We start from the raw sequence: 57,671 nt of genomic DNA, 5'->3' as shown, positions 1-57,671 counted from the left end.
GAATATATTCTGGGCTGGCTCCGACGACGGGCTGATGCACATCAGCCGCGACGGGGCTAAAACATGGCAGAACATTACTCCGCCCGCGTCGATGCTACCCGAAATGGCCATTATGAGCATTGTACACCCCTCCGACCACACGCCCGGCAAAGCCTATCTGGCCGCAAAGCGGTACATGTCGGGCGACCGCACACCCTACATGTTCAAAACCACCGATTATGGTAAAACCTGGACGAGTATTGTAAAGGGTATTCCCTCTGATGAACACTGCCATGTGGTGCGCGAAGATCCGAATAAGCCCGGCTTATTATATGCCGGTACGGAGCGTGGTGTTTACGTATCGTTCAATGACGGCGGTTCGTGGGATAAACTAAGTTTGAATTTACCGGTCACGCCCGTTCGTGATTTGCAAATCCATAAACGTGAAAAAGATTTAGTTATCGCTACTCACGGGCTGGCTTTCTGGATTATGGACGACATTACCCCACTCCACGAAATAATGGATCAGAAACAGGGTGGAAAGGTAACGTCAGCGATACATTTATTTAAACCTCGCCACGCCTACCGAATGGAAGGTGGATCCAGACTTCATAAGAAAGGCACAGCCGCAGAAGATGGAGAAAACGCCCCGAATGGCGTCATTACACGCTATTTTCTGAAAAGTAAACCAACGAAAGAATTGAAGTTGATGTATATGACCAGCGCGGGTGATAGCATTATTACGTACTCAAATCTCAGGGATAAAAAAGGCGACTCGCTCAAAATTGCCAAGGAGTTTTATCGGGACGAAAAGCTGGAACGACCCGGTGTTATGTCGGCTCAGCCTGGCATGAACGTCTTCGTCTGGGATATGCGCTATCCCGATGCTGCGGCCGTTGAGGGGACGAACGTCATGTGGACAGGGCGTGGAACAGGCGCTAAAATCGTGCCGGGCCAGTATAAAGTACGCTTGCTACTAGGCGACTCGCTGATTGCGGAACACCCCATCGAAATCAGGAAAGACCCCCGGTTATCGATAACGGCGGCTGACTATCAGGAGCAATTTGACCTGATGCAGAAAATAAACGGTAAACTGTCGGAGACGCATAAAGCCATTAATCAGCTTCGGCTAATCCGAACACAGATTAATGGCTACACGAACGGTGTCAAAGACCCGAAAGTCGCCGGAAAATTTAAGAGTGCGGCCAAACCTATATTGGAAGAATTAGACAAGATTGAATCTACGCTGATGCAGCCAAAATCAAAAGCTGGTCAGGATGCTTTGGCATATCCGATTCGCCTGAACGACAAAATGGCGGGCGTTGGTTCGGCTGTTTCTTCTGCTGATACTAAGCCCACCAAGTCGTCTCACGCAGCGTATGACGATCTGGCCAAGCAAATCGACACCGCCCTGACCAAACTCAAAGAGGTTGTCAATACGCAGGTGCCTACGTTTAATCGGATGGTGACAGAACAGCAGGTTCCCGCAATTATTATCAATTAATTTGGATAAAAGGTTTTTCGACAGGATTAGCAGGATTGCCAAGATTAAACAGGATTTTCTTCGTGGTTACCCTGTTTAATTTTGGCAATCCTGCTAATCCTGTCGAAAAAAATAGCCCTGTCTATGCTCTCTGATAAAACAGTTTACAATCTACATCGAATTTCGGGTCTGGTGGGTGGTCTTTTTATACTGATCCTTACCATTACCGGCTCCATTCTAGTCGTTGACAAGCAAGTCGATAACCTACTGAACCCCAATCAAACCCAGATTGAGGCCGTTGGTCCTCGGCTGTCTTACAACCGATTGCTTGCTACTGTACACCAGCAGTATCCCACGGCGCAGATACGAAGTATCTACTTGTCAGAAAACGACAAAAAGGAAGCTGTTCGAGTCGATTTAACCTATAAGGGTGCGTGGATATGGGTTGTGTTAAACCCGTATACCGGCGCTATTATTAGCACACGAAATGCAGATGCCGCGTTTGTCCGGCGAGTACGTGAACTACACGAGAATCTGTTGCTGGAGCCAGTGGGCGGGTTTATTATGGGGCTAGCGGGCATCTGCCTGTTGGGGTCTGTGCTAACCGGAACATGGTATTATCGACGGTCACTGCTGAGCGTTTTCAAAATCGGTGTTCGGTGGAATAAATCGGCGCGTATCGTATATGCTGATATTCATAAATGGCTTGGTGTCGTCGCCTTGCTTTTCATGCTGATGATGAGCGCAACGGGCATTTTCTTTCACTGGGAGCAAATAGAGCGGAAATTTGGTGATGGCCCAAAACCAGATCAGTCCCAAATCGCTCCCATTTCGCTGACCAGCATTCCGGTCGATTCCGCGCTGGCTGGTGCAAAGGCGTCCATCGCTGATTTTAAGCCCCTGCTGATTGATTTTCCAAAACCCGGCGACAGTACGTTGGTGATTCGTGGTAACAGGCCGGGGAGTATCCGGTTGCTCGGGAAGTACAACGTTTCGGCTACCGTAGATGCTCGAAACGGCCACTATTTGATTGGGTTCGATGCTCGTGATGCCGATCTGGAATACATTGCCGAACATATCTTTGAAGAATTGCATTTCGGTCGCTACGGTGGCTGGATATCTCAGATCATTTACATTCTCCTGGCAATAGCAACGGCCGTTGTAACGGTTACGGGATTGATTATCTGGTTTTTAAAACGGGCTTAACCGCACATTCTTGTATGGGATTTCCTTATAGCGCGAAGCGGCTATCACTGTCGCTTGTTCTGCTTTTTCTATTCATCAATCACCTTCATGCGCAATCTTTCGCGCCCAATCTGTTCGATGCTATGAAATGGCGAATGATTGGTCCGCACCGGGGCGGGCGAACGGTGGGTGCTGTGGGGGTGCCTCAACAATCAAACGTTTTTTATATCGGGGTTAACAATGGGGGTGTCTGGAAAACAACAGATTATGGCCGCACCTGGAACCCCATTTTTGACGATCAACCCACCGGGTCCATTGGCGACGTAGCGGTGGCACCGTCCAACCCCAACGTCGTGTACGTGGCTAGTGGTGAAGGATTGCAACGCCCGGATTTGTCGGTGGGTAACGGCATGTATAAATCGATTGACGCCGGAAAAACATGGCTCCATCTAGGCCTGAACGATGGACAGCAAATTGGTAATATTGCCGTTGATCCAACAAACGAAAATCGAGTTTTTGCGGCTGTATTAGGCCACCCTTATGGTCCCAATGCCGAACGGGGTGTCTATCGCACCACGGATGGTGGCAAAACCTGGGAGCGGGTGCTGTATAAAGATGAAAATACGGGTGCCGTACAGGTAACTATCGACCCGAAAAACCCGAACATTATTTATGCCGATCTATGGGCCGCTCAGCAGGGACCCTGGGAAAACGGCGCGTGGCAGGGTCCAGAAAGCGGTCTTTATAAATCCACGGACGGCGGCACCACTTGGCAAAAATTGACAAACGGCCTGCCCACTGTTGCGCAGGGGCTGGGCCGGATTGGCTTTTGCATTGCGCCCAGCGAACCAAATCGACTGTATGCTACGGTTGACGCACCTGAACTTGGCGGTGTTTACCGCTCTGATAACGCGGGTCAATCCTGGACACGTATTAGCAGCGATAACCGGCTTTGGGGGCGGGGTAGCGATTTTGCCGAAGTAAAAACGCATCCAACGAATCCTGATATTGTTTTCATTGCCGATGTGTCTGCCTGGAAATCAGAAGACGGGGGCAAAACTTGGAATGACTTTCGGGGCGCGCCCGGTGGCGACGATTATCACCGGCTCTGGATCAACCCGAACAACCCCGATATTTTGCTGTTGGCAGGTGATCAGGGAGGCATTATTACGGTCAACGGTGGGCAGACATTTAGCTCATGGTATAATCAGGCAACGGCCCAATTTTACCACGTCAGCACCGATAACAGTTTTCCGTATAACGTATTGGGCGGTCAGCAGGAAAGCGGTTCCGTTGGAATTTCCAGTCGGAGTAACGATGGCGAAATTACATTTCGTGAGTGGCATCCGGTGGGCGTAGAAGAGTATGGTTATGTAGCCGCTGACCCACTCGATCCCAATATTATTTATGGTGGTAAAATCACCCGGTACGACAAACGAACCGGACAAGTTCAAAACATCGCGCCCGAAGCTGTTCGAAGTGGCAAATACCGATTTGTACGAACGGCTCCGGTTCTGTTCTCTCCAATTGATCCGAAAACGCTTTATTTCGCCGGAAATGTCCTCTTCAAAACTCGGGACGGCGGCAACTCCTGGCAAACGATTAGCCCTGATCTAACGCGAAAAACGTATCCCGACATTCCTGAAAGTGTAGGTATCTATCGCACCGAGGATATGAAAACGATGCCTCAGCGGGGCGTAATTTATACCATAGCCCCGTCGCCGAAAGAGATCAATACCCTCTGGATTGGTACGGACGATGGTCTGATTCAAGTCACGCGGGATGGCGGTAAAACCTGGAAAGATGTTACCCCGGCGGGTGTTGGCTCTTGGAGTAAAATATCACTAATGGATGCCGGGCATTTTGATGCCAATACAGCTTACGCAGCCGTAAACCGCATCCGTTGCGACGATATGCGCCCGCACATTTACCGGACCCACGATGGCGGAAAAACCTGGCAGGAAATTGTAACGGGATTACCCAATGACCCGATCAACGTAGTGCGCGAGGACCCTTTTCGGAAGGGCCTGTTATTCGCGGGATCAGAAACGGCGGTATATGTCTCCTTCGACGATGGTGCTCACTGGCAGTCGCTGCGGCTGAATATGCCTGCTACATCAATTCGGGATCTGGTCATTAAAGATGATGATTTGGTGATCGGAACGCATGGCCGGTCGTTCTGGATTCTGGACGATATTACGCCCCTACGTCAGTTGAACGCCGAACTGGCTAAGGCCGAAACCGTTTTGTACAAACCGCAGCGCGCTTACCGCGTCCGGTGGAATATGAACCCCGACACGCCGTTACCTCAGGAAGAACCGGCTGGTCAGAATCCACCCGATGGTGCCATCATCAACTATTTTCTCAAAGAGAACGTCAACACCCTTGTTACGCTGGATATTACGGATGCAACGGGCAAACTGGTACGGCAGTATCGTAGCGATGATAAACCCTACACTGTTCCGGACGTAAATTTACCCGCGTACTGGATTCGGCCACAGCAGATTTTATCGGCTACGGCTGGTTCACACCGGTTTATGTGGGATATGCACTACACTCCGCTCGACATTCCGCCCTCATATCCAATTGCGGCTACGTATCGGCAGACGGCTCCTGAGCCAACGTCGCCCTGGGTTATGCCTGGCATGTATACCGTTAAATTGACCGTTAACGGGAAAACGTACACGCAGTTATTCACCGTCACGATGGACCCACGGGTAAAAGCAACGCCCGTAATCCTGAAGCAACAACACGATCTCGCTTTAACTGCTTACGAGAACCGGAAACAGGTTCTGGCTTTACTGAAAGAAACAAAGGAACCAACGGGCCGGGCTATAACCGAGGGACAAAAGAAGACGATTGATGGCGTTCAAACCAGCCTGAATAATTTGAACCGGGCCTTTAGTTCAATCTTTTCAGTAGTTAGCGAGGCTGATGCCCCGCCTACAAAGCAAACGATAACAGCGGCTAACCAGGCACAGGCAACTTTCAAAAAAGTGTTGGCCGAATGGAACACTTGGAAAAATAGTGCTCGGTAATTACCGATGATACCGCTCTACTTTAATTCATTATTGGTCCTCACCAATGCAGGCAATACTATTCATAACCCCTGTATTTCTTTAGTTACGTTAAGCAGCTTGAATTACTCGATAAGGTGAGACGCTTATACGCTGGTAACGTCTTCAGGAGAGCCAAACTAAAATTCAGCAAGTCATGGAAACAGATTTGCCTGCTTTTCCGGAACGTAACAAGAAAAATAATCTCAATTCGCCAATTGTACTAAAAACAAAGCAATACCATTAGTCTAGACCTCCTTTAAATCCCCTGCTTAAATACGACAGGACGTTCTGCTTCTGTTGGTGCGCCTTATTATGCTTTTCACAGAAATGAAATTCAGTATGAAACAGCGTCCCGGCGGAGTCGTTTAACTATGCCCGACAGCTAAACTAATTGGTAATCTTTACTATAAGTCTATCTTCCCTGTTGAAGATCCGAAGGGAATGTATGCTTATTCTACCCACCAATAAATTTCCGGAATGCCTCCTGTTCAATCGGGGTCATGTCTGCTATTTTCATGGTAAACAATCGGTCTTTAGAGAGTAAATATTGATCTAACAATGTTTTCAGAAACTTGTGGTCAGTGATCACCAGCATAAATGTGTGCCTGTCTGTGACGGGAGCATCGGGACGAAGAAAGTTGTACTGACTCTGCTGTTCACTTTTGGGAAGCCTCTGGTTGTAGGACCACCCCCACCTCGTCAGCTTGCGAATGGCGGGAAAAACGAGTTGTAGTTCCTGCTCCGAATAAGTAGCATATTGAAATTGCAGACCCAATTCATCTTTCCTGGCCTTGGTAAGATATTCTTTGATCGCAGTCAATTCTTCATTGCTAATATGTTCGCTTATCATCCTGTCTGAGTATACCCAATAAAGATAATGAAAACAAAATAGTTTAAGGATGAAATAAATAATTAACTTAATCCTAGCTTTGCTTTATAGTGTTACACGGCACTGTGGTATAGGATGAGAGAGCCTGACCACGCAGCAGTCAGGCTTTTTTGACCGCCAAGAGCCAGAAAACGATTAAATTAACAGGCAGTATGTGTATACTGGTTTTTTTGCCTGACGGTGAATACATCGAAGGTATGGATGAGTTGGAAGCCGTCTTTGGCTTGCCCGTTGACGCGTTTCACGAGGGCCAGATTAAAACCAAAAATCAATGTTTATGTCATGTCAACGTTGGTAGTTACCTCGAGGCCGTTGGCGCTACCTGGTGGCCCAGCTTCGATGGGACCGGCGACTATTGTATAGAAACTATGAGGGCTATTCACCTGTACTAAGTAGTTTGAAAACGGTACTTATAGTCATCTTCGTTGAGATCAACGTAGTCGGAGCAGGCCAGATAGGGACTACTAGGCTGATGGCAATCAATCCATTCGTGCAGTCTGGCTATAGTAGCTCAGTACAAAAACAGCCGTTACCCACTGGGCAACGGCTGTCGATCACTCACTGTAATAAAACACATTTCCATTAGATTACTGTTCAACCAGTATTCAGGGACATAGGAATGAGAAGATTGACTGAATCTCCCACCTACTATACTAACTTATTGACCTGGAGGTGTAGTACTGGAAGAAGAGCTACTAGTACCTTGATTGTTGCCATTGCTAGTGCGTTTTCCCTTACGGCCACTACGGCCCTGACTTTGGGATGACCCTTGATCCGTTGAACCCGATTGCGTAGACATGGAGGTGCCATTTTGATTACTTGTCCCGCCGTTTGTGCTGCTGCCACTTGTTGAATTGTCAGTGGTGGAGCTACCACTCGTAGAGCCTGAACCCATTGTGGAGTTTCGGCCTGATTTGCCACGGCCCATCCGACCATCACTCTTAGAGCCTGAACCGCTTGTGTTCGTTGACCCCATTGATGACCCATTGCTACCACTAGTTGTTGACCCATTTTGAGAAGCTGACCCATTAGTGCCATTTCCCGTACCACTGTTGCCAGTGGATGTTGTTTGCGCTTGTGCGCTAAAAACGGCTACAGTCAGTAGCAGGGTACCCATTAAGATGACCTTTTTCATAACCTTGAGTTTTGTTGATAAATACTATTTAATTAATCAACTCATCATATAACTCCATGTAAAAAAAGAATAACTGAACAGAACTGGCAAAGTGAGGAAACGGACCGGCAATTAAGTGTAAGACCATACCGATAAACCAGAAGCTCAAGATTTAATGCTACTTATAAACATCAATCCAGGCAAAAGCTTCTTCCTATAAATAGGATTTGCTCATCGCCATATTATCGTCACGAGTAAGCGTTGTATAGGCGAGAATCAGAAGTGATGACTGGTGTATGTGAACAACCAGAAGAATGAGCAAAATTCTATGAGACTCCCGGTAAACTGGCTTCCCTGATCAGTATTGAAGATTTCCGGCTTCCCCAACTGTTGCTGTTGCCACTGACAGCAGGGATTCGGAGGTTTCTTCTTAACCCTAGTTTTGAAGGTAAACTTTAGTTGGTGTCAATGTCCTCGCTTAACTCTGGAGCTCCATTCGGTAAAATAATAGTGAAGGTGGTTCCTATTCCTTCTTCACTCTGAACCGTTAAGGTGCCTCCCTGAAGTTCCACAAACTGCTGGGCAATGACCAGCCCTAAGCCCGTTCCCTGAATGCCCTTACTATTACTGGCTCGAAAAAATGTCTGGAACAAGGACGAAAGATCACTCGCGGGAATGCCGATGCCGGTATCGATTACTTGAATCATTACCGTTTCGGATGTAAAGTGGAGTACTAAGCGCGGGTCATTCCGGGAGTACTTAAAGGCATTGGAAAGCAGATTAACCAGAGCATGGCCCAGCAACTTTTCATCCAGGAACGTAGTATGGGGTACGCCTTCTACTAAAAGCTGAACTACTCTGCCGTCAATTTGGTGAATAAAATGGCTGTCGATAACCTGTTGGCACAATACCCTAGTATCAACCCAACGTGGATGGAACGCCACTTTTCCTGCTTCAATCTTTCCCATCGTGAGTAGATCAGTCAGTAACTCGTCTACATCCTTAATCTGTTGGGAAATCACTCCCAGGTGTTTTTCAATGGCTGGCTTTGCGATAGGCTGGGGTTTGGCCAGATACATGTTGATCAGATCAGCACTGGTCTGAATCGTGGTTAGGGGGGTTCGGAATTCGTGTGAAGCAGTGGAGACAAACTGAGATTTGAGTTGGTTAATATCTTGTTCCCGCTGTAAAGATTGTTGCAGGACTAGTTCATTTTTTTTCTGAATAGTCACTTCAGCTGCCAGAATCATCACCCCGGTGGTCGTTCCGGATGCGTCGCGCAGGGGCGTGTAAGCAAAGTTGAAATAGGCTTCTTGTAGCCTCCCGTCCCGTTCCATCTGGGCCAGTTCACCATGACCAAAGTAGGGCTCTCCGGTGTCATAAACGACTTCCAGGAGTTTGATGAAGCGCTGCCCTCTAAGCTCTGGCTGAGCCTCAACCAATGACAATCCAATGACGGAGGAGTCTTTTCGCCAGATTTCGTACATTGGCTCATTGGCCGTTTCAATGGTCATTTCCCGGCCACTTAATAAAGCGATTCCTAAGGGAGCCTGTTCAACAATGGCGCGGAAGCGAGCCTCACTTTGCTGCACGTTCTTCTGAGCAAGTATCAATTGAGTCGTTTCCTGACACACGACCAAAACCCCGCCTGTTTTTCCAGAATCCGTCAAAACGGCACTATAACTGAACGTCCAATAAACATCCTCCATATGACCATTGCGGTTGATAGGAAGGAGTTGGTTTTCATTCCAGGTGGACTCCCCTCCGTCAAGCACCCGATCGATCAGTGGCTTGATGGTCGGCCAGACCTCAGGCCAGCAATCCTCACCTCGCTGGCCCAACGCTTGCGGATGTTTACCCTGATTGCCTAAACTGGGGCGGTAAGCGTCGTTGTAGAACTGAAGCAACTCGTCTCCCCACCACAAAAACATGGGAAACTTGGATAAAAGGATCGTCGATACAGTGGTACGCAAACTCTGGGGCCAGCCTTCGGGGTTGCCCACCGGAGAATCATCCCAATTATAGGCTCGAGTTAGTTCACCCATGGCTCCACCACCCCTCAAAAAATTGGCCGAATTTACAGGGCTTGTTGGCATAAGGGTTGATCTGACTAATTAGGTACTCAGCGTAAAAGTAATCGTCATTAAATAACCATCATTAGAACGCTCTTTAATAGTAGCATCCGTGGTTGTCTTATCGAATAAATGGTCTGCTATATGAGGTAAGGCGCCAAAGGATTTGTAAAATTGCCGAATACTATACACGCAAATATCCATTCGTTCAACCCACATATTTGTTATCACTGGATCTTCATACCAGTTATCCAACTTCAATTTTTTCTAACGATACCGAGTTGCTTCCCGGATAAGGTGAATTTGATTTATCCAATCGGTGTGTTCAATTGGATAAATTACGGCGGGTTGAATTTTGATGGCTAAATCTGCTCTATTTCAGTCGCTATACGTAATGGCTACCTGAATCATCTCAGCCTCTCGTTTTAAAATAAATTACTCTTTTCCTGTGGCCACACGTGAATCCGTTCATGAACGGCCCGCTTGTACTGGCCTAGTAGTTGTTTAAACTCTTGCGTATGCCATAGGCTACCATCCTGCGGCACGGGGTCAGAGGAGGCTGTTTGGTTTACGCGGAACTGATTCCAGACCCGCCAATCCTGACGGGATAAATGGTGTTTTAAATAGACATGTATGAATTCATTACCAAGAAGATCCGTTTGGTCATCTGTTTGATGACGATAGGTTTCAATAGCGATCAGGATGCGACCCATCGAATCAAGTTCTTCAGCGGATGACATTTGAGTGGAGGAAAAAAAGCCATTATCCCGTCAGCTCAACATGTGAGGGGCGGGGGAGAGACTCCGTATGAACTGATTATTCTACAGGTAGACCAATTTTATACCGTTGTTAAAAATCGTTACCTAAAAAGATAAGGTTAGTCTGCCACACCTGTTCGACAACCGTTTCAATTAGACGTCACCACTGATGAGGAGTTTGTGTTTGCTCGCTAAACGTCTGTAATTACCCCTGGGTAAGTCAGCTTCGGTGGCGATGATTTTACTTAGCAGATTTAACCGTCAATTCAATGGGTAATCCTGTTTGTCTAGCCTGTACGTTTCCTCGTTGATAAGCTATTGGCATGTGCCCCTTTTGGAGAATGGTTCACCCTATTGGCTGAATGGCTCACACTCCTCGAATCTTCTTATCATTCGTATCCTGTGAAGTAGCTAATAATCAGACATGAAATATATGTTTTATTTGATGATTAACCTAATTCACGACTGAAACATTAAACAAGCATAAGTGATCAAATACCCCGAGCAACACCAATGAGCTCATGTTTGACGGATTTTTACTTGTCCTTGAAAGGGTTAGATCTTGTTTTAATTCCTGAATAAACTACGTTTGAAGCGCAGTTCAAATCTACCCTCTCTTGAGTAGTTTTACTGCCATGAAGAGTAACCAGTGTGAACGGTCGGCCAAGGAACTAGGGGCCAATGAATTTTTAACCATACCTTCCTCTTATTCGCTCCTTTGTGTTATGCTAAACGAATTGACCCTGGAGTGGAGACTAAATTCTGCTGACTAAGTTAGTCTCCCTACCTTGTGGCAAGACTTTCTTCAGGCTGCTTTCCTATGTATATGGTTAGTGGAATAACCGAAACTTAGCGGTTATATTAGTATGTATTCTGCTTGGTTATTCTACTCTATAGTATAACAAGGCTATTTTTTTTATGTAAGTTTTTCTAACAAGTTAATTATAACATAGTTTGTGCTTATAGTAATACGTTCATCCTGAGACTTTTCCCTTCCCCTGCATCTTAAGCACTCGGTCGAGCCATTTCCTACTCCTGATGCGTATTGGCTGACCAGTAATGATTTTGTCATCATTGGACAGATTTGCCTGGTAGTCAACCTATACCCTTACCCAGTGAACAATTAACCAGATTTACTCAGCTATGAACTTATAAGACTTATTTAAAACTACATCTGTCCCCTGCCGATTGGGTAGCCCGGCATCACCTGCTGGTTGATGCTTGAGTTTAATCAGACAAAATCTTGTCGCTTCAGCAATCTGAAGGCTCATCAATTACTATAAACGAGCAGGCTATGAGCTGTCTCAATCTCGGTATCAATCAGTAAACAAGCCTGATACCAGCCTCCAATTTCATTACTCAACAAAATCTTTATTAAGCAATGATCCTATTTTTCACCATATCCTATAGACAAAAAGGAATCAAGACTTTTTCCATTCGCCCGTTTTCGCTAGAAACGGGTCTGGATTACATTAATTATATGACTGGGCAACCAGACGACCAACTTATCAGTGTTTATATGGTTGACAATGAGGTAGTTAGTTCGATACCGGTGGCTGCTTTTGACGGAGAGGCTTTTTCCAAGGGTATACAAGAGTTAGAGCAAGTTTGGAAGGCCCTTTTACCAAAACCAGTGTCAGGAAAACGGCGTGTCAGAAAAGCAGGTCCCAAGTCTTCCTCATTGGCCGGGTTGGGGCCAGCTCAGGAGCCTGTTGATCAGCTTGTGGAGCAGATACACGCCAGTGAAACGCAGATGGTTCAACAAACCCTTTCGCTAAGCCAGCTAAGCGAGTTCCATCAATGGGCCCTGATAGAGTCCCTGCCGAGTCGATCTCAACTACTCGAGAGCTATCAGAATCAAATCGTTTTGTTGAAGGAACAGATGAGCCAGTCCACAACGTATCATGCTCAGCTTACTGGCCGGCTAGATGAGTTGTTGGGTAAGGAGATTCGAAGAAAATGAAACTTAGTACCTACGTATTATTCCAGAAGATAACCCTGGTCGGAATCACAAATGACCGTTTAGCGCTTATCTGACAGCACGACTATAGTTACTTCAAGTTTCATGTTTCAAACGATAGGTTATCAATATGAAAGTGCCCACTTTCCTAGCGCCTGTTAATAACTAACTCGCGTACACACTAGCCTACTTCTGTCTTAAATCAAGAGGCCAATGAGGAAGTATCTGCCAGTCGTTTTATGAGTAATCAAATGCTGGTCGATCGGAAGTGATTGCTTTACGATCAGCGACAAACCGAACAAGCAGTCGTTGATTTTATTCGGGCGTAGTAGAGGAACCTTGGTAGTGGCCCCTGAAAATCCTAACCAGGGGTAGCTTCTTACTATATAACACACGCTACCGACATAGCCGCCAGATCAGCCGCATCGTTTCCGCAGTCACTAAAGCAAGACGGGTCCCGCTACCTAAATCGTATTAATCAACCCATTAACCCCTTGCTATCCATGACCCCACAACTACTGATTATTGAAGACGAAGACCAAATCCGGGAGAACCTGGTCGAACTTTTAACCCTGTCGGGATTTAAGGTGGCGGCTGCTTCCACGGGAATGAGTGGTGTCAGTCAAGCTCTCCAGCACCCACCTGATTTAATCCTGTGCGATATTACAATGCCACAAATGGATGGCTATCAGGTACTGGAAACCGTTCGCGCCAGCCCATTCATTGCTCATGTGCCGTTTGTATTTTTAACCGCCAAAGCCGACATGGTCGACTTGCGCCGGGGAATGGACCTGGGAGCCGATGATTACCTGACCAAACCCTTCACGACCAAGGACTTGCTGGCGGCTATCGACACTCGGTTGAAACGGTACCAATTAGCACCAGTACCCCGGCCCCCGACATTTTTCCTACACACCCTCCAGGGGCATGATGAAAAAGGAGTGATGATTCTGCTGGCGACCGACTGCCTGTATTTCTACGTGAAAAATAGGCAGTCTTTTGTGCGGCATCACTTGGGGACCTTTCAGATCAACCTGAGTTTGGATACCTTAGCGGCTCAACTTGACCCCGCGCAATTTTTTCGGGCCAACCGGCAGGTCCTGCTCAACCGGAAAACCGTTCAAAAATACACGTATTGGCATGACGGGAAGTATTGCTTGTTTTTGGAGATTGCCGGTCAGCCCCAGGAAACCACATTAGCTAAAGCGCGGTTTCGTTCGTTCAAGGACTGGCTGTCCGGTCGGGGAGTCGTTAGCCAGGAGGTCACTGGTTTGACCTCGACCGCCCTTGGCCAATACACACCCACCGTGGCTCCACCGCTTGGCCAGCATTAACCAGACGATACCGTTTATTGGTAACGACGGTAGATACCCAATTGGGTGTTTATTTTTTTTCGGTTTATTAGTTAAAAACTAGTAAATCGAAATTCATTTGTTTTTACTCAACAAATGAATTTAACGATACGTTGTATATCATTCGCTAGTTTGTTGAACAAATTATGGTCAATTTAAAGGACGAGTTCTACAAAATTATACAGACCAACGAACCTGTCTTTGATTTTATTCAGGCCTTTGCTTTAGAGGGAGTATGGTATTGGGATTTGGAAACGCCACACCACCGATGGTTGAATACCAAATGTTATGCCCTGCTGGACTATCAACCCGATCAGATTCCTGACTGGCAAGGGCTCCTTCATCCCGACGATCGGTTAGTGGCTACCCACTGGAATCCGGACCAACTCGATCAGACAGACTTCACCCAGGAAGCCGAGATTCGCTACATCCACCGGGATAAAACAATCGTTCAGGTTAAGTACCGGCGCTGGCTCATTCGTAACCCGCAGGGTAAACCAATTCGTATGATCGGGGCCCAAACGCACCAAAAAAAGAAAACACCCGCAGCCGATGAGCAACAAGTCTTGAATCAGAGCCTACTGGGGAATCAGTCGATCTACGTGGCGAAAACGGACCTGAGTGGCAATTATACCTTTGTTAATGACTATTTCTGTCAGGCATTTGAGCTAAATCGAATTGACCTGTTAGGCACCTCCGCCCTGAGTACTATCTACATCGACGATCATGGCGCCTGTCAGGAAGCTGTTATCCAGTGCTTGCAGGAACCGGGTCAAGTCTGCAAAGTACGCCTGCGAAAGCCGCTGCCTGATGGCCAGCTTCGCTACACCCAATGGGAATTTATTGCTCAGTCATCGGCCATCAGCCAAGCCATCGAACTGCTTTGTATCGGCTACGACGTGACTGATAAAGTTCGGGTCGAAGATGATCTGTCGGTGCTGATGAGTACGACGCGAGAGGCCCTGTTAAGCATTAACCGGAAGGGTATCTTGCGCTACGTGGCGCCGAGTTGGTCCAGACTATACGGGTATGGCGTTGAGGAGACCATGAACGAATCCTTCGCTGCGTTTATTCATCCCGATGATTTAACTGGTTGGGTGTCAGCCTTGAATGAGGTGACCGAATGGGGGGTAAGCCTGGCCGTTGAACAGCGCATCAGGCATAAAAATGGCACGTGGTTATGGAGCGCAGCTCAGGTCAGTATTGATCTGCTGAAAGAAGAAATCTTTATAACCAGTTACGAAATAACCGACCGAAAGCTGGCCGAAGCCGCTCATCAGGCCAGTGAACAGCGGTTTCGGGAGATTGCCGACAATGTCGATGAAGCCTTTTGGATTCATTCAGCCGATCCCTTCGAGTTACTCTATATTAATTCAGCTTACGAACGGGTGTTTGGTCTGTCGCCCCCCCGAGTGGCCGCTGATACGACCTTTTTTCTGGAGACAATTCTGGACGAGGATCGCGCACTGGTGATGGCCGAATTTGACCACTATCGGCAAGGGCAGGAAGTGATGGTTCAGTGCCGCGTATTGAGTATACATAAGGACATTCGATGGCTTCAAATTCGCACCTTCGTCATGCGGGATAGCCAGGGCCTTCCAGTCCGGTACATTGGCATCGTCAATGACGTGACCAGCCAGAAAGAAAAAGAGTTTGTCCTCCAGCATTCCCTGCAGCGGGAGCAGGAACTCAATCAGCTCAAGTCCCAGTTCGTCTCCACCGCGTCGCACGAGTTCCGAACCCCCCTGATGACCATCCAATCCAGTGTCGATTTGATCGGGCGGTATCTGGATTTCCCTCCAGACCGGGCCAGACCATCGATTCAGACTCATCTGGGCGTCATTCAAAAAGAAGTCGAGAAGTTCAGTGCACTGCTGACCGATACGTTGACCATCGGCCGGATCGAGGCCGGAAAAGTACCCTTTATGCCCCGCTGGATCGATGTGCCGGCCTTCTGTGAGAGCCTGATCGCCACCCATTTTAGTGAGCGCCCTGATGAGCGCATCGTTCATGTTGTCATTCAGGGGACGCCCCGTCGGGCTTATATCGATGACAACCTGATGAGTCATGTGCTGATCAATCTGTTGTCGAATGCCTTTAAGTTTTCCAGCCGTGATCCTGAGTTGCGTCTGGCCTTTGGGGACCATCAGCTGATGCTGCAAGTCATTGATCAGGGTATTGGCATCCCGGCGGCTGATGTGGCTAATTTGTTTCAGGCTTTTTTTCGGGCCAGTAATACGGTTGGCATCCAGGGTACGGGCTTGGGCCTGGTGATTGCGCGGCAGTTTGTGGAGCTGCATGCCGGTACGCTGGAGCTGCAAAGCGAGCCGCATAAAGGAACCGTCTTCACCATTCTCCTCCCCCTAGGCTCACCCGATCCCGATCAGGCGCTGGGGGAGAAAGTCACTTACTATATCTAGATACGGGTTTAATCGTTGCCTATCCATCACTTACCCCCTTACCGTTAAAATAATGGCTACTCAACTCTTACTCATTGAAGATGATGCCCAGATTCGTCACAATGTAACCGAATTATTAAGCCTGAGTGGTTTTCGGATAGCGACCGCCGACAATGGCCGCGAAGGCATAACGCAGGCGCTGCTGTCTCCGCCTGATTTGATTTTGTGTGACATCATGATGCCCGACGTAAATGGCTATCAGGTACTGGAAACCCTGCGGGGTATTCCTTCGCTGGCGACCGTACCATTTATTTTCCTAACGGCCAAGACAAACCCGATGGACATGCGTCAGGGCATGTTGCTGGGGGCGGATGATTACTTAACCAAGCCCTTTTCAATCGATGGTTTACTCGGGGCCATCGACACCCGACTGCACCGGGAGGCCGCCCGAAAAGCGGATCTTCAGGTAAAGTTGCAGGCGCATCGACGCACGATTGGCCAGCTTTCGGCTCATGAATACAACACGCCTTTAAGTGGCATTATCGGTCTGACAACGCTCCTGCTGGAGAATGATGGCGATTTTGATGCGGCTCAGCATCGATCGATCCTGACCATGATCAAAGCCAGTGGTCAGCGCCTGAAACGCTCGCTGGATAAACAGCAATTGATGGCCCTGTTAGAGCAGCTTGATTCGACGCACGCAGCCTATCCCAGCTACAGCACAGGTCAGGCCGTCATTGATGCTGAGAGCGTTGAAAAGCAGGTGCTTTTGGTTAAGCAGTGGCAGGATTGCCCGGTGGTTGCCCAGTGTGATGTAGCATCAGCTCGTGTAGGCTTGTCGAGTGAAAACCTGGCGCTTATCTTGACCGAAGTACTAGATAACGCCTTTAAGTTTTCGGATGGGTCAGGGCCCATTCGGATAAAGGGCCACCGCCAGGGCCAGGCGTATCACCTGCGCATCAGTAACCAGGGCCAGCCTTTTACGCAGGCCGATATAGATCAAATTGAACCCTATCGGCAGTTTAACCGGCATCACTATGAACAGCAGGGGTTTGGCTTGGGGCTATCGATTGTCAAAAAACTATTGACCCTGCACGAAGGCATATTACAACTTGATGGTGACCCCTCCGGGGAGACGATACTAACCCTTATTCTACCGATAGCCTTACCGGACGGCAGCGTGTAGACGCTATTTTGTCACGAGAAGCTTATCAACTTCATTAAAGAAAAAAACCGGCCAGCATCTCTGCTAACCGGCTGATTTGTAGTTACTTAGCTATGAGCGGGAAATGGGGTTCGAACCCACGGCCTGCAGCTTGGGAAGCTCAAATTGTATATATCAGATAAGTTTTGTTAGTATAAATAATAATCTGTATATCAGTATTTTAAGTTGAATTTCTAGTTGTTGTATTTGGTTGCGTTTGATTGATGTATTATGTTTGTGTTAGTAAACGTGTTAGTAACTAACACAATTCTTTTAATGGCACAATCAACAGAACACAAAGAGAGTAAAGCCAGTGTACGTATTGTCTATCGCAAGTATGATACCCTACAAGATGGGTCGCATCCCTTCTTTGTTTGTATCACAAAAGATCGTCAACGTAAGTACATTGCTACTGGCCTAAGTCTGCATCCGCAATTTTGGAACGACGAAAAAAACACTTTTCGTAAAAGTATCCCACTGGCCAAACGGCAAGCTTTGGAAGCGTCTTTTCAGGTATGGAAGGATAAATACACGAATGCTGCTGAAACATTGGCTGAATCCGACGAGAGACATAATGCCCGTGATGTTGCCGCTAAAGTTAGTGATGATCGTAAAGCCACCCGAAAATTTAAGTTACTCGCATACTTTGACGAATTAACCAGCCAACTTGATCAGACTGGTAAAGTTGGTAATCGAAAGGTTTATAGAGATGTGTATAACAACTTGAGCAGGTTTGTGGGTGAAGGTAATGACGTTCCTTTTGAAGCCGTTACAGTTAAATTCTGCAACGAATGGGAGAACAAAATGAGAAGCGAAGGACTGACCGAAATAACGTTATCGGTGAAGTTTCGAACCCTACGTGCTGTTCTTAACAAAGCAATTGCTAACGGATATTCCAAGCCTACTAGCTACCCATTTGCCCGTAATACCGCCGAAACGAATAAATTTCAGATTGGTAAGTTTAACTTGACTACCACGAAACGAGCAATAAGTAAAGCCGATATTCGTAAGATTGAAAGCTACCAGCCCCAAGCGGATACTGAAAAGTATGCGACTTTGCGTAATGCGCAGGAGCGAATACAACTAGCAAAAGACTTATTCCTGTTCTCATACTATTGTGGTGGTATCAATTTTGTAGATATAGCCACGCTTCGTTGGAAGAATATCAGTATAGACTTAGACGAGAAGCCTCGATTGGTTTACGTACGACAAAAGACGGGAGGTAAATTTTCCGTACGGTTAATGCCGGTTGCATTAGATATTCTTGAACAGTACAAGCCTAATGAGATTTACCCGAACTCCTACGTTTTTCCTATTCTTAACACTGCCCTGCACAAAACGCCGTCGCAAATTCATAACCGATGTTCTAAGATAATGGGACAGGTTAATGCAGATTTGAAAACTATTGGGGCTAATGTTGGAATAGAAACACCTTTGACTACCTATGTGGCGCGTCATAGCTTCGCAACGGCTCTCAAACGCTCCGGAGTATCTACAGCTGTAATTAGTGAAGCGATGGGCCACAGCGACGAACGTACAACAAATATTTACCTTTCCGAATTTGAGACTGATTTAGTTGATGCTGCTTACGCTTATCTTTAATATATACAACTCATCCACTTCAATTTATTATGAACAGTGAAATGCTAAGCAATCATCAATTAAAGGTGTTTGCTGCTCAGCTTTCAACGCCTGAATATTCAGAGCGTGTAGAGCTAAGGCTCCAATTCTTATATGACCAATATGTTCAGACGAATGGATTGGTCATATTTGAGGTTATGAGTGATGCTTTGCAAGGATATCAAGCATCGATTGATCAATATATTGAGAAGCATGACAGTGCGTTGATTGACATCTATGGAGATCCAGAAAAGTATAATAAATGGGTTAAGCAAAACTCACCTTTAAGTACAGAACATCTCTTAGTACTAAAGCCCCACTCTGAGAAGGAAGTAAATCAGTTTCGGCAAAAAAAAGGATATCCTCGTATTCTGCTTTATGGTGATATAATACAAGGAACAACAGGTAAAATAACTTGGGCACAAATAGAAGAAGTCAGGCAAAATATTAAATCATTCGTAAGCTTTAAAGAAAATACAAATACAATAGGACAAGTAGTTAAAGAAATTACAGCAAGCAATAAGCAGCATAAACAAATAGAAGAAAAGCAATACAGCGCTGAAGACTTTAAAAGTCTTTTTGTTAACCAAAGTGAAGTTGATCGTTATATCGAGGTACTGCGAATTGAGACGGACAGTAATGGAGAATTGGCTATAGATAAATTGGGGCGATGGATTCCGAGAAAAGGTGGAAAGTCAATATTAATCGCTTGGATGTACGCTCTAGAGCAAAAAGGTAAGTTTATAAAAAACGTAGATGATGCCGAAAAAGCCAAATTGCTAAATGCCTATTTTCCGAATTTAGATATGGTTACTAACGATACGTCACTATGGAGAGATATAACAAAAAAATTCCGTGAATACAAAGATATATTCTTAAAAAGTATAAAATAATCCTATCCATTCTATACCCTTATCTGTATGATAAGGTGATTTGCAAATCTTTTGCCTGTTAAACACAGAATAAATCTACAATTTCATTATTAGTCCGGATCTTCCGGATAGTCCGTTTATTCCCTTTTTGGAACATCTGGAACATCAGGAAGATCCATAAGCACAACTTGCATCCATATTTAACACAGATAAACTGTATGGATGCACAACTAATCATAACTACTGAAGCTCGACTTAAACAGATAGTCGAGGATGCATTAGGTAATGCCTTAAAAGATCATTACCAAGAGGTTTCTATTCAAAATTTCGACACCGAGCCCTTCGGTGACCATGAATGGCTATACACAGTAATACCCTATCCGAAGGGTACAATTAAACAAATGTCGGCTAATGGCAAGATTCCCGGCAAGATAAAATCTTTCGGAAAGCGAGTGCTATATGATAAAGCTACAGTAATTCAAGGCATACGCAGTGGCATGATTAAGTCTCTTACTAGCGAAGAATTAAATAGTAGAGCCAAAAAGCAGTTTAATGAACGGCTACAAAATGGTTGTAAACTAACCAATGATGAGCTAGACCAGCATGCCCGTCAAGTAGTGGCTACCCGTATTGATCGTCGTAAAAAAGCTAACGAGCGCAAAGGAGGGCATACTAATCATGAGTAAGCCAATTTTGAATGTTGAGCACCAGCCGATTTCGAGTGTTACACATGCTAATGTGTCGTTTTTCGGTAAGGGGTCTATAAATCAGCCTCTTAAGCAAAGTGTTGATACACAAACGCTCAATAAACGTATCCAGTCTGGTACTTATAAGACCCAAACCGAAAACTTACGAAAGAAGAAATTGGCTAGTCAGCAAGAAATTCTTGCCTATGAGAGTCAACATTGCAGTTCAGTTACCTTTAGCGGAATATTTTCGCCAACTCGTGCAGTTGAACATTTAATCCAGCATAGTGGGTTTATTTGCATTCATCTGGATCAATTAAAACCAAAACGGTTAAAGGCTTTGCTTACCCTTTTAAAAGCGAATCCATTCACTTGCCTGTTATTTGTTTCACCTGATGGCAATGGATTACGAGTAGTGGTCAAAATTGATTGTCACAAAGCGCAAGATCATGGAGCATTCTTTGACCAGTTGGTATCTTACTACCAGACCCATTTGGGTATAGAGGCGACTGAACTGAATGAAAGTGGGAAGGACATTTGCCAGCTCAGCTTTCTGTCTTATGATCCTGAGATATACTATGACGCTGATAGCCTATGTACGAAGTTGGGTGAAACGTCTCAAACAGATACTATGCTTGGCGATTCGACAAATCAAGATTTAACTGAAGTTGAAAATACTAAACTGGCAAAACCTATTTTTAATTCATCTGAAGTTGATCTTAACACTTTACAAACCGATCAAGATAATGTTACTATACCCGTTGCTATTGGTAAACCTAATGACCTAAACGAATATAGTCCAAATAAGCAACTAAATCGGCTCTTAACAAATGAACAATTGATCAGAAGGAGCGCTGAAAAGGAAGTTGTGTTTGACGAGCCGCTAATTAAATGGCAGGACACACCCATTATTCATAAGTGTACTATCAATACCATTCAGGGTAAAACGGGTCAAAGTAAGAGTGCTGCTGCTCAAATGTTCACGTCAATACTAATTGGTAAAGCAGATTGCGACGATCAAGGAGAGGCTAAGAGGTTCCAAAGGCTACTTGACCAAATTACGGTGTGTTATATCGATACAGAACGGGCCATTAAGACCGAGTTTGCTTTTGCAATTCAGTCCATACTTATCAATGCTGGCTATGATCCCACGGAGGAAGTGGACAACTTTCGGTATACATCGATTAAAAGTGAAAAACGAAAGGATCGGTTAGAGGCAATTCGAAAGTTTATCCAATACGTACGCAATTCGACGACCAACCACTTATTCGTTATACTGGATGTGGTAACCGATTGTCTTGATAATTTCAATGACCTGAGCCAGACGATGAAACTGACTGATTTTTTAGGAAATCTATGTGAGCAATTTAATGCAACTGTCTTGTTGGTCATTCACGAAAATCCGGGCACTGATAAAGCCAGAGGGCATACGGGAACGGAAATTTTTAATAAGTCCACGACACAAATGCAAATCAGTATTGACAAGAGCATAAGTGGAGATGATTTATATAACCTACATTTTAAAAAAGTACGTAGTGGTAAAAAGCCAGATGATATTTATCTAACTAGAAATAGCCGGGGCCTGTTTTTAGCTGACCAAGAGTGTGCAAGCAGTACTGATAGTAGTCCTATGCAAAAAGAAGATTTGGCCGGTATTGCTCATTATTTAGAAAGCGTGTTAAAAGAAGGCCCCACAGTAAAAGGAGACGTTTATAAAATGCTGATGACTAAGTTTCCATTTGGTCGTTCAACGGCTCAATTACGTGTCAAAAAGCTTATAGAACAGGGTACTGAAATGAAAAATGCAACAGGGCTTCGAGCTGTATTGAATGCGGATCAAAAACACTTCTTTCTTGAAGTTTTGGATGAATAGCTGACTGAAAGATGGTAGTGGTAGTGATTTCCTTTAGGCAGCTACTACCACTGCTATTTTTATTTTAGATACATAATAAGCTAACAGACTGTACTACAGTGAAATAAATAGCGATATAAGTAATTTATAGTTAACTATGTATATAGTTGATAGGTGCTAACATAACCTGTCCCTAAGAATAATTCCTTCAATATTTATTGATTACTTGAATCAAGACGATAGTCCATGATGGGTTTACCACTGGTAAATTTCAATAACTAAAATAATTAATATATGTAAATTAATTAATATTAAGCGAGATTTTTACTATGAAAAACGAGCCGCAATATGTAAACAAAGGTATAGCATGCCAGATTCCGGAAAATTTAGACCTTGATACTTTGTTAGTTTCGAATCCACCTTCATTTAGGTGTAAAAAAGATGGACTAGTCTATTTTATTGACCTGATACTCAATCAGAATTCATGGCGCAAGAACAACAGGCAAACCCTAATGAATGGGTACGTTCCTTTGCATTCGCAAAGAATGCGCGATATTCTTACGAATTACCACTTATATATAAACTACTTAGCTGATAGTCAAGTAATTGAAGTTTACCAGAGCTATAAAGTAGGCGAACGCTCTAAGGGCTATCGGCTGGCAAGCCAATACCAAACAGGAACTATTAATGCTGAAATTACCGATCCTAAAATTGTAAAGAACATTCTGGAGCAAACTGATCAGTCAAGACAGAAAGTGATGGCTCTTTATCCGCATTTAGTCAAAGCGTTTGACGGGTTGGAAATTGACGCTGAAGGGGCTTACCAATTTATTGACCAGTGGTATGCTAGCCAATTAAGTAAACTTAAACGAAAGCCGAAACCTGAACGAGCAAAGAAATTAATTCAAACAAGCGATAGATTCAGGCGCTCCGTTCAGCGAATCCAGCTTAAAGATTATCGGTTCCACGTAGATGATAGTGGACACCGACTTCACACCGTTTTAACCCAAATGAAGAAAGAGCTCAGGCAGTATCTTACGTATAAAGGGCAACCCCTCGTTTGCTGGGATTTAAGCAGTGCACAACCGTTGTTATCCCTACAATTACTAAAAGAATCCTTTTATGATTATATCGATAAACCCTGTTCAGCTAATCATGAGATCACTCTTTTTGATTTACCTGAAAACATAAGAAATAGTATTCGTCCGGCTATACCCCAAATTCGGGAATTAATCACCTCTGAAGGCTTTAGGGGCCCGTGGTACGAAAGGCATACAGAAGGGGCTTATGACGGTTATCAATCATTAAATTTTAAACTAGTACCTCTTTCAAGTGAACCCATCATTGGAGGGGATCATGTGTTCTCACCGTTTCGAATGAAAGAAGTAGTGGATGAATTTAATAACCTGACTGTCTGCATTGAAACCGATTGGATGTGGTACAAAATTTACATTATTAAAGGCAGGTTTTACCAATATTTAGAGGAGGAATTTGAAAGGAGGAATCCAGTTGCAGGTGATAAACGAAATACTAAAAAGATAGTTATGAATGTTTTGTTTGCAAAGGATAGCGATATGAGGGGCGATTTCCCTGAGTTTAGAAACATGATTCGTGCCCTGTTCCCAACTATGGTTGAACTATTCAGGCTTATAAAGGAAAGAGACCACTCAACGTTAGCCATTCTTTTACAAAGTATGGAATCTGAAATCTTTCTGAATCGGATCGTCAGCCGGATCAATCGAAATAGACCCGAGATTCCATTATTCACCGTCCATGACTCTATTGCAACGACTCCACCTTACCAAGAGTATGTGCAAGAGATCATGCGGGAAGAGTTGGAGAAGGCAATCGGTTATCCTCCCCATTTAAAGCCGGAACAGTGGAGCACACGGGTTAAATCTCTGATAAGAAGGGACTAATAGGCAACTAGAAGAATTTGGGCGTATGAAGTGGGTAAGCATTTTCACTCATACCCCTTTAATATTACTATACTCCTAACGGCTTTTAGGTTTACGACCACTAGGTTTCCCGGTATAGACGGGTTTCGGCAAATAACCAGTTAGTTTCAGGGCGTACCCACTAGTCCCGGATTCATCTGTAAAGGGAGTAAGCGTGAAGCTGTATTTGGTTTGGCCAAAATCAATACCTCCTTTTTTGAGGATAATGTCTAGTGAAATAGTATAGCTTTTTGCTGCTTTAACAAGTTCAAAGCCGTTGTCTTCGGAATCTGAAGGCACCAAATACAGGGTTTTGATTTTGCGTTTACCCGTATCCGTTCCTACTTTAACCCACGTTAAATCAATAGGAAGGTCTAATTGTTCGAACGATTTGGCGGGGATGACTAGTTTTCCAGCAGGAGAGATATAGCCTTCCAGTTTAACGGATTTGGCTATTGCTTTCTCTTTTTTTAATTTGGCAAGAGAATTGTCTTCTGGAGAAAAATGGCTCTTGAGTGACAGACGGTATATTCCAGAGGTCAGGTTTAGACCTGTATGATTAGTGGTCATCTGAATTGAGCAACGTAGGATTAAATTCTTTTGTTGATGTAACGGTATTCTGTTATATTAATTGGAATAAAAATATTGCCTATTTAATGCATAATGGTTGGGCTTTAGAACTCTTTAGTGATGATCAGATAATAATAAAGTGAATAAGTCCATCGATAGTATCCAAGAATAATTGCGTATTAATCATTAAAAACAACTATGTTGTTGTTGGTTATAATTATCCAAACAATATTTTAATATTTAATTTAAATACTAAAAAGGGATTAAAACAACAACAGAAGAGGAGTGCATATATTTACTTTAGGATTTAGAAACTCAATCCCTATTTATGTTAAGTAGAAAACTATGTTGACATAAGCTTACTGTTACCTTAAGGTCATAGTCTGCATTAGCTTATTACAGTCATTATATTTTTCAGATAACCTCTGTGTCGTTTATGAAAAGATAATGCCTTATGGGGTACCTTTTGCGCTTCAAATGGCATTTATCAACCTTATAGATTAAGTGATCGAATAAAATGTTAAAATATAATAAATACTTTTATATTATTGTGTATGTTACATATTTTTATATTTAAATCCATTTCCTATTTTAACAATGAATAATAATTATTGGAACAATTAGGAAGATTAAATACTAGTAACTTTGTTGTGATATATATTACAGTTTTAAAGATTTAACTTAGCAAATACTACGATAATAATTAATTTAATATTATACTTGTAATCCTTTGAGTGAATATATTCATAATAGTTAATTATTAATAAGTATAATAAGTATAATAAGTATAATAAGCACTTACTATATTTATCTATATAGTTGCGCACTTGCACTATATGTACGAAAAAAAGTACAGTTAATATATGACATTGAACTGTCATAGAAGAGTATGTGCAAATACTAAATTAATATTATTAGTATTACTTTGTAGTGTCTAAAATGTCATGTAAATGACTATTACCTATAAATGTTGATAGCTATTATAAATGTCTAAAGATAACTATTTGATAATTGTGAGTACTTTATTTAAATAATTTTAATTTATTTGATCTAAAAGATTGATACTAATACTTGCTAACAGCTAATTTAGGATATTATTCGTTATTAAATTAATCTAGTTGCTTTGGGAAAAATAATGCTTTACAGAGCGTTACTGATACTCATATAAAATTTTTGGTAGATGAAAGCTAACCATAGCTTGAGATTCTATTTAACGGCAAAAGAAATATAGATAAATATTCTATATGAATTTATGTTGAGATTACTATCTGATGATAACTAATTGCATATGCCGTAATCATTTTTAGAATACTTGATTATTGTAATTTGATGCAATAAATAAATTAATTACTATATTAATATTATAAGCATCAGTAGTTTAACAAATAAATAAGTAAAATAAAATTCGTATTTATTTATTATTTTTCATATTTAAAACTATACCCTATAAATTTGATTTTAATTTTAAATATTTCTATTATAAATGAAAAAATTATTTATCAAAATAAAAAACTTTACCGTTGTATATTTTACACGTAATTATCTAGACCGAACAGAAGCCTCTTATTATACGGGTATCTCAGAAGCTTTTTTAATAAAACTTTCTGGAAGCAAAGTGATTAAGTCCATTTCTGGTGAAAATGCATTATATAGGAGAAGCGATCTTGATGCTTGGATAAAGGAGTATGGAGTTATAAATCCCATGTTCAGAAAGAGCTTGTCCTAAATATTACGATGGGTGATAATAAGTGGTGGTAGTAAGGCATACTAATACGGCCTTACCACTACTACCATTGATGAAGGCGATAGAGTGTTCAGTTGTTCATAGAAATGGATCGGCATACCATAAAGTAGTATGCCTTCGCAATTACCGCAATTATGGGAGAAATATCGTAGTGGCAATTGCATGTATTCGTTGTGCCGTTGCTAACATCAGAATGATGTAAAGAATAGAATTCGAATAAGTAGTGAAATAACCCTTATAATACGTCGGTATGTAATTGATTGGATATTTCAGGCTATGTTGTGATGGTAATGATGATACATATATGATCTAAGCCTGCCACTACCACAGTCCCCATATCATTAATTATCCCATCGAGTGGTAGTAGTGTCAAATCCCTATACTGTTGTATTACTACTACTACTACCACTACCACAGTCTAGATTAGTATTAACGAGGTCAGGCGCTATTTGAAATTGTCCCGTTTGGAATTGTAAAGATCGCCTATGCCTTTAAATCTTTAATCTTTCGCATGTCAGGCGACATGCCGGACGGCACATCCCGAAGGCAAGCGGGCAGCCTTCATTTACACTCATTCAACTCTCTCCCATTCAGGCGACAGAATATATTATTATCTTTTTGCATCTTGAATGTATTGGAATCCTTTTTTTAGCGTATTTTGATAACTATACAAAAATATTTTCCTTAAAGTAAACAATGAGATCAGCCAAAAAGTGAAAAGTATAAATGCAAGTAAATTTATGTTTTTTATGTACCAATTATATTTTAGCATTATAAGACAATCATTTTTTATACTATTAGGGTTGTATATTTTACAGCCTGTTCTCTTTGCATCTTCTATTATTGCAAGGGTTTTTTCGTAGTTTTTTTCAATTGCAAAAGCGCCAGCTATAAAATAGGCATAATATTTTTCGCAATCTCTTACACCTCTAGCATAAGGAATATACTTGTACATAGAGTCAGGTTTGTTGGCTAAAAAATATAGATGACTCTTAAGGAAATAAATTTCATTTTCTACATCTTCCATATTTACCTGTACCTCTCCCTTAGTGCTGTCCTTTAGAGAGAATGAAAGAATATTTTTCCCCTTCAATGGTTTTTGAAGTAATATTTTACTTTGATTTTTTTCTGACGCAGCAACGTTTTTCCTAATATTTTGTATTTTCTCTAATTCTTTATTAATTAAAGTTTGCGCAAGATCATATTTTCCTATCATAGCAAGGCATGTCGTTTTATTGTAAAATAGATTAAATAGAATATTTTTATCTTTCACAATGTCTAGTGAAATTAACAGCATGCGTCGCAATGGAGCAGGAAGCCCTTTATCCTTTGGGTCGTTAAAATCTTGAGGGATTCTAGATATTTCAATTTGTTTTATTATTATCCTCTTCTTACAAGTACTGATTGCTGTATCATAATCCGATATAGCTTTATAGTATAATCCAAGTTTTGCATTCATAATCCCTCGCTTGTTGTATCTTTCATATTTATCTATTAAAGATATATTGTCAGGTATTTTATATAAGCTTCTAAAACCAGAAAAGTAATTTTTATTTCTTTTCAAAATAACCAAACTTTCAATCCAATAGTCAAATGCTACAGTATCAAGCGAGAACTGGCCTAATTCTATTTGACCGGATTTGATATCTTTAAAATCTAAGTCGTATTTCTCAAGATTTATATTACTCGAGTCGGCAGATGTTTTTAGGAAGCTATTTGCCGTAGTGCGAAAACAAACCTTTCCATCTCCACATTGATTATTTGAATTTTTAAATAATCCATAAATTATTAAGTCGCTGTTATTCGCTTGAGCTATATCTTTTGCCTCTTTTACTGTCTGAGGTGATAATAAGCTATCATTGTATATAACATTTATAGGTAATTGCTTACTATAGGTAACTTGATTGATTCTCTTAGCAATAGCATTACCAATACAATTACTAATATTAGGATTGTAGTAATTTTCAAACCTAGCAACAATTATATTGACTGAGTCTTTGGTAATGTTGTTTATGAAAATTGGAGCTTTAACAGCAGTCTGTACTTTGAAAATTTTTTCTTCTTTATACTTACTTATCGCATCAAAAATTCCATTATGTAATTCCAGTATTACTAATATGATAGAGACTGTAGTAATGGCTATTACTAGTATCGGATTATCTTTATATTTAGTTGTTAACCAAACAGATATAGCTATTGCAATTTTGTACACCTTTTGCATCTGTTTAATATTATTAAAACTGATTTAACGCACACAGGATATTTTTTTAATGTGTTTGAAAGTTTAGAAGGACTGAGCGTCGTGTCATCTTTGGTTCGACCAAGACATACAGCGATGATCAAACAGTAGAAGCTACTCACCGGCACTCCGTGGGATGCAATTTCGACTTTTTTTGCTCTTCGATGCAAGCGAAAGCATGATCTAATATGTATTGTCAACATTATTTTGCGGTTCCAACAGATAGGTGGACAATATCGTAATTTACCTTCCCTAAAGGAAGTTTTCCGACGACAGGGAGCACGTCCAGTTGGAAGGTTTACAGCCCAAAAAAGGCGAGGGTGAATAGGTTGACCCCCCGTTTGTTGTCTTGAGTAGCGTCATCATCCATCAGCCCTAATCGTCGTTAGGTGAACCAGCTAAGATGAGAGTTAAAGGTGGGTTACTGGCGACAGATTGCTATTCTCAAAAGTGTGCTTTTGGATTCGTCAATCGGATTTCGGTCGATACGAGAAACGCCCTGAGGTTGGAACTTGATAAAAGCGGTTAAGTGCGTTTTACATCGTTATGAGTGAGCAGGCTACCGTAAACAAAAGCCATTACTATAGTAATGTTGCGTACAGCTAGATAAGTAACAGCGTATAACCTTAACGTGAAATTGTCTTGTGTCCTAGTTGAGACGAGGGACATATACTCGATGCCTATCTGCAAGAAAGAGTTACAATATCCTTCAAAGTTCCAAACCTATCCTATTGAAAGCAGTATATAATGTTTACTAACTTCATTTGGAGGTTCAATGGCTAAGTCATTCTTTTATTTCTAAATAAACATGAACTAACCATCATTTCGATTAACAAGCCACACGGCTTAACAGTCAAACTATTTGGCTCGTTGATCGGGTTGCGACTGACAGGGTGAACGCCCTGATTAGATGAGTTGAGATTTTTCCTTGTAACGTTTTTTTTTAATCTGGTAGTTTTAAAGAATGAAATACATTATCCCAATCCTTCTTTGCTGCTTATCCCTGACAGCTTGTAATAGTAATCGAAGCGATGAAGAGAAAGAATTACTCTAAGAAGAAAAAGAATTGCTAAAAAGAGAGAACGAGCTTTTAAAGAAAGAAAATGCGACAATTAGCGTAGGTGAGATGCTAGCAATTTGCTGATAAAGTAAGGATTGACTTTCAGTAATGTACTAGCATATATGTTCAGGGTTAGCCGAAGCACTACCACTAGCTTTCTTTACGTTAATAAAGGTAATTGATTGTAAGGCTTCATGCTTGTTTTTGTTGGTCAACTGCTCATAGGGAGGAAAGTTATTCATTAGCCCATAAGCCCATTCACTCAGTCTGTGTGCAAACCGTAAGTAGATTCCCTGCTTGCTCCACACTCGGTAATCACATGCATAGGATTGGTCATCAGGTAGACCTATGTAATTATGCTCTTTGGCTATAAACAGAATTTTAGTTTTCTGTTTGCCAAACAGATCAGGGTTATTCACCCCATCTTTAATAAAATGGTTCTGGCTATCAGACAGGCTTTGAGTTTTGTGGAATGCCTTGAATTGATCGAAAAGTGCTTCAGTGTCCATATCGGCAACAGTTAGTATGTATTCGTAATTGAAACTATAGACGAGTTTGTTCTCATTTGTAACAGTAACACAGTGTCTGAATTCAGGCGATTACTCAATACGAAAATTACATCATTAAAAAGGGTGTTTTCCCCATAGGAAATTAATAGCTAGAATTATTTCTTGCAGATTAGTATGGTGCACAATAATTAATTTTATTAAAAGCACTTTTCAAAGGATCGCTAAACTACTCTTCGTTGATTTACAGGACGATATAGTTTTGCCACTTTGCTTGTAATACTGTATTGGGTGGTGACCCAAAGCATAAAAACGCTCGTTCGTTGGATTGGATAACTTATCCTCACCGTAATAGGGCTATTTAAGTTCGCTGGGCAACTTCTGTATAATAAATAGTTCCGGACAGCCTTTTAAAATAGAGAGTTGTAAAAAGCGGTTTTGTTACGTGGCAGGACTTCGCTCTTGGCTAATAAGCTGATTAATAAGTTGCAGGTCTCTTCGCACTAAATCGCTTTTGTTGACAGATCATATATCTTTATTAGTTAATTAAGTGATTATTTTAAAGTTTAATAATTTCAATATCTGTCGATTGCTTAGCAATATTTAGTGTATAACAACAGCTAATATAAAATTCTACTAACATAATTGAAAAGGTATGAAAGCTTGGAGTATCGATGCAAATAATATTGATTTAAACGATATTAACACGGGCCAATTAAATAATTATATGGTGCGAACAAGAGAAATTAATGACTTTTTGAGCATAGAAACAAAGAAAATGTTTATAGTTGCCCCTAAAGGTTTAGGGAAAACCTACTTGCTTAAGGTTAAAAGTCAATTATATAGAGATTTAAATTCAGGGTATAAATTCATACCTACAAATTCTCTATGTGAAAGATTCACTAATAATGATTTCTCTTTTTCGCAAAAGGACTTAATTAAATTTAATGATATAAGTATATGGAAAAAAACTTGGGAAGTTGCTTTGTATACTCTTATTTTAGCTAGTTTCAAGTCTGATGACTTACCCAAAGAACTAAAGAGTATAATTGGAAATGCTGGAAGTTTAGCTGAAATACTTGGCACTTTGCTACAACAAAGAAGTCAAATAATAAATATTCATAATTATGTTGCAACTGACTTAAAACCAGCCGTAAGAAAATTAAGAGAAGAATCATCTACTAACCAAGTAGCAATATTTATAGACAATATAGATGAAGCATTTGATAATTTTGTAGGATATACAGCTAAAAGTGGAATTAATATGTCAGCTAATATCTGGATCAATGCTCAACTATCCATATTATTTGTTGCAAAAGATATTTGTGCAATAAATAGACACGTTAAAATATTTTTAACTATAAGGAGCGAAGCATATAATAATAATCAGGATCCGCAACGTCTTCAACTAGACGATGTTTCAATAATATTAAAATACACGAAAAGACAAATTCAGGATATATTTCATCAAAATATAATTTTAACGCCAAATGAAGATTTGATTTCGCCTAATAATGCTAGCTTAGTTGGAAAGCTAATTGGAAATGATAAAATCACTCATAAATTTGTTGAAAATATATTTGGTAATAAAATAGAAGAACCATTTTTTGATTTTATTTACAGGCATACATATGGACGTCCAAGAGAAATTGTATTAATGGGTAAACGTATAATTGAGAAAATACCATATGAGGATAGGAATAAAAGTGATATTGTAGGATCTGTCGTAAATGAAGTGAGTTATGAATTATTTGAACAACTTAAAAGAGAAGTTATTCCAGTCTTTGAAGATGATGTTTTTGAGGAATTCTCTAAAAAAGTAGAGCATAATATTATTAGATACGCAGAAGCAGAGAAGATTTATAAAGAAATAAAAGAGGAATTTAACTTCAATAATGTTTTTTCTTATTTTTATAGATTAGGCTTGGTGGGGATAGTTGACAGCGTAACAGATTCAAAGGGTGGGTATCAAAAGCAAACCTTCCTTCCTGTAGGTGAATATACATTACTAGATGAAAAAATTCCTATGGGGGACTACTTTGTGGTGCATCCAACTCTTAATAAAAAAATGAAGCAAATTCATGATGTTGGATATTATGACAAGTTTAACATAATTGGTTATGATAATAGATTTGACCCTCAAATACATCAATCTCTGGAAAATCATATTCATTTTGGATTGGATAGAGATAGCCTTACAATAATATTTCCTGAATTAGACCATTCAAAGTGTATTGCGGTTGTTGTTTTGCCATCTCCTACTTGGCGCGATCTAGAAAATGCAGATACTTTTATACTCGAGGTAAATGCGACAGAATATTCATATAAAGTATATAGAGATGATTTACTTCCTCAAAATAAAACCGAAATACTTGATGGGTGGAGAAACAAAAGATATTCCGTTATACTATACACTAGTGAAATTGAAGAGATATCTAAGTTTTTTAAAAATGTAGAAACGATTACTTTATGTTTATATTCAACCTTCATAGAAAGTCTTTTAAAATTGTTAGAAAGAGAAAATAATAAGAAAAGATATATATATTACTGCTTGAGAGAATTTATCGACAAAGATTTTGCAAGATTTAAAAATAATTTTGATAATCACGAAATAATTATCGAGCCTTTTATCATTGACAGATATCAATATTCACAAAGTCTACAATATAATTCAGATGAAAGGTTATTAAAATGTATAATTAGTGCAGAAGCTTATTGCCGTATTATTTGTAAAGACAAACCAAATTCTTCATTAAAAAATACTTCTGTGATTCAAAAATTTACTGATGAAAATTCTTTCAATTACAACATTCAAGTTAAAAATTACATTAATGAAGGAATATATCAGTTTTTTAAAGCTTTACGATATCATTCAATTCAGAATTCAGGTTCTATTTACGAAAATATCATCAAATTGTTTTCACAAATTCAAATATCTCGTATCTTTTTATCAATAAAGAACTTTGATGATGATACATTTCACGCAATTTTTGGAGGAAAAAGTAGATTACAAATACGTGATGAGTTAAACGGTTTAGCATCAGATACACTAGATCGAGTTATATCACTTTTTAATAAATATAATTTTTCAACTAATGAATCTAATATAGCTAATAATAAGTTAAAACTTATTTTTCCGAATGATAATGATTTCTATAATTATACTTCTTCGCAAAAGTTTCCTGAAAAAGAGAATGTAGAGATTTTATATGAAATATATAAAATCCTTGAAATTGAACCTAATAATAGATACAGAAGCTTATTTATTTCATATAGTCACAAGGATTCTAAGATAGCTACTATCATAGAAAAGAAATTATCCATTTTAGGGGTTGAAGTTAAAATGTTTGAGAAAGACAATCCACATCAACCTTTAATAAAATACATGATAGAAAGTGTCAGTGACAATGAGAGAATGCTGTTTTTGTCTTCAAAGTATTCACTGACAAGTGATGGTTGCCATGAAGAGTTAACAACATGTAGAAATTTAATACGTCAATATAATGATAAATCTAAATTAGTTGCTATAAGGATTGATAACTACATTTTAGAAACGAAAGAGTATGAAATCACAGATCAAAATAGAATTGCTAATTTTAGAATGCTTAAAGAATTTTTCATTAATAAGTATTATGATCTATCTGATAGCAAAGAAATAGTTGATATGAAGACTTTGAATAAATATCTAGATGACTTAGTCAAAGATGCTCTACTTGTTAGGCATTAATTATGAAATGTAATTATTTGTGCGATTCACTGAATCATGTTATTTCTTTTCAGTCTCACATAATTTGTGAGGTAGGTACATTGGGGTTGATTTGCCAAACTAACTTATTAGCAAACACACGAGACCTTGACATTTTTTAGGACAACCCAGTCCTAAGAAGTCGAGTATGAAAACAGTCATGGCTCGTTCAGTTATCGAATTATTAAGACAGGTAACTCAGCGGCTCATTCTAACGAATACCTTTTGGTTAGTTAGTAGAAAAGATTTGAAGAATAGGCAAATTTAGCGAACTTAGGCAGCAGTCGGCGCAATACATAGGCTACCTTAGAAGTAGCTTTGCCGCAATTTTATCGGTTTGTCTAGATATTTCTCAATACGTCGGTGCGCAACGTAAAGAGGAGCCAATTAACGAATTGACCAAAAGGCTAATAAAATCAGATTTCGTATGAGAGTAGGAACGCTTGGCCATAAGGCAATTGAACTTGAGATTGGACTCATTATCCATTGGGATAAAACAGAAGCAATAGGCTTTTACGGGTCTCGTGTGACAGGCCGCACGTCCTAGAGGGTATGATTTTTGCTCAATGGGCGGGTTGTGGCTGACAGGGTGAACACCCGTAAGTATAAAAATATTGTTTTACATTTGAACTGGACATGAAGCAATCCAGAAAATCATACTACAATTCTAAATGGTTCGAGTTTTCTAAGCAGGTAAAAAATAGAGATGGATTTAAATGTTTGAAATGTCATAGAAGAGAATTAGAAACGACTCTTCAAGTACATCATAAACACTATATTCCAAAACTACTGCCTTGGGATTATGCTTTAAGCGATTGCATTACATTGTGCAAAGGATGTCATGCCAGAGAACATAACAAGATTGAACCAACTACTGGATGGGTACTAATTTCGGTTGATGATTTAGGCGGTCTTGATGGCATTTGCGAGCGCAGGGGTTGTGGTAAGGAACTTAGATTTGAGCATCTAATCTATCATCCAAGTTGGGGCTATATACGTGTAGGAAGCTCTTGTTTAGAATATTTAACACAAGAAGACCAAATTTTGAGTGCCGGAGCTTTAAGGATATACAAACGTATCAGTGACTTTATACATAAAACAAACTGGAAAACCGGAGTAACTAGAAATGATAATGAGTATATATATGCAAAGTATAAACACCACATACTGAGAATTTATGGCAACGTAAATTTTGCATTTCAAATAGGATTAAAGCAGAAAGGAGAAAGGAGACATATATACGGTGAAATATTTCAAGCTTATGGCAAGAACCTGTTACTAAGTAAAGAATTAGGTTTCATTGCATTGATAGGTACAACTTCAGAGTCAGAGCAGGAGAAAGAGGTGCTTAAAAACATTTATCGCAGTACGAGAGATATGAACACTTTATAGTTTCGGGCTTTCGGAAAGTGACTTAATAATTCGCACTCTTTAGGGTAGCTTCCCGGCGGCAAATCACACAGTTTCATTATTGGACTTTTTACACATTCGCCGGGTCATGGTCGACAGTTAAAATGTAACTATGCGGGGGGATTAATAAATTATACATATTTTATTAAAGAAACAAGAACGTGACTGGAACAGAATTTTACGATTACTTACGAAGCTATTACACAATGGATGGACAGGCTATTTATGGAAATTACTCATTCAAACAATGGTTGCTTAAAGCTAATAATTCACATTCGTTTCAATTTAATGGCAATAATCCAATAAAATCAATCTCTAGGGTCTGGTTAGTTGATGCTAAAAACGCTCGAAACGCAGGAGAGCAAATTGATAGAAATTGGTTTAACACCTTCTATAACACTGATAGCAACAATGATTGTAGAGCTAGTGTTGCGGTTTGGTTATTAGAAAACCACGATGATTAGGTATCTGGGTTTTATCATCCACACTACTAGCCTTTTATTGACAGGTAGAGTGTAATGCAGGAGAGTTGGCAACCTAAGGAAGCAAAGAGGTACAAATTTAAAATCAATCAGTTTAATTATAATCAGAAAATATTTCGAATAGTCGGTCGATCAAAATTTTATGTTCAATTATGGTCATATCTACACTAATAAGTTGCTTAAAAAACAATACCGGAACATCTCTTTCCAACTATAATATTATTTACATTTTTGTAATATTATAAAACTTTTTAAGCCGACCGCCAAATTTTATTGGTGAATAGTTTTTTAATTTATGATTATATATAGTTATAACTTTTGAGCTAATATATTTAAATGATATGTTGGTAAGCTTCAGCCAATTGTTGATATAGGACTTTCTTATTCTTTCTAGCTGAGGGATGGTAAAAATTAATGATATCCATATTATCCCACTTTCCTAAGCTATAGGCATTTGAGTTTGCTCGTTTCATCTTAATGTCGAATAATATCTCTACATAGTAATCGTACCGGAAGCAGCACACAATGAGCGTAGGTGAAATAGTGGTAATCTGTTGATGTAGTAATGATTGGCTGGCAATGATATACTGGCAGATATGTTCAGGATTAGCCGAAGCATTACCACTAGCTTTCTTGACATTGATAAAGGCAATTGATTGTAAGGCTTCATGCTTGTTTTTGTTAGTCAACTGCTCATAGGGAGGAAAGTTATTCATTAAGCCATAAGCCCATTCACTCAGTCTATGAGCAAATTGTAAGTAGATTCCCTGCTTGCTCCATACTCGATAATCCGCTGCATAGGTTTGATCATCATGGTCTCCTATATAATTATGCTCTTTGGCTATAAACAGAACTTTTGTTTTCTGTTTGGCAAATAGATCAGGGTTATTTACCCCATCTTTAATGAAAGGCTTATCATAATCAGACAGTTTCTTATCTTTATATAGTGTTTTAAATTGATCAAAAGGGGCTTCAATATCCATATTGGCAATAGCTATTATGTAGTCAAAGATATTTTTTGCCAGTTGGATGAGGTAGTAAAACCAGCCAAAGGCGGCAATGGCAATGAACGGGTTGGCACCTCAATGGTATCCACTTACCATTCATGGTAAATTCAAAACCAGCACATTGAAGGAAGACTGGTACAAACCTACAGATATATTAGACAGTTTGAATGTAGAAATAATTGGGGATTGTAACTACTTGTAAGTTACTCACGAAAAAAGGGTATTTTCCACGTAGTAGATAAACAGTAGAAGCCATAGTTTGCCAGTCTTTGAATTTTGGTATGTACTCTCTAAGTACAAATAAACATATGATATTAAATTTTTGATTATTAAGACTTTGATATTTTTCGGTTTTACGTTCAAATATTTATTGGTGTTTATTCAATAAGTGTTTGCGGGGGAGATTTCGGTCGAAAGAGCGAACATCCTTACAAATTGGCTTTAACCCGTCAGGTGGATTTCGGATGACATGGCTAACGCCCCGTTACAAGGCTAGGCTCATTAAGTAAGTTCGATTGACAAGCTGCCATACCCATAAATTTAGGCGGTACAAGTCTATTAAAATTGGGTAAAACCTCATTTATTAACAGTAATCTAAGCGAAGACGACAATGGGATTGTTTGATTTTTTGAAGAAAAAGGAGCTTGAAGAGATTGATAGACTCAAATCCCAACTTGGCCGTTATCAAGCAATTATTGATGTTGAAGCTGAAGTAGTTAAGCAACAAAATGAGTTAGAGCAAATAATTAGCTCAAAAAACTCCGAAATATTAACTGCTGAAGAAAATCTTGATACCTTAAACTCTAACTATAAGACTGCATTAGACACATATACCAAACTACGTAAAGAAGTTAGCCTTTTTGAATCAAAATTAGATTTGATTGAATTTGGGGTTTACGAGCCTGTATATGATTTTGAAAAATCCGATGAGTATAGAGCTGAGCAAGACAGAATCATAGCTCGTCAAAAGTCAATGACAAGTGATGATACGGTTGCTGGCTGTAATACTCAATGGACGGTCGAGGGTAGTGAGGCAAAAGGCAGAGCTATAGTAAAAGTTTATAAGAAACTGATGTTGAGGGCGTTTAATGGCGAATGTGATGTTTTGATTGCCAAAGTAAAATGGAACAATATCAACCAAATAAAGGAGCGAATGCAAAAGCTATTCGATTCCATAAACAAATTAGGTGAGGGATTTAAAGTTTATATAAATAGGCAATATCTTGATTTGAAGCAAAAAGAACTCATTTTGGAGCATGAGTATCAATTAAAAAAGCAGCAAGAAAAGGAAGAAATGAGGGCGATTCAGGAGGAGTTGCGAGAAGAAGAGAAAGCAAGAAGGGAATTTGATCAAGCCCAACGAGAAGCAGAAAAAGAAGAAGCGAACTACCAAAAAGCTTTAGAAAAAGCAAGGAAAGAAATTGAATTATCAACAGGTGACAAATATGACAAGTTGCAATCGCAAATAATAAAGTTAGAACAGGAATTAAGAAATGCTCAAGAAAAAAAGGAGAGAGCCCTATCAATGGCTCAACAAACGAAACGTGGACATGTTTACGTGATTTCAAATATTGGCTCCTTTGGCGAAAATGTTTATAAAATTGGAATGACAAGACGCTTAGAACCGTTAGACCGAGTTCGGGAGTTAGGAGATGCTTCCGTTCCATTCCAGTTCGACATTCATGCAATGATCTATTCTGATGAGGCAAGAACCCTCGAAAATGGATTACACAAAGCTTTTTCCGCCAAAAAGGTAAATATGCTTAATTACCGTAAAGAGTTCTTTAACGTAACATTAGATGAAATTGAGGGAAAAATTAAAGATTTAGGGTTTGTAGCTGAATTTATCAAACTGCCTGAAGCAATGGAGTATAGGGAGACACAGGCAATCATTGACAAACTAAACTCTCAAGTAGAACCTATAAGCGTTGATCAGATTATAGCAGAAGAATTCCCGAGTAGTTTAATCTGATGACAAGCACAGAATATGATTCATAGATTAGAATGTTCATTGTTATTCGCTACGAAGGGAGGTATCTGTCAATTAGCCCGTCTCGATAAATAAGTTTTGGCTTTCATTTCGCGGTTTCCGTTGACAGGCTAAACGCACTGACAAGTTAGGTTTTCGGTTTGCTTGGGAGGTTGTGTACGACAGGCCGCACGTCCCGAAAAGGAAACGTATTACTGGCATTTCCGAGTTACGATTGTCAGTTTAAATTTCTCCTAAATGGACGTTGTACTTTCATTTCTGAGTCTTTTGCGATAAAGGCGAATTGTGGACTGACGATTTGGAATAATTTTGGAGTAAATAAACACGGCTTAAAAATGACGTTATCACATGAGGCTTTTAGTTAGTAGCGCATTTGCAATAAAAATACTTGAAGACAGGTTGAAAGATTTAAACGCCTTTGATTTTGATTCAAAAGTTTGGAAAGACAGGACTATTCTTGAGCTCAAACAAATTTTTGGTATCACAGGCGACCAATGGCTACAAGTTAATCAGATACACTTTGACACATATATCACATCAGAAAAGCAGTCAAAGCTAACACAAGGTAAAGCTACTGCACGCAAACTCATCGCTTCCTATATTGATTTTATTAAGCAGCATTCAGCGGCCCAACAGGAGAAAGTAAAAGTTGAAGAGGAGTCTTATCAACAGAAATATGTACAATTATTGTCCGAGTGGAATGAATTCGTTCCTAAGTACAATACGCTTCTTGGTGAGCACGAAAATCTTCAGCAAGAAGCAATAAGTCTATATGACAAGATAAGTGAGCTTGAAACTCAGATTAAGGATGATGAACTTACTGACCAATTTTTCCCATTTGAACTTGTAGAAGGCACAAGGGGCTATATTGAGAATGTAGCAAAACAATCCATCTTATCTTATCAGAATGGACTTTATGATAGCTGTCTTGTCATGGTGAGAAAACTAATTGAAACTTTAATCATTGAAGCGTTTGAAGTGCATAAGATTGAGAGCAATATTAAGAGTAATGATGGTTTTTACTTTTACTTGAGCGACCTAATAAGTATACTTTTAAGTGAAGCGGCTTGGACGATCACTCGCAACTCGCAACAATCTTTTCCAAAAATTAAAAAATTTGCGGATTTAAGCGCTCACAATAGGAGGTTCAATGCCAAGAAAAATGATATTGATCAGATAAAAGATGACATTAGGATTGTCATTGAAGAACTCGTCCACTTGGCTAAATTTGACAAAAAAGAATAGTGAATGCTCCAGCTTCTAACGACAGAACATACAACCCGTCGTAAGGTTTGCTGCCAACAGATAGAAGGTGTCAAGGTTGCAAGTCGTTGTTGTTAAATGTAGTTTTAGCATCATCTATCAGCCACTGTAGGCTTAGGACATATAACCAGAGCGGTTATTTATCATTCAGCTTTTGGATGAACCATGAAACGCTCTGGTTAGGCAGTACCTACATAGTTAAATGCCTAGAGATTATATCTTTTCTTTAAAAATTGGTTATATGAAGGATCTAAACGCTGTTCTCAAGGAATTTCAGGAGAAGTTCATTTTCAAACTTAAGTATCCGTATAAACCTTTGAAACATGACAATGAGGTTAAATTCACAGAAATACCTGAAGCAATTTTTATCTTAGACGAGTTTAGAGATGACATAAAGCCTTATGCAAATGAAGAGTCTTTAGCTGATAATTACAGCACAATCCAACAGCTAACCAGTTCGAATTCAGCATTATATGAATTGGCAAGTTATGATTTTAATGAAAAGAAGTTTGCCCAATTATATGAAAGCTCTGATGGAGAACAATCAGCAGAGGACATTATTGAGGAAGCAAAGTCAGATGTTGAAGCACTAGCTGAAATAATTGCAGATATAGTTGGAGAGTAAATAAAGTCTATTGCCTGCGTAAGAAGCGGCCATTTAAACAGCTTCCTTATTTCTCTCTCAGAAATGAAAAAAACTACAATCATAAATGTAAGTCTTACAAAATTAGAAATAGATTCAAGCTTGCAGAAAGTAGAAGTAGGCCTATCTAAATATCTTATTATCCAAGAATACTTTAAAGAGCTAGAAGATAAACCATTAAGTAGCAATATAGAATTCAGGAGACGTTTTAATGGCTTCTACAGGATTCGTCAAAAACCAGCGCAATGGTATAACACGTTTTATGAATTGCTCGATGAATCTAGGGGTAAATCTGTAGATTTTTCAATTATATTATACTCGTTGCATAAAGCCACGAATAGGTATGAAGCTTCATTTGCTAGTAAACTAATGGCAACTTTAAATCCACAAATGCCGGTGATTGATTCAATTGTTCTGAAAAACCTCAATACGAGATTGCCTTATTATAGTGATCCGAATCGGTTTGATAATATCTGCTCACTATATACGGAAATAAGTCGTTGTTACACAGAATATTTACAGTCTGAACAAGGAAGATATTTGGTTACTCAATTCAGGAAAGTTTATCCGAGCTCAGCCATTACAGAGGTTAAGATGCTAGACCTTGTACTTTGGCAGGCCCGGTAATTCACTATTTGTTGGTGAGCTTTCTGGTGACAGGATACGCGTTCCAAAGGGATGTCTTGCGTCCAACAAGTTTAAATACACTTATTTAAATATAAGTATCTGATTTACAGCAACTTCCAGTGCGTTGGCAATCTGTAGTAAAAAGTATACGGATACATTCACCTGCCCGTTTTCCACTTTATGTAGCGTCTGCCGATCCTTGTTACACGCATTAGCAAGCTCAGTCTGTGACCAGCCTTTTGCCAATCGAAGTCTGACTATATTCTCCCCCAATAATTTCAGGAAAACTGCCTTTTCCATTGCCCATTACTACGTGGACAATATTGAGGGTTCTATCTTGATAGCTTGTCAGTAGATTGGCTGACAATTGTTATATTGGCCAAGTGATTACATACAAATAAATCTCCGCAACCATGATATTCAACAAGATGCTACTTAGCATTACCATTTGGCTAAGTTCGATAACGTTGGTATTTAGCCAATTCAATGTTAGCGATCACATTAAAGAGGTTGGTCAACTTACCATTAAAGATTTTATAATTCCTGAAGCGACAATTAAAGGAGCTACTTATTATCAGGCAACTAAGCAAGGAGTTAGATCAGGATTTACTAGTACTCGATCCTATATTGTTCAGAATGAATTAGCTATTATTAAGGAAAATCGCTTGTATGATGGTAACCTAGTAAGCTCGAAAAATTCAGTTATAGAATTTAACAAGTATGATGCTTTGGTAAAGAGTAGCCGAAACGCAAATATTATCGAAGAAAATGCAAAGAATTCTAATAAATCATCTATACTATTAAAAATGCCTAGCAAACCAGAGGAGTTTGTTACATGGACAGAAGTCGAATCAGATGGTACTATTATAGAAAATAAAGCTCATTTTTTCGTATATCGTCATTATGATAGCCCCACCAAATTCAAATATATTCTTGGAATTCAGGTACTTAGTACTTCTTCGAACTCAAAGCTAAATTTAAATTCGTCAATGGTTTATGAGTATGCTAAAGGTTTAGGGTTTGTTAGGTCTTTAATAAAAGATAAGACTCTCAACACTTTTGTTCCTTTTGATATTTTGGATGAATTGATCCCTAACAAGCAAGTTGTCCAACGCGAAAATTTAAATAGAATTTTGAGTACTAAGTATTTAACTAGTAGCCAGTATGATAGTCTTATAAATATGAAAAAAAGAACACATGATCTAAAGTTAGTAAACCCTATAGCTTATGAGAAAACAATAGCATTACTTCGAAAAATTATTAAGGTGAGAATTGCTGATTTATCGGAAAAAGGAGACTTCGGCACAAACACTAATGAACTCGCCATTCCTGCTTATAACTATTTTTCACAACATCGTGAGCCATTCATTCTTAATGAAACATATAGTTACAATGGTTTTTATAGGTTTGAAGAAGATAGAACTCGGAATTTCTCTGATAATGGCATAATATCAGCAAATGGGAATTATAGCTTCAGCTCCACGGCTTCTAATAAAGTAAAGTCTACTACTAGGTACTTTGAGCAGTTACTGCCGAAAGCTCCTATTTTCCCTGCTGCTGATTCCTCTGGTGTAGACATGTCCACAAGATTTGGATTAAGCGAAGTCGAGGTTCACTATATAAAAGGAGTTACCACGATAAAGGTAAAGAAAGGGGTCATTACCTTTCAAAAAAACGACCCACCTTCTGGTTATCAGCAGCTTATAATAAATAGTATAAAAGATTATATACCGGAAGGGAGCTTTCTATTAGCCTATGAAGGTGGGAGCATTATGGGTGAGCCGTATATTATTACTAAAAAACTCGAATAGTTATTATAAAAAGGGCTATCAGCATGGTTCTTTTAAAACCAGCCGCAAATTCAACAGCAATTGCAGATAGTAGTAGTACCTACGAATGGGTTACCACTGAAAATACGAATGCCTATAAGAAGCCAAATGTTAAATCAGATATACTTGGTGAATTGCCAGTAGGAAGCCAGCTACATGCAATTGATGAAACTAATTATTTTATAAAGGTTGAATCCGCCGATGAAACAGGTAACCTAATAAAAGGATATGTACGTAAGTCATCGTTAAAAAGGGAGTGATTAAATAAAAGCACATATCGGATGGGAACAAATCGAACACAGCAATCAAGCATTAGTGTATAATAATTTTGAGCAGATGATGCAGTTAGTGAGTGATGAATATCTTGTCTTAGTAAAATAGGATGCACAATTTTAAGAAGAGACGGTATCAAAAAGTATGTTGCGCTTGTAGCATGCTAGTAATATATAGCTTGACAATGCCCCAAAATTGGTATATTATTACCGTGAAGAAGAAAATAAGAGCCGGAGCTAGAAGGCCGGTTGAAAAAAATCTGAGCCGATGGATGATTATTCTAAAATACGTAAAAATGATGCCAAACCTATATTAGCCAGCGGGGTTAGGGTGATTGGTGAATGGCAACTTGACCATTTCTTCTATGACTCTTTCACAGGGACCTCAGCAGATCCATCGAGAAGGCTGTTTTTGGTAAATAATTTACGTAGATATTTGCACGAACTTAGAAAACTCAACCTTTATATAGAAGTCTGGATCGATGGATCATTTGTAACCAATAAGCTAGATCCTAGTGACATAGACTTGACTGTTTTTGTTCATGGGTACGAACTGGATACATTGCCTGTAATACACAAACAACAATTAACTCGGTTAACAAACGACCCTGATTTAATGCTTGCTCGGTATACTGTGCATGGGTTTCTAGCATATCTAGAAGATGAAAGCGAAAAGGACTATTGGGACGGACTATTTTCGAAAGGACATTACACCAATAGCGAGAAAGGCTATTTTAAAATAATAATACCGCATGTTTGATATTGCACGTACAGAAGAGCTGCGTAATACTGCACTGCAATTACTAGAGCAGCATAAGAAAAAATTGGCCGAAAATCCTGAGAGTTTTGCCTGTCAGATGATGGTGCAGTCAGCAGCCAATAGGCTCAATGACTTAAACAATCGACTAATTGAGCAACGACAAGATCGCCTATTTGAATTGGTTGAATTGCGCTTAATCGGCGAATCTGCCCAAAACGGTTCTTTACCGTTATATATGATTGGTCAGTTATCAAATTCGTTTGAGGAAACGCTGATTGAAATCGGTAAATATGCTAAACATGGTAATAGAAAACGTAAGAATGCCTTCACCGAAACCAGAAATCAATTAAAACCTAAATTAAAACGATTAGGTGCTGGATCGACCCGGTTATTTATTTCGGTCGATACCAATCCAGATATATTCGGCAATAGTCTTTCCGATGTTTGTATAAGTCGTACGTTTGAAATTTTATCTACATCTGATTCAGATGATTTATTACAAGTTTCTGCAACGGTTGGTAATTCTGCCTTACGCATGATTAGCCGATTTTTAAAACAACTACTAAGTTTCAACTTAGAAGCTGATCTGAATTGGCACACACCTTTAGATACTGAATTAAAGTGGACAGGCAATAAATTAAAGATGCAACGGCTACAAGCTTCACTTGAAAAAATTACACAAAGTGAACCTATTGAAATAATAGTTGAAGGAGAACTTGTTACTCAAAGCTTAAAAGGAGAAGGTAAATTTGAGGTAATTACAGAAAGCGGAGCATCAATTTACGGCACTGTTCCAACAGCAGTACTTTCCCAATTTGTGCAGGCTCGAATTGGCAGCCAGTGCAGGATAACGGTTTTACAGATTATCCATCAAAATTTATCTACTGGCAAAGCTAGAAGCTTTTATGAATTATCTAGAATTGAATCGTTAGGCATTTCGGATATTGGCGTAGTACAGTATTTAAATGAATCTTTAAATGAGAGTGAATACTTTAGGTCTTCAGTTCCTCAGCCCCCTTTTCGTTTTCATTTGCCAGAAATCATACATTCATCAAAAAACTAGTTTATGATTATTAGTAATTCCAATGATTGATTTGATATAAATTTCCAGTGGGTTTTAATATAATACTTAAACAATGTAAGGATCTAACTATCATATTGTTTAATAGAATCGAAATAACTCTTTGTAAAGCAATTAATGTTACATTATAAACGTGTCGGTTTTAATTAATAATAATTGAACTTAGCTGAGGTAAATAAAGAAGTTGAATAAGTTGTGTTAGCAAACGTGTTAGTAAGGCCAACTTATTAAGAAAAAAACCGGCCAGCATTTCTACTAACCGGTTGATTTTCATAGGTTTATAGGTGAGCGGGAAATGGGGTTCGAACCCACGGCCTGCAGCTTGGGAAGCTGCCGCTCTACCAGCTGAGCTACTCCCGCTTAAACTTGGTGGAACAAAGGTGAGCGATTAAACTCATAATATCAAGCTATATGCATTCAGATAGTTGTCAACAATTCTTCTATCTGCTTATGTGTGTAGGCCAACTGCTCATCTGTTGTGCAATAAGGAGGCATCAGATATAACACATTACCTAACGGGCGCATTAAAACACCACGCTCCAGCAGAAAATTGTAGGCTGTATCGCGGATGTTATTGAAATAAGAGGTTTGCTCACCAACGTTCAAATCGAAGGCAAGCAATGTGCCGTGTTGCCGAATGTTTTCAACTGTTTTATAAGTGGCTAGTCTGCTCGCAAAATCAGTATGGTTTTGGGAAATGCGCTGAATGTTTGCTTGGGTTTCGGCCAGAAGAAGTAGATCCATACTGGCCAGCGCAGCTGTGCAGGCCAACGGATTAGCGGTAAATGAGTGACCGTGAAAAAGCGTTTTAAACTTATCGTCGGATAGAAAGGCGTCGTAAATGGCTTGCACACAAGAAGTAACGCCCAATGCCATCGTTCCACCAGTCAACCCTTTCGATAAGCACATTAAGTCTGGCTTTCCCTCAAGATAATGGGATGCAAACAGGCGGCCTGTTCGACCGAAACCTGTCATCACTTCGTCGGCAATAATGAGCGAACCTTTGCGCCGAGCCAGTTGAACTAATTTATCCAATATAGCCGGTTCATACATGACCATGCCGCCTGATCCCTGCACTAATGGCTCAACAATAAAAGCAGCTACTTCATCAGTAAATAAGGCTTCGGCACGTTGAAGAACGTCATCTTCCTGACCTGGTAGGGGCACTGGCAGATAATCCACATCGAACAGAAATGGAACAAAGGGTGCCGTGAAAGCACTGCGTCCACTCACGGCCATTGCTCCAAATGTGTCGCCATGGTAAGCATTCTCAAACGCAATTATTTTCTGACGAGGCTTGCCAAGGTTATGCCAGTACTGAAATGCCATTTTTAGCGCCACTTCAACGGCTGTTGAACCATTGTCGGAATAGAATATTTTCGACTGATTCCGGGGTAAAATCGCTAGTAGGCGCTCTGCTAATTCAACCGCAGGCTGATGAGTAAAACCAGCGAAAATAACATGCTCAAGTGTTTGTAGCTGTTCGGATACGCGTTTGGCAATGTGCGGATGCGCGTGTCCGTGCAAGTTCACCCACCAGGACGAGATCATATCAATGTATTCGCGACCGTCGGCATCGTATAATATCGATCCACTACCCCGCACAATTGGAATTGGCAATGGAGCCGTCTGCATTTGTGTGAACGGATGCCACAGTACTGCCTGGTCACGTTCGGCTAATTTGTTCATTCAAAAATTTATTCTTGTAAATTAATGGGTTATGAAAACCACTTTCCCTGCGCTTTCATTACCTGTTCAATAACGTCCCGAACAGCGCCACGGCCACCCGATTTGGATGATATATAGGTACAAATACTCCGAATTTCGTCAACAGCATCGGCGGGACAGGTACTCAAAACAGCCGCCCGACTCAGAATGGTGTAGTCAGGAAGATCGTCTCCCATGTACAGGATTTCGGATTCATTCAGACCATCACGGGCTATGTAGCCGAGGAACGCATTCACTTTCTGGTCGGAAGGACCACCCATTAAAACGTCTTTGACATTCATTGAGGCTAGCCAGTTTCGTACGCCATCGGCATTTGATGAAGACACAATTCCAACCCGAAAACCGGCCTTAATGGCTTGTTCAATGGCGTAGGTATCACGGATGAAAACTGTTCGAAATCGCTCGCCCGATGCAAGTAAATTAACGTTACCATCGGTCAAAACACCATCTACGTCGAAAATAAAGGTCTTAATCTGCCTGAATCGTTCTTGTGTTACAGCCATGATGCAAGTTTAGTGAAAACCGCCCGACAGTTCCGTATTTTTGTCACATGACTACACATAAGATGCCTCTGGGTGGACAGCCCCCGGCTGGATGGCCTCCTGCATTTCTGGCACAGATGCAGGCACAGTTGGGCGCAGATTTTACTGAATTTGAGTCGGCACTAACGCAACCGACGCCAGTGAGCATCCGCATGAACCCACAAAAGATGGCTGGTTCGCCGGTCCATCGCTATGGTGCATCTTATAATACAACGGGATTGGCGCAGGTGCCCTGGTGCCCAGATGGTTTTTACCTTCCCGAACGACCAAGTTTTACGCTCGATCCGTTGTTTCAAGCTGGTGCATATTATGTTCAGGAAGCATCTTCCATGCTTTTGTATGAGGCACTCAAGCAAACTGTTAACCTGAATCGTCCGTTACGCGTGCTGGATTTGTGTGCGGCCCCAGGGGGGAAAAGTACCTTGCTGGCGTCGATGCTGCATCCCGACAGTTTGCTGATATGTAATGAAGTAATTCGCAGTCGGGTATCGGTGTTGCGCGAAAATCTAGATAAGTGGGGCTACCCGAATGTTGTCGTTAGCCATCATGACCCGGAGGATATGAACAATCTGACTGGTTTCTTCGACGTGGTTGTGGTCGATGCTCCCTGCTCTGGCGAAGGACTTTTTCGGAAAGATCCCGATGCCATGCGGGAATGGTCGGAAGCTAGTGTATTACTTTGTTCTGCCCGGCAAAAACGGATTTTAGCCGCAGCCGGGCCTTTGCTGGATAAAGGTGGTGTATTGATTTATAGCACCTGTACCTATAACGATACCGAAAACGCCGAGAACGTCCGCTACTTAACCGAAAACGGGTTTCGAAATCGTCCGCTCATCTTGCCATCTGAATGGAATATAGTTGAGAGGCAGGCTGGCGATCTGGAAACAGGTGATGCCGTCGGTTACCAGTGCTACCCAAATCGAGTTAGGGGCGAGGGGTTTTTTATTAGTGTTTTCCAGAAAACAGCGTTCACGGCTCCTGTGAAACTTGATGCCCGCACGTTTCGAACCATACGGGCATTACGTCCCCGCGAAGCCGCTTCAGCTGCGAAATGGCTTCAAAATCCAGTCGATTTTTCATTCTGGGAGAAACCTAATGGTGATGTGATGGCCTTGCCGAAAGCCCTAGAAAAAACGTTCTTATTTCTGGATAGTGCCTTGAAAAGCAAAGGCTTTGGTTTGGAAATGGGTCAGTTTAAAGGGCAGGATTTTATTCCTTCGCACGCATTGGCTCTCAGTACAGCCATTAATCAAAATCTGCCTGCTCTGGCATTGAGTAAGGAAGATGCGTTGCGGTACTTTAAGAAAGAGAATCTGGTGTTTGATGAACCTGTTAAAGGCTGGTTGTTAGCTCAATATGAAGGGTTGAATCTGGGTTGGGTAAAAGGCGTAGGTACTCGTGTTAACAACTATTTACCAAAGGACTGGCGAATCAGAATGGATATAAAAGAATACGTATGAAACGGTTTCTCGTGATTTTAGGTCTCTTCGTGGCCGTTCTTGCTGTTGGTTACCTGCTTGGTCCATCGGCGCATTCTGATAAAATTAAAGAAGAACCAACTATGATTAACTGGGACGCCAGCCGCCCAGAACTGGCGAAGCTAGAGCAAAACATCGTCGAATCGGAAGATAAAGAAAATCTGCGCCCTGACAATGAAGCCCGGATTGTTTGGGCCGATAGTTTGCATAAAGTAAAGACGCCTTACAGTATTGTTTATCTGCCCGGTTTTACGGCAAGTTGGGCCGAAGGAGACCCAATTCATAAAGAAATAGCTAAACGCTTCGGGTGTAATCTATACCTCGCCCGCACCCATGAACATGGCCTCAACTCACCAGACGCGTTTAAGAGCCTGACGCCATCAAACTATGCTGGTTCAGCTGAGCAAGCCTTGGCTATTGGAAAGGCGTTGGGCGAGAAAGTAATTGTAATGGGTACATCAGCCGGTGGTATGCTTGCGCTTTATTTAGCCGCTCATCACCCCGAAATTGATGGTTTAGTGCTCTATTCCCCTTGTATTGCAGTGGCTAATCCAGCGTTAAAACTGGCTACCAAGCCCTGGGGTAAGCAGATTCTCAATCAGGTTTTTAATGGCGAGCACGTTATTAACACAAACTATAAAGGCGGTCGCGCCCGATATTGGTTGCCGCAATACCATATCAACGGTCTGATTACGTTACAAACTATGCTCGAAGAATACATGACGTCCGAACTGTTTCGGAAAGTAAAGCAGCCGGTATTCATGGGTTATTATTACAAAGACGAGGAGCATCAGGACAAAGTTGTGTCGGTGCCTGCCATGCTGGATATGTTTGATGAACTGGGTACACCTGCTAATCAGAAACAAAAAGTCGATTTCCCAAACGCAGGTGAGCACGTAATTGCGTCGCATTTTACATCTGGAGATATCAACGGCGTTTATCTGGCGACCGAAAAATTTATGGAGACTGTGTTAAAGCTACCTTTGGCCAAAGTCCCCGTAGCTGCGGTAGTCTTTCGCGAAAAAAAATAACCTAACTTTGACCGCTGTTTTGATCGTATTGCATTTTTTGTCATTCCGACAAAAACGGGAAAATTATAAAAAAATATGGCTTACGGATTACTGAACGGAAAACGCGGCATCATCTCTGGTGCCTTAGACGAAAAATCAATCGCCTGGAAAGTCGCTCTGAAAGCGAAGGAGGAAGGGGCTACTTTTACACTCACCAACGCGCCGATTGCGATGCGGATGGGTGCTATCAAGCAACTCGCTGAGCAGTGCAACGCCGAAATAATTCCGGCTGATGCTACGTCAGTAGAGGACCTCGAAAATCTGTTCACCAAATCAACCGATATACTGGGCGGCAAAGTTGATTTTGTGTTGCATAGTATTGGCATGAGTCCGAACATTCGTAAGGGGAAAGCCTACACGGATCTGAACTACGATTGGTTTAAGCAGAGTATTGATATCTCGGCTCTGTCGTTTCATAAAATGATGCAAACGGCTTACAAGCTGGATGCCATTAGTGAATGGGGGTCAATTGTTGCGCTGACTTATATGGCTGCTCAACGAACGTTTCCATTTTATACAGACATGGCTGATGCTAAAGCTATTCTGGAATCAATTGCCAGAAGTTTTGGCTATCGGTATGGGAGATACCGGCATGTGCGGGTGAATACCGTTTCGCAGTCGCCAACGCCGACAACCGCTGGTGGAGGTATTGGTGGTTTCGATAAATTCTATGATTTTGCGGATAAAACGGCACCCCTTGGCAATGCTAACGCCGACCAATGCGCCGATTATGTCGTAACGCTCTTCTCCGATTTAACTCGTATGGTTACGATGCAGAATCTGTACCATGACGGTGGTTTCTCCATGACGGGTATTTCAGAAGAAGTAATGGAGTTGATTAATAAGGAAGTAGAATAAAAAATAAAACAGGCGTATCTATGAAACTGCTTCATAGATACGCCCGTCAAACTGGATAAACAGCGCAGTGGATTAAAACCTGATTTCCTGCGTGAGATAAGTTTCCTGGTTGTCGCCGTTAATTCGGACGGTGGCGCTTAGCGGTTTGTCCGATCGGGATGCAGCATCACCACTGGTGCGGTTCCAATTAATGGTAATTAAACCGTAGTTGAGTTTGGAGACGATCTCGCCAACGCGATAGCGATTTGGTTCTTCGTGTGGAGCCGAGACATGGGTAAGACCGCTGCTCGTAATGTCATACAGGCTGTAGTTTAATCCAGGCACATTTACTTTGGACACTTCGGCCATGTGTCGGTCGCCACTGATTAAGAGTGTGCCCTTCGGCTTTGTTTTACCTAACAGATCCAGAAGCCGTTGACGCGCTGTGGGGAAGTTGGCCCATTTTTCATACACGTGCTCCTCGGGCAGAACCTGAATCCCACTGCCAATAATATGCACATCGGCATCGGAATTTGCCAGTTGCTGCTCTAACCATTTCCATTGTGCTTCGCCCAAAATATCGCCCGACGGGTCGGGGACGTTGGCTTTACCATCCTTCTTTAGCGGGTCGCGGAAATAACGGCCATCCAGCAAAATCACTTTTACCCGTTGTCCTTTTGGGCCATAAGCATTGGCAGAATAACCCCCTTCCTGTGTACGCAATGGACTGTTAGCTGATACGTCCAGGAAATCCAGCATGAGTTGTTGACTTTCTTTCCGACGGGGATATTCTTTCCCGCCATCGTTAACGCCATAGTCGTGATCGTCCCACACGCCGATGATTGGTGTCGTTTGCCGTAATTGCTGATAAACTGGATTCCCCTTCTGTCGGGCATATTTAGCCCTAAGCGTGTCCATGCTTTCCGAATCACCATAGATATTGTCACCAAGCCAAATCCAGACATCTGGTTTCTGAGCCACAATATCGTCCCACAGTGGTTGCAACCGTTTCTGGTCACTACACGACCCAAAGGCAATTGTTGTAACGGCTTTTTGTGACTGTACAGAGGCTTTCCCTGACTTTGGCGTGCGGCATCCGGCCAGTGCAACACAGCCGAACATGACGAATAGTACAAGCTTTTTCATTAGTGGGAGTCCGTTTATTTGCTGGTAAAAGTAAATAAACGGACTCGTTTCCAGAGCTTGGTCAAGATTTGTTAATATGGCCAAAGAGCCGAAGGGGAGGGGAAATGTGATGAATAAATCTTTCTCTCTATTTCTTCTCAGTCCCAGCTTCTCACAATCCGGCTTCCATTTTCCGTCGCTTCTGCCCTAATAAAGTTGTCTACTTCCTGTTGCAATTCTTCAACGTGCGAGATGATTCCGACCACGCGATTTTCGGAGCGGAGGGCTTTTAGCGTTTTGAAGACCATTTGCAGAGAATCCTTATCGAGCGTACCGAAACCTTCATCTAGGAAAAACAGGTTTTGTTTGGCCTTCGTTAGATGCTGAATATTATCCGATAAAGCCAGTGCCAGGGACAGCGCTGCCTGAAACATTTGACCACCCGATAGTGTCTTTACGCTTCGCACCTCACCACTATTGAGGTAATCGCGCACCAGAAAAATATTTTTATCGTCAAGTTCCAGCTTCAACTGATTATTGGTTAACTTGAAAAACCGCTCATTGGCCGACTCGCAAAGATTTTTTAAATACACCGCCGAAACGTAGTTCACGAAGCCCTGTGCCCTAAACATTTCGTCCATTTTCTTCAAATCCTGTCGCCGGAGATCAAGTTCGTCATGCCGTTTTTGGTGTTCCTGCTTTTGAGTCCATTGCCGTTCCAGCATTACAAACACGTTGGTAAGCTGTCCAAATTCTTTGTTCAGGTCGTCTTTCTGGCCGCGTAGAGTCTGTAGTTGCCCCTGAATATAAAGTAGAGCGTCCGAGTCGAACGATTGGCTCGATAATTCGACTTCCAAATCAGCGACTAATTTTTGGAAGCCACTTAATTTGTCATCGAATTCTTTTACGGAACGTTTTTTCTGCTCAACATCCAGATTACTCCGCAATATCTGCTCAATCTGTTGCTGGTTTAAGTCGTTATCAGTCAGATTTTTGTTTATACCATTTTCCAGAGTTGCTATATCACTGGCAACATCGACTACTTGTCTTGACAGTTGCTGCACTTGTTCCTGCAAGGTTGCCTGTTCTTTCTCGGCATCGCTTCGACCTTTGTTTGCGTTGTCGAAGTCTATTTTTGTCTGAATGTACTGTTGGGTTAGCGAATCACGCAGATCGGCAATTTGAATTAAATTCCATTGCACCACATCCGAGAGCGAAAAATGGACTAGTGAGGCAACTTCCTTCGCCAACTGATCGTGTTGTTGAGAAAGAATACCAGTTGCATTGCTAACGTCTTTAACTAGGTGTGTGACCTTACTTTCTGCACCGTCGATTAACTTATCCAAGGCTCGAATGGCTTCATTTGCCTTCGTGAGCTTCTCTTGGTAAACTTGTTCTTCCGTAATGGCTTGTTTAACGGCATCTTCGTCATCGCTGCTAAACTCATTCCAGACAAATTTATCCTGGTGAGCCGTTAATGATTCTATTGTTGCTCCCCGTTCCTGAATTAATCGTTTGCCATTATCCAACGTAGCCCGTAATTCAGTTTCAAGGCCCTTAATCGTTAGTTGAAGGGTAACTAACTCTTTGATCCGAATTCTTACTTTTCTCAACGAAGTGTCTGCTTTGGCAACCTCAGTCGTTACATCTCCACCACCGTGAATAGCCGGGTGGTGCATTGAGCCACATAAAGGACAAGCCGAACCATCGGTTAAAGACTCCGCATATTGCTGTAATTCCTTCTTAATCAGAGCTTGTTGGTAGGCAGCCTCATGGCCGATTTGAGCAGTTTCGTAATAAGTAATTGCCTTTGCAATCTGCTCTGGCAACGTCTTAAGTGTATAGTCAGTCCATTCAGACGGAAAGCCAATTAACACCTCGTCCTTTCGATGTTTTATTGCTCCTATAGTGTGCTCATACGTTTCAATTTCTGTCATAAGCTCATTTGCGCGCTTTTTTAGCAGCTTATGAGCTACATGCCAATTTTGAATTTGGTACAAGTGGTCCAGATTCAACGATTGTCTGAGCGGATACTCCACTGTTAGCTGATATGCCTTACGATCGGCTTTATGGCGGTCAAGTACGCCATTTTGCTGAGCTAGTTGTTTCTCTACCAGGCTTTTTCCCTGGCTTTTTTGGTCAATCAGCCCTTGCAATGTCCTGATCTGTTGAACCGTATCCAGCTCATCAAGCTGTTTCTGCAATGAATCCCGATTTTCGTATGCATCCTTCGCCGAGTTATACGTTGCTAACAAAGCAGGGAGCCGATTCGTGAGCGTGTCGAATTGATGCTGCGCTCGCTGAGTTGAATCGACTAATTCTTTATGCCGACTTTGTAACTTGTCCAGGACTGCGAAATCCGCCTGGAATAGCAGCCGACACTGTTCATATATATTAATGTCCTGCTGGATTTTTCGAAATTGCGGTTCATGAGTTAACCACTGGTCCAACTCGTTACGAGCCCAGATTAGTGAATTATTTTGTTTTTGTAAGTGAAGTAGTTGTTGTTCGGCTGGCTCTAACTGGTTGATTTTCTGCGTCGTTTCGGCTATTACTGTCTGAATTACGTTAGCGTTTGTCTTCGCCTGCTCAATGGCTTCCGGCGTTACCGTATCCAGTGGGGATAGCAAACCCCGAAGTTCGGCCAGTTGGTCGTCATTAGCCTTACTCAACTTGTTCACCCGACTAGCCAGATCATACTGGTCCAACTTGAACAATTGATTCATCATCTTAGTCCGGTCACTGGGGCTGAGTTCCAGAAATTCCCGAAACTGGTTCTGCGGAATGATGATTGTTCGTTTGAAATTTTCGTAATCTAAGCCCAGTATCTGCTTCGATAATTTCCCTACATCCTCTTTCTCATTGCCAATTGGCTGCCATTCATTGCCTTCACGGATAAACATCCGCCGTTCGCCGGGGCCTATCTCATGATGTTTCTTTGGATGACGTTTAGCCTCATAGACGAATCGGTACAATTGCTGATCGGGACCGGCCTGAAACTCGAAGTCTATAAGTAAGTGCTTCGATTTCAGGTTCATCATGTTATACTGGCGATTGTCACGACTATTTAGCCGCTCTGTTTCACCATATAACGCAAAGCTAATGGCCTCCAATAAAGACGTTTTGCCACTGCCGACTTTACCAAAAATGCCAAATACACTCGAACCAATTAGTTTCTGGAAGTCAATTTCCTGTAATCCCTGATACGAATAAAGTCCTTGAATTGATAGTTTAATGGGTATCATTCAGCTTCTGTTGCTAAAATCTCTTTAAACAACTGATGTAGCCGTTCGTTCGGCTCCTGCCCTTTGTTTTTGTTCTTGAAATAACTTGTAAACAACGTATCTATACTCTGAGTAAGGTCGATGGCCGGGGCGGATTCCCGCTCAGTTTCCTTCACATCCCGTACGTCAGGAATAATCGTTACCAGCGACTTATGCGCCTGTTGAAGTTGCCGACGCTCGTCACTCGTCAAAAACGTAGGCGTTTGCAAAGTGATCTCAGCGTAACAGTTCGGATTCTCTTTTAGCCAATCAACCGCTTCATCTACACGTTTAAACCGAGGACGTAGCAGGCGTTTTCCCGTTACCAGCGGAATAGGTCTGATTAGTACATCTTGCCCCGGTTCTGCCTCAATAATGACTATATATTTCTGTTGATCAGTCTCTGCGAAACTATACGCTAATGGACTACTACTATATACGACTGGACTAGGCCCGCCCGTCAATGTCTGATAACGGTGTAAATGCCCAAGAGCTGTATATTGAATTTGGGCTGGAATCATGTCTGTGTATACTACTGAGGCACCACCAACCTGCAGAATACTACGCTCATCATCTGACTCTTCGGGTTGTTCTCCACCCCGTTTCATGACGAATAAATGAGCCATCAGTAAATTGACGCCCTGCGTATCCATATAAGTATCCGCCAAGACTGCCCAATGCTGGTGCAAATGCTGCCGTAATTCATCATCAAGACTAACCATACCCAAATACGACCGCAGCCGGGTCTCATTAGCATAGGGAGTCATAATAATGCGTACAGGAAGTTCGTGTCGGGGCAACTTTAACTCTATGAACCCCGGTGCCGAGCGAAGCAACTTTGCTTCGCAGCTTAATTCGTAAGCTCGCACCTCTGTTTTTGGGAAGCCAGCGAAAATAATACCGCACTCTCGCCCGAAATGGTCCTGCGCTTCAATCCGATCTGGATTGTCATGATTCCCCGCAATGACGACCACTGTCCGCCGTCCGTTTGCTGTTAACTCTTTAAGCGTACTATATAAGAGGTCTTCTGCTTTAGGATCAGGATTAAATGTGTCGAACAAGTCACCTGCCACCATAATTAAATCCACATCTTCCTCATTAGCTACCTGCACAATTTCAGCTAATACCTCTTTCTGCTCCTGAAGTCGATGAAAATCCTGAAGCCGTTTCCCCAGATGCCAGTCTGCAGTGTGTAATATTTTCATTGGATGAAGAACTCAATGTACCGGATGAACTGATACAAATAGGAGACGCAATATAATTCATAGAGCCCGCATAACGGCTAAAAAAGGTCGCTTTAGCTGATGCTGGTGTAGATTTGGCCGCCAGAACAAGCGTAGACCAAAAAAGTTTAAAAAAACTTTGGGTGGGTAAGTGGCTGAAAGGGGGGGACTTACCAAAGAATCTTTGGTGACCCTCCACTTATTTCAAGATCAAGGCTTGACAAGCGCCAAAAAGTCCCCTATCTTTGCACTCCCAAATAGGGATACAGGTTGACACATAAGGCGCAAGCCACTAACCATCAATCTATTAGGTGCAACAGGTTGAGTATCAAGTTAAAGATTTATTTTCAGATTTACTTGACAAGTTAAATAAAGTGTGTTACCTTTGCACTCCCAAACATCGGGAAAGATTGAGAAAATATGTTTAATACATTGATTATCAATCTATTACGAGGAAAAATTGAAAAATAAGTTTTAAAAATAAATTCGACATTTACTTGACAAGTGGGAAATAAAGTGTACCTTTGCACTCCCAAACAACGAGACACGATTTAGCTGGTCTAAATCACTTCTCAACCACGCTTCGACCAACGGGTCAGGCGCCAAGTTCTTTGACAAACGGTCAGCACAAAACAACTCAACGACACATCTTCGGATGTCGGTTGAACAAGACAGTGCGTTGCAATATACGTACACAATTATTTACGATGGAGAGTTTGATCCTGGCTCAGGATGAACGCTAGCGGCAGGCCTAAT

Annotated in this window: 42 protein-coding genes and 1 tRNA gene (1 of these 43 running past the window's edge); 28 read left to right on the top strand and 15 right to left on the bottom strand. The window is 41.1% G+C overall.

The genetic code is table 11. From position 1 onward, the window contains the following. The 3 genes from ACFS25_RS29245 to ACFS25_RS29235 form a co-directional block, all read left to right on the top strand. Positions 1-1,483, top strand: partial view of a WD40/YVTN/BNR-like repeat-containing protein gene (locus ACFS25_RS29245; RefSeq protein WP_381508376.1) — the 3' end only. Its footprint begins 1,748 nt before the window's first position; 1,483 of the gene's 3,231 nt are visible here — the last part of the coding sequence; its start codon lies beyond the left edge, outside the window; the stop codon is at positions 1,481-1,483. 81 nt (positions 1,484-1,564) lie between these two features. After that, the gene (locus tag ACFS25_RS29240; RefSeq protein WP_381508373.1) at positions 1,565-2,668 is read left to right on the top strand and encodes a PepSY-associated TM helix domain-containing protein; all 1,104 of its coding nucleotides are present in this window, start codon (positions 1,565-1,567) and stop codon (positions 2,666-2,668) included. Positions 2,669-2,682: 14 nt separating this feature from the next. Next, complete coding sequence (locus ACFS25_RS29235; RefSeq protein ID WP_381508371.1) at positions 2,683-5,685, top strand: WD40/YVTN/BNR-like repeat-containing protein; 3,003 nt, start codon at positions 2,683-2,685, stop codon at positions 5,683-5,685. A gap of 475 nt (positions 5,686-6,160) precedes the next feature. Here ACFS25_RS29235 and ACFS25_RS29230 read toward each other — a convergent pair whose 3' ends face one another. Further along, a complete protein-coding gene (locus ACFS25_RS29230) occupies positions 6,161-6,556 on the bottom strand; it encodes a hypothetical protein (RefSeq protein ID WP_381508370.1) in 396 nt (131 codons plus the stop codon). Between the two features lie 191 nt (positions 6,557-6,747). On the opposite strand from ACFS25_RS29230, the gene ACFS25_RS29225 reads away from it, so the two are divergent. After that, positions 6,748-6,987 (top strand): hypothetical protein, encoded by a 240-nt coding sequence (locus tag ACFS25_RS29225; RefSeq protein WP_381508368.1) that lies wholly within the window; start codon positions 6,748-6,750, stop codon positions 6,985-6,987. A gap of 266 nt (positions 6,988-7,253) precedes the next feature. On the opposite strand, the gene ACFS25_RS29220 is transcribed toward ACFS25_RS29225, so the two are convergent. The 3 genes from ACFS25_RS29220 to ACFS25_RS29210 form a co-directional block, all read right to left on the bottom strand. Further along, positions 7,254-7,730 (bottom strand): hypothetical protein, encoded by a 477-nt coding sequence (locus tag ACFS25_RS29220; RefSeq protein ID WP_381508365.1) that lies wholly within the window; start codon positions 7,728-7,730, stop codon positions 7,254-7,256. A gap of 434 nt (positions 7,731-8,164) precedes the next feature. Then, on the bottom strand, positions 8,165-9,805 hold the full coding sequence (locus tag ACFS25_RS29215; RefSeq protein ID WP_381508363.1) for a PAS domain-containing sensor histidine kinase: 1,641 nt from the start codon (positions 9,803-9,805) through the stop codon (positions 8,165-8,167). Between the two features lie 401 nt (positions 9,806-10,206). Next, positions 10,207-10,521, bottom strand: coding sequence for a hypothetical protein (locus ACFS25_RS29210; RefSeq protein ID WP_381508362.1), 315 nt, complete (start codon positions 10,519-10,521; stop codon positions 10,207-10,209). Positions 10,522-11,920: 1,399 nt separating this feature from the next. On the opposite strand from ACFS25_RS29210, the gene ACFS25_RS29205 reads away from it, so the two are divergent. The 9 genes from ACFS25_RS29205 (at position 11,921) to ACFS25_RS29165 (ending at position 24,403) form a co-directional block, all read left to right on the top strand. Next, positions 11,921-12,502 (top strand): hypothetical protein, encoded by a 582-nt coding sequence (locus ACFS25_RS29205; protein ID WP_381508361.1) that lies wholly within the window; start codon positions 11,921-11,923, stop codon positions 12,500-12,502. A gap of 500 nt (positions 12,503-13,002) precedes the next feature. Continuing rightward, positions 13,003-13,833 (top strand): response regulator, encoded by an 831-nt coding sequence (locus tag ACFS25_RS29200; protein ID WP_381508359.1) that lies wholly within the window; start codon positions 13,003-13,005, stop codon positions 13,831-13,833. Between the two features lie 164 nt (positions 13,834-13,997). Then, positions 13,998-16,271, top strand: a complete 2,274-nt coding sequence (locus ACFS25_RS29195; protein WP_381508357.1) for a sensor histidine kinase — start codon at positions 13,998-14,000, stop codon at positions 16,269-16,271. A gap of 52 nt (positions 16,272-16,323) precedes the next feature. Beyond that, positions 16,324-17,436, top strand: coding sequence for a hybrid sensor histidine kinase/response regulator (locus tag ACFS25_RS29190; protein WP_381508355.1), 1,113 nt, complete (start codon positions 16,324-16,326; stop codon positions 17,434-17,436). A gap of 294 nt (positions 17,437-17,730) precedes the next feature. Beyond that, positions 17,731-19,056: a site-specific integrase gene (locus ACFS25_RS29185; RefSeq protein ID WP_381508353.1), complete on the top strand. Its 1,326-nt coding sequence runs from the start codon at positions 17,731-17,733 to the stop codon at positions 19,054-19,056. Between the two features lie 29 nt (positions 19,057-19,085). Then, positions 19,086-19,967, top strand: coding sequence for a hypothetical protein (locus tag ACFS25_RS29180; RefSeq protein ID WP_381508351.1), 882 nt, complete (start codon positions 19,086-19,088; stop codon positions 19,965-19,967). A gap of 197 nt (positions 19,968-20,164) precedes the next feature. Continuing rightward, positions 20,165-20,632 carry a hypothetical protein gene (locus ACFS25_RS29175; protein ID WP_381508349.1) on the top strand — a complete coding sequence of 156 codons (468 nt, stop codon included), beginning with the start codon at positions 20,165-20,167 and terminating at the stop codon, positions 20,630-20,632. Next, a complete protein-coding gene (locus ACFS25_RS29170) occupies positions 20,625-22,505 on the top strand; it encodes a BT4734/BF3469 family protein (protein ID WP_381508348.1) in 1,881 nt (626 codons plus the stop codon). Before ACFS25_RS29175 ends, ACFS25_RS29170 begins: the two co-directional genes overlap by 8 nt. Before the next feature lie 308 nt (positions 22,506-22,813). After that, positions 22,814-24,403 (top strand): hypothetical protein, encoded by a 1,590-nt coding sequence (locus ACFS25_RS29165; protein ID WP_381508346.1) that lies wholly within the window; start codon positions 22,814-22,816, stop codon positions 24,401-24,403. A 75-nt stretch (positions 24,404-24,478) separates the two neighbouring features. Here the strand turns inward: ACFS25_RS29165 and ACFS25_RS29160 are convergent, their stop codons facing one another. Beyond that, positions 24,479-24,991, bottom strand: a complete 513-nt coding sequence (locus ACFS25_RS29160; protein ID WP_381508343.1) for a hypothetical protein — start codon at positions 24,989-24,991, stop codon at positions 24,479-24,481. Between the two features lie 1,483 nt (positions 24,992-26,474). Between ACFS25_RS29160 and ACFS25_RS29155 the strand changes: the two genes are divergently transcribed. Then, the gene (locus ACFS25_RS29155; protein ID WP_381508342.1) at positions 26,475-26,717 is read left to right on the top strand and encodes a hypothetical protein; all 243 of its coding nucleotides are present in this window, start codon (positions 26,475-26,477) and stop codon (positions 26,715-26,717) included. A gap of 628 nt (positions 26,718-27,345) precedes the next feature. On the opposite strand, the gene ACFS25_RS29150 is transcribed toward ACFS25_RS29155, so the two are convergent. Both ACFS25_RS29150 and ACFS25_RS29145 read right to left on the bottom strand, forming a co-directional pair. Then, positions 27,346-28,956 (bottom strand): hypothetical protein, encoded by a 1,611-nt coding sequence (locus ACFS25_RS29150; RefSeq protein WP_381508341.1) that lies wholly within the window; start codon positions 28,954-28,956, stop codon positions 27,346-27,348. A 1,191-nt stretch (positions 28,957-30,147) separates the two neighbouring features. Further along, on the bottom strand, positions 30,148-30,543 hold the full coding sequence (locus ACFS25_RS29145; RefSeq protein WP_381508339.1) for a hypothetical protein: 396 nt from the start codon (positions 30,541-30,543) through the stop codon (positions 30,148-30,150). Between the two features lie 652 nt (positions 30,544-31,195). Between ACFS25_RS29145 and ACFS25_RS29140 the strand changes: the two genes are divergently transcribed. The 3 genes from ACFS25_RS29140 (at position 31,196) to ACFS25_RS29130 (ending at position 36,159) form a co-directional block, all read left to right on the top strand. Next, positions 31,196-34,267, top strand: coding sequence for a toll/interleukin-1 receptor domain-containing protein (locus tag ACFS25_RS29140; protein ID WP_381508338.1), 3,072 nt, complete (start codon positions 31,196-31,198; stop codon positions 34,265-34,267). Positions 34,268-34,921: 654 nt separating this feature from the next. Then, positions 34,922-35,677: an HNH endonuclease gene (locus tag ACFS25_RS29135; RefSeq protein WP_381508337.1), complete on the top strand. Its 756-nt coding sequence runs from the start codon at positions 34,922-34,924 to the stop codon at positions 35,675-35,677. Between the two features lie 179 nt (positions 35,678-35,856). Further along, positions 35,857-36,159, top strand: a complete 303-nt coding sequence (locus ACFS25_RS29130; protein WP_381508335.1) for a hypothetical protein — start codon at positions 35,857-35,859, stop codon at positions 36,157-36,159. A 350-nt stretch (positions 36,160-36,509) separates the two neighbouring features. Here the strand turns inward: ACFS25_RS29130 and ACFS25_RS29125 are convergent, their stop codons facing one another. Then, entirely contained in the window at positions 36,510-37,160 is a 651-nt protein-coding gene (locus ACFS25_RS29125; RefSeq protein ID WP_381508333.1) for a hypothetical protein, read from the bottom strand. A 634-nt stretch (positions 37,161-37,794) separates the two neighbouring features. Here ACFS25_RS29125 and ACFS25_RS29120 point away from each other — a divergent pair. From ACFS25_RS29120 to ACFS25_RS29105, 4 genes are all read left to right on the top strand, one after another. Continuing rightward, complete coding sequence (locus tag ACFS25_RS29120; RefSeq protein WP_381508331.1) at positions 37,795-39,156, top strand: DUF4041 domain-containing protein; 1,362 nt, start codon at positions 37,795-37,797, stop codon at positions 39,154-39,156. 366 nt (positions 39,157-39,522) lie between these two features. Beyond that, the gene (locus ACFS25_RS29115) at positions 39,523-40,419 is read left to right on the top strand and encodes a hypothetical protein (RefSeq protein ID WP_381508330.1); all 897 of its coding nucleotides are present in this window, start codon (positions 39,523-39,525) and stop codon (positions 40,417-40,419) included. A gap of 259 nt (positions 40,420-40,678) precedes the next feature. Further along, entirely contained in the window at positions 40,679-41,062 is a 384-nt protein-coding gene (locus ACFS25_RS29110; protein ID WP_381508329.1) for a hypothetical protein, read from the top strand. Between the two features lie 63 nt (positions 41,063-41,125). After that, positions 41,126-41,707 carry a hypothetical protein gene (locus tag ACFS25_RS29105; RefSeq protein WP_381508327.1) on the top strand — a complete coding sequence of 194 codons (582 nt, stop codon included), beginning with the start codon at positions 41,126-41,128 and terminating at the stop codon, positions 41,705-41,707. 81 nt (positions 41,708-41,788) lie between these two features. Here ACFS25_RS29105 and ACFS25_RS29100 read toward each other — a convergent pair whose 3' ends face one another. After that, positions 41,789-42,007: a helix-turn-helix domain-containing protein gene (locus ACFS25_RS29100; RefSeq protein ID WP_381508326.1), complete on the bottom strand. Its 219-nt coding sequence runs from the start codon at positions 42,005-42,007 to the stop codon at positions 41,789-41,791. Positions 42,008-42,135: 128 nt separating this feature from the next. Here ACFS25_RS29100 and ACFS25_RS29095 point away from each other — a divergent pair, with 128 nt between their 5' ends. From ACFS25_RS29095 to ACFS25_RS29080, 4 genes are all read left to right on the top strand, one after another. Then, positions 42,136-43,518 (top strand): hypothetical protein, encoded by a 1,383-nt coding sequence (locus ACFS25_RS29095; protein WP_381508324.1) that lies wholly within the window; start codon positions 42,136-42,138, stop codon positions 43,516-43,518. Positions 43,519-43,541: 23 nt separating this feature from the next. Next, positions 43,542-43,796, top strand: coding sequence for an SH3 domain-containing protein (locus ACFS25_RS29090; RefSeq protein WP_381508322.1), 255 nt, complete (start codon positions 43,542-43,544; stop codon positions 43,794-43,796). Positions 43,797-44,076: 280 nt separating this feature from the next. Further along, positions 44,077-44,568, top strand: coding sequence for a DUF6932 family protein (locus tag ACFS25_RS29085; protein WP_381508320.1), 492 nt, complete (start codon positions 44,077-44,079; stop codon positions 44,566-44,568). After that, the gene (locus ACFS25_RS29080; RefSeq protein WP_381508318.1) at positions 44,561-45,631 is read left to right on the top strand and encodes a hypothetical protein; all 1,071 of its coding nucleotides are present in this window, start codon (positions 44,561-44,563) and stop codon (positions 45,629-45,631) included. The genes ACFS25_RS29085 and ACFS25_RS29080 overlap by 8 nt, the downstream gene beginning before the upstream one ends. A gap of 305 nt (positions 45,632-45,936) precedes the next feature. Here the strand turns inward: ACFS25_RS29080 and ACFS25_RS29075 are convergent. From ACFS25_RS29075 to ACFS25_RS29065, 3 genes are all read right to left on the bottom strand, one after another. Then, a tRNA-Gly gene (locus ACFS25_RS29075) sits at positions 45,937-46,009 on the bottom strand. A gap of 57 nt (positions 46,010-46,066) precedes the next feature. Further along, positions 46,067-47,338, bottom strand: a complete 1,272-nt coding sequence (gene bioA, locus ACFS25_RS29070) for an adenosylmethionine--8-amino-7-oxononanoate transaminase (RefSeq protein ID WP_381508317.1) — start codon at positions 47,336-47,338, stop codon at positions 46,067-46,069. Between the two features lie 29 nt (positions 47,339-47,367). After that, positions 47,368-47,880 (bottom strand): KdsC family phosphatase, encoded by a 513-nt coding sequence (locus ACFS25_RS29065; RefSeq protein ID WP_381508315.1) that lies wholly within the window; start codon positions 47,878-47,880, stop codon positions 47,368-47,370. A 47-nt stretch (positions 47,881-47,927) separates the two neighbouring features. Between ACFS25_RS29065 and ACFS25_RS29060 the strand changes: the two genes are divergently transcribed. The 3 genes from ACFS25_RS29060 (at position 47,928) to ACFS25_RS29050 (ending at position 51,325) form a co-directional block, all read left to right on the top strand. Then, positions 47,928-49,379: a methyltransferase RsmF C-terminal domain-like protein gene (locus ACFS25_RS29060; RefSeq protein ID WP_381508313.1), complete on the top strand. Its 1,452-nt coding sequence runs from the start codon at positions 47,928-47,930 to the stop codon at positions 49,377-49,379. Beyond that, positions 49,376-50,428, top strand: coding sequence for an alpha/beta hydrolase (locus ACFS25_RS29055; protein ID WP_381508311.1), 1,053 nt, complete (start codon positions 49,376-49,378; stop codon positions 50,426-50,428). The genes ACFS25_RS29060 and ACFS25_RS29055 overlap by 4 nt, the downstream gene beginning before the upstream one ends. Before the next feature lie 75 nt (positions 50,429-50,503). Continuing rightward, positions 50,504-51,325, top strand: coding sequence for an enoyl-ACP reductase FabI (locus ACFS25_RS29050; protein ID WP_381508309.1), 822 nt, complete (start codon positions 50,504-50,506; stop codon positions 51,323-51,325). A gap of 72 nt (positions 51,326-51,397) precedes the next feature. Here ACFS25_RS29050 and ACFS25_RS29045 read toward each other — a convergent pair whose 3' ends face one another. The 3 genes from ACFS25_RS29045 to ACFS25_RS29035 form a co-directional block, all read right to left on the bottom strand. Beyond that, a complete protein-coding gene (locus ACFS25_RS29045) occupies positions 51,398-52,450 on the bottom strand; it encodes an alkaline phosphatase D family protein (RefSeq protein WP_381508307.1) in 1,053 nt (350 codons plus the stop codon). A 137-nt stretch (positions 52,451-52,587) separates the two neighbouring features. Next, on the bottom strand, positions 52,588-55,674 hold the full coding sequence (locus ACFS25_RS29040; RefSeq protein ID WP_381508305.1) for an AAA family ATPase: 3,087 nt from the start codon (positions 55,672-55,674) through the stop codon (positions 52,588-52,590). Continuing rightward, complete coding sequence (locus ACFS25_RS29035) at positions 55,671-56,897, bottom strand: metallophosphoesterase family protein (protein WP_381508303.1); 1,227 nt, start codon at positions 56,895-56,897, stop codon at positions 55,671-55,673. The genes ACFS25_RS29040 and ACFS25_RS29035 overlap by 4 nt, the downstream gene beginning before the upstream one ends. Between the last annotated feature and the right edge of the window lie 774 nt (positions 56,898-57,671).

This window comes from Spirosoma flavum (genome assembly GCF_042686045.1).
Taxonomy (GTDB): domain Bacteria; phylum Bacteroidota; class Bacteroidia; order Cytophagales; family Spirosomataceae; genus Spirosoma; species Spirosoma flavum.
Note: the sequence above shows the minus strand (reverse complement) of the source record. Positions and strands in the feature narration are given on the sequence as shown.

Excerpts from the sequence above, each read along its gene's own strand:
- ACFS25_RS29095 (WP_381508324.1), top strand. The coding sequence starts at position 42,136 with ATGCTACTTAGCATTACCATTTGGCTAAGTTCGATAACGTTGGTATTT.
- ACFS25_RS29205 (WP_381508361.1), top strand. The coding sequence starts at position 11,921 with ATGATCCTATTTTTCACCATATCCTATAGACAAAAAGGAATCAAGACT.
- ACFS25_RS29100 (WP_381508326.1), bottom strand. The coding sequence starts at position 42,007 with ATGGAAAAGGCAGTTTTCCTGAAATTATTGGGGGAGAATATAGTCAGA.
- ACFS25_RS29180 (WP_381508351.1), top strand. The coding sequence starts at position 19,086 with ATGAACAGTGAAATGCTAAGCAATCATCAATTAAAGGTGTTTGCTGCT.
- ACFS25_RS29155 (WP_381508342.1), top strand. The coding sequence starts at position 26,475 with ATGAAAAAATTATTTATCAAAATAAAAAACTTTACCGTTGTATATTTT.
- ACFS25_RS29120 (WP_381508331.1), top strand. The coding sequence starts at position 37,795 with ATGGGATTGTTTGATTTTTTGAAGAAAAAGGAGCTTGAAGAGATTGAT.
- ACFS25_RS29045 (WP_381508307.1), bottom strand. The coding sequence starts at position 52,450 with ATGAAAAAGCTTGTACTATTCGTCATGTTCGGCTGTGTTGCACTGGCC.
- ACFS25_RS29145 (WP_381508339.1), bottom strand. The coding sequence starts at position 30,543 with ATGGACACTGAAGCACTTTTCGATCAATTCAAGGCATTCCACAAAACT.
- ACFS25_RS29190 (WP_381508355.1), top strand. The coding sequence starts at position 16,324 with ATGGCTACTCAACTCTTACTCATTGAAGATGATGCCCAGATTCGTCAC.
- ACFS25_RS29105 (WP_381508327.1), top strand. The coding sequence starts at position 41,126 with ATGAAAAAAACTACAATCATAAATGTAAGTCTTACAAAATTAGAAATA.
- ACFS25_RS29220 (WP_381508365.1), bottom strand. The coding sequence starts at position 7,730 with ATGAAAAAGGTCATCTTAATGGGTACCCTGCTACTGACTGTAGCCGTT.
- ACFS25_RS29185 (WP_381508353.1), top strand. The coding sequence starts at position 17,731 with ATGGCACAATCAACAGAACACAAAGAGAGTAAAGCCAGTGTACGTATT.
- ACFS25_RS29200 (WP_381508359.1), top strand. The coding sequence starts at position 13,003 with ATGACCCCACAACTACTGATTATTGAAGACGAAGACCAAATCCGGGAG.
- ACFS25_RS29110 (WP_381508329.1), top strand. The coding sequence starts at position 40,679 with ATGAAGGATCTAAACGCTGTTCTCAAGGAATTTCAGGAGAAGTTCATT.
- ACFS25_RS29060 (WP_381508313.1), top strand. The coding sequence starts at position 47,928 with ATGACTACACATAAGATGCCTCTGGGTGGACAGCCCCCGGCTGGATGG.
- ACFS25_RS29215 (WP_381508363.1), bottom strand. The coding sequence starts at position 9,805 with ATGCCAACAAGCCCTGTAAATTCGGCCAATTTTTTGAGGGGTGGTGGA.
- ACFS25_RS29225 (WP_381508368.1), top strand. The coding sequence starts at position 6,748 with ATGTGTATACTGGTTTTTTTGCCTGACGGTGAATACATCGAAGGTATG.
- ACFS25_RS29090 (WP_381508322.1), top strand. The coding sequence starts at position 43,542 with ATGGTTCTTTTAAAACCAGCCGCAAATTCAACAGCAATTGCAGATAGT.
- ACFS25_RS29165 (WP_381508346.1), top strand. The coding sequence starts at position 22,814 with ATGAAAAACGAGCCGCAATATGTAAACAAAGGTATAGCATGCCAGATT.
- ACFS25_RS29175 (WP_381508349.1), top strand. The coding sequence starts at position 20,165 with ATGGATGCACAACTAATCATAACTACTGAAGCTCGACTTAAACAGATA.
- ACFS25_RS29050 (WP_381508309.1), top strand. The coding sequence starts at position 50,504 with ATGGCTTACGGATTACTGAACGGAAAACGCGGCATCATCTCTGGTGCC.
- ACFS25_RS29210 (WP_381508362.1), bottom strand. The coding sequence starts at position 10,521 with ATGTCATCCGCTGAAGAACTTGATTCGATGGGTCGCATCCTGATCGCT.
- ACFS25_RS29195 (WP_381508357.1), top strand. The coding sequence starts at position 13,998 with ATGGTCAATTTAAAGGACGAGTTCTACAAAATTATACAGACCAACGAA.
- ACFS25_RS29065 (WP_381508315.1), bottom strand. The coding sequence starts at position 47,880 with ATGGCTGTAACACAAGAACGATTCAGGCAGATTAAGACCTTTATTTTC.
- ACFS25_RS29035 (WP_381508303.1), bottom strand. The coding sequence starts at position 56,897 with ATGAAAATATTACACACTGCAGACTGGCATCTGGGGAAACGGCTTCAG.
- ACFS25_RS29080 (WP_381508318.1), top strand. The coding sequence starts at position 44,561 with ATGTTTGATATTGCACGTACAGAAGAGCTGCGTAATACTGCACTGCAA.
- ACFS25_RS29150 (WP_381508341.1), bottom strand. The coding sequence starts at position 28,956 with ATGCAAAAGGTGTACAAAATTGCAATAGCTATATCTGTTTGGTTAACA.
- ACFS25_RS29230 (WP_381508370.1), bottom strand. The coding sequence starts at position 6,556 with ATGATAAGCGAACATATTAGCAATGAAGAATTGACTGCGATCAAAGAA.
- ACFS25_RS29125 (WP_381508333.1), bottom strand. The coding sequence starts at position 37,160 with ATGGATATTGAAGCCCCTTTTGATCAATTTAAAACACTATATAAAGAT.
- ACFS25_RS29160 (WP_381508343.1), bottom strand. The coding sequence starts at position 24,991 with ATGACCACTAATCATACAGGTCTAAACCTGACCTCTGGAATATACCGT.
- ACFS25_RS29115 (WP_381508330.1), top strand. The coding sequence starts at position 39,523 with ATGAGGCTTTTAGTTAGTAGCGCATTTGCAATAAAAATACTTGAAGAC.
- ACFS25_RS29055 (WP_381508311.1), top strand. The coding sequence starts at position 49,376 with ATGAAACGGTTTCTCGTGATTTTAGGTCTCTTCGTGGCCGTTCTTGCT.
- ACFS25_RS29135 (WP_381508337.1), top strand. The coding sequence starts at position 34,922 with ATGAAGCAATCCAGAAAATCATACTACAATTCTAAATGGTTCGAGTTT.
- ACFS25_RS29235 (WP_381508371.1), top strand. The coding sequence starts at position 2,683 with ATGGGATTTCCTTATAGCGCGAAGCGGCTATCACTGTCGCTTGTTCTG.
- ACFS25_RS29170 (WP_381508348.1), top strand. The coding sequence starts at position 20,625 with ATGAGTAAGCCAATTTTGAATGTTGAGCACCAGCCGATTTCGAGTGTT.
- ACFS25_RS29140 (WP_381508338.1), top strand. The coding sequence starts at position 31,196 with ATGAAAGCTTGGAGTATCGATGCAAATAATATTGATTTAAACGATATT.
- ACFS25_RS29085 (WP_381508320.1), top strand. The coding sequence starts at position 44,077 with ATGGATGATTATTCTAAAATACGTAAAAATGATGCCAAACCTATATTA.
- ACFS25_RS29040 (WP_381508305.1), bottom strand. The coding sequence starts at position 55,674 with ATGATACCCATTAAACTATCAATTCAAGGACTTTATTCGTATCAGGGA.
- bioA (WP_381508317.1), bottom strand. The coding sequence starts at position 47,338 with ATGAACAAATTAGCCGAACGTGACCAGGCAGTACTGTGGCATCCGTTC.